The sequence below is a fragment of the Bradyrhizobium sp. ISRA436 genome (assembly GCF_029910015.1).
In the GTDB taxonomy this organism is placed as follows: domain Bacteria; phylum Pseudomonadota; class Alphaproteobacteria; order Rhizobiales; family Xanthobacteraceae; genus Bradyrhizobium.
The window spans coordinates 853,650-900,000 of record NZ_CP094519.1 but is presented as its reverse complement, the minus strand read 5'-3'; the positions used below and the strand labels follow the sequence as shown (position 1 = coordinate 900,000).

Sequence of the window (46,351 nt, the reverse complement as noted above, 5' to 3'; positions counted from 1 at the left end):
CGAAGGGTCGCCCCTTAGCATCCCATTGTCACCGCCATTGTAGCACGTGTGTAGCCCAGCCCGTAAGGGCCATGAGGACTTGACGTCATCCCCACCTTCCTCGCGGCTTATCACCGGCAGTCTCCTTAGAGTGCTCAACTAAATGGTAGCAACTAAGGACGGGGGTTGCGCTCGTTGCGGGACTTAACCCAACATCTCACGACACGAGCTGACGACAGCCATGCAGCACCTGTCTCCGGTCCAGCCGAACTGAAGAACTCCGTCTCTGGAGTCCGCGACCGGGATGTCAAGGGCTGGTAAGGTTCTGCGCGTTGCGTCGAATTAAACCACATGCTCCACCGCTTGTGCGGGCCCCCGTCAATTCCTTTGAGTTTTAATCTTGCGACCGTACTCCCCAGGCGGAATGCTTAAAGCGTTAGCTGCGCCACTAGTGAGTAAACCCACTAACGGCTGGCATTCATCGTTTACGGCGTGGACTACCAGGGTATCTAATCCTGTTTGCTCCCCACGCTTTCGTGCCTCAGCGTCAGTATCGGGCCAGTGAGCCGCCTTCGCCACTGGTGTTCTTGCGAATATCTACGAATTTCACCTCTACACTCGCAGTTCCACTCACCTCTCCCGAACTCAAGATCTTCAGTATCAAAGGCAGTTCTGGAGTTGAGCTCCAGGATTTCACCCCTGACTTAAAGACCCGCCTACGCACCCTTTACGCCCAGTGATTCCGAGCAACGCTAGCCCCCTTCGTATTACCGCGGCTGCTGGCACGAAGTTAGCCGGGGCTTATTCTTGCGGTACCGTCATTATCTTCCCGCACAAAAGAGCTTTACAACCCTAGGGCCTTCATCACTCACGCGGCATGGCTGGATCAGGCTTGCGCCCATTGTCCAATATTCCCCACTGCTGCCTCCCGTAGGAGTTTGGGCCGTGTCTCAGTCCCAATGTGGCTGATCATCCTCTCAGACCAGCTACTGATCGTCGCCTTGGTGAGCCATTACCTCACCAACTAGCTAATCAGACGCGGGCCGATCTTTCGGCGATAAATCTTTCCCCGTAAGGGCTTATCCGGTATTAGCTGAAGTTTCCCTCAGTTGTTCCGAACCAAAAGGTACGTTCCCACGCGTTACTCACCCGTCTGCCGCTGACGTATTGCTACGCCCGCTCGACTTGCATGTGTTAAGCCTGCCGCCAGCGTTCGCTCTGAGCCAGGATCAAACTCTCAAGTTGGACTTGAAACCTTGAACCGGCTGATCACAACGTTTGACGAGGTCCCACCATTCTTCGCCGGCCGAAACCGGCAAGCTGCCCACGATTCACATCGCTGGCAGCGATGGTGTAACCTTTAAAACGTGTACCGCCGAAGTCTTTCGTCCACTCTCAGAAGATGAAAGCCGAAGCTTTCAGGCATTCCGAGAGACGCAAGGACTCCGCCGTCCACGTTTCTCTTTCTTCATCTTCACTTGTCAAACAGCCCGGGATCTAGAGACCCCACACCCTATAGGGTGGTTCCGCCCTCAGCAACCGACGGTGAACCCCAGCCGACCTATACTAGGCCGACCGTTGCGTCACTCATCGAAGTGAGGAGCATCAAGGGCGCGAATGCTTGCCTTGGCCCCGAGGGCCAATGCAGCGCCGCGCTCAGTGGGTGCCTTATAGGCCGGCCCCTTCCGGCTTGTCAACGCCCATTGTCAGAAAATCGTCGCACGACGACGAACTTTTTTCAGGTGCGGAAAAGTCCCTGATTTTTGGGGACCTTACGCCGCACTTGAGCCACAATCCTGCGACGTTCTGACTATGGTTATGCACTGAACCGCGCGAAACCAGTGGGGGCTCGAGCGGTTTTTTCCGGGGGAGCTGGCGATTTCTCCATGAACCCGTCGCCTCTCCTCTTCACGGTCGAGCAACTTCGAGAGATCTGCACACCATTGACGTTCGAGATCACGGCTAGCTAAGGCCATCATCTCCAGGACTTCGATGCGTGGAGCTCGCCACGCTGCCGCAATCGCTCTCTAAAGGGCAAAGACGGAAGACGAGCGCGAGCCGGGGTCTATCGAATGTTGGTGGAATTTGGGGGGACACTGGGTTGAGCCAACGGGCGTCACGCGGCAGCGGCTATGGGCGCGAGACCGGGATGATCGATCTCGGCCACGAACCGCCGCTTTCCGTCGACGGTACCGAGGCTGCGGTGATCGATCGCCGCCGTGTTTCCGTTCAATGGTTCAGCGGCACGATTCTGACTGGACTATGTGGCGCGGCCCTCATCGGCGGCGCCGTTTTTGCGTCGCTCGACGGCGAGATGACATTCGCCAAGGTGCCCGAGCGCGTCGAAAGCGCGCTGCGCGGCGCTCTCGGCGCCAATGATCGCGTGGTCAGCTTGCACAAGGGCGATCGCTTGCCGCCACCGAGCGATTCATCCGCCTCCCGCATCTTGATGCGTGTCTCGACCGTGACCCGCGTCGGCAATCGCGACGTGATGCGGGTGCGGCCCTTTATCCGCATTTCCGGCAATCTCGCGATGACCACGAGCGATCTGTCGGCGAAGGTCCCGCCGTTCAACGCGCAGCGCCTTCTGGCCGACGTCGGCACCGACACGCCGGCCACGGCCGAGGACCCCAACAATCCCGAAGCGGTCGAGCCCGACGCCGAGGTCTCTTTCATCACCAAGGATCTGGGCAGCGTGCTGCCGAAGGCGAAGCTCGCCGCCGTCGTCCCGCTCGACGATGTTCTGATGCGGGTGCGCGACGCCGCCAACTGGCACGGCTCCGGCAGATCGGTGCGTTACACGCTTGCCAATGCCGCGGCCGATGCGACCGGCGCCTCGGACATGAGAATGGCCTACGCCACCGAGGGCAACGTCTCCGATCCCTATGCGGGCTTCGAGACCCGTGTGGTGCCGGAAAACGTCACCCTGCTGCCGAAGACCAAGGAGCAGGCCACCGGCGGCAATCCGGTCGGCGAGCGGGTCCACGTCGTCAAGAAGGGCGACACCATCGTCTCGATCCTGCGCGATCAGGGCGCGACGCCCGAGGAAGCCAAGGCGATCGCCGCGAATCTCGGTCCGCGCGGCCGCGACGGTGGCCTGAAGGAAGGCCAGAAGGTGCGGATTCTGATGGCGCCGGCCGCCCCGGGACCGGGCGTGCGGCTGCAGCCCTGGCGCGTGATCGTCGCCAACGACTCGGTCATCGAAGCCGTGGCCGCGCTGTCCGACATGGGCAAATACGTCGCCGTCGACGTGCAGAGCATGAACACGGTCACCGACACCGCTGACAATTCCAGCGACGACGACGATGAGGATGATGGCAGCGGCGTGCGGCTCTATCAGAGCATTTACGAGACTGCGCTGCGCAACAAGGTGCCGCCGACGGTCATCGAGGACATGGTCCGAATCTACTCCTACGACGTCGACTTCCAGCGCAAGGTGCAGCCCGGCGATTCCTTCGACGTGTTCTATGCCGGCGAGGACGAAGGCACGACGAGCACCGACAAGACCGAGGTGCTCTATGCCGCACTGACGGTGGGCGGCGAGACCAAGAAATATTACCGCTTCCAAAGTTCCGACGACGGACTGGTCGACTACTATGACGAGACCGGAAAGAGCGCGAAGAAGTTCCTAGTGCGCAAACCGGTCAACAACGCGATCATGCGCTCGGGCTTCGGCGCCCGGCGCCACCCGATCCTCGGCTATGTGAAGATGCACACCGGCGTCGACTGGGCAACCGCCTACGGTACGCCGATCTTCGCCTCCGGCAACGGCGTGGTCGAGAAGGCCGGGCTCGAGGGCGGCTACGGCAAGTATATCCGGATCAAGCACGCCAACGGCTACGAGACCGCCTACGGCCATTTGTCGGCCTTCGCCAAGGGCATGGAGGTCGGCAAGAAGGTGCGGCAGGGCCAGGTGATCGGCTTCGTCGGCTCGACCGGTCAATCGACCGGTCCCCACGTTCACTACGAAATCCTGGTCAACGGCCGCTTCGTCGATCCAATGCGCGTGAAACTGCCGCGCGGCCGTTCGCTGGAAGGCCCGATGCTGGCGGCCTTCGAAAAGGAGCGCGACCGGATCGACGCCCAGATGAACAGCCGCGGCAGCGCGCGCATCGTCTCCGACGCCACCGGCAGCGCCCCGATGGCGCGGTCCACCAGCAACCGCTGATCGTTCCCCCGGGGCCACACGGGCCGCCTGACCACGCCGCCGCGCTCCCTCTGGCGGCTGATTGCCGCGTCGAAACGCCCGCCGCCGGAGGCCCCTGGCGGCGGCGATTTCCGCCAAATTTCGTGGAACAAGACCGGAACCCGGACGGCGGTCGTCCAGTTAATTCGCAGGTGAAACCTCCAGTGGAGGGTGTCATGGAGAACTGGACGAACGCAAAGCTGTGTGACGTCGCGAACCTGATCCTCGGGGCGATTCTTTTCCTGTCGCCGTGGCTGTTCAAGTTCGACGGCGGAACGGTTTCCACCAACGCCCATATCGTCGGCATTGTCATGGTGATCCTTGCGATCGCCGCGCTTGCGGCATTTGCGGTCTGGGAGGAGTGGCTGAACCTCATCGTCGGGCTTTGGGCGCTGGTCTCGCCGTGGGTCCTTGGCTTCCAGGGAAGCACCACCCCGATGACCGTGCACGTGGTCATCGGCATCGCAGTCGCGATCCTTGCAGCGATCGAGCTCTGGGTAATGTCCCAGCATCCGCCCCGGCTCACGACGCACAGCTGAGGCATTGAACTCATGCATCCTTACCCGCCGGCCGGGTGGCCGGCGGGTAATGGCGTTTCTGTGCCCAATGAGGATTTGCAACCATGACCCGGCTCACCCGCGACGACGTGTTGAAGGCCGTCGGCTACGCCGACGATGTCACGATCGCCAAGATCATCGCCTCCGGCGCAACCGTCACCGAGCTCGCCGAAGCCAAGGCTTGGCTCGCCAATGACGAGCCGTTGATGAACGCCGGCAAGCCGCTCGCGACCGGGCGCGCTCGCGAGCTGGTCGATATCCTTTCCGAACTCGAGCCCAGCGAGGACGATGATCCCGCTTTGCCGAGCCCCCCGCAGGAATGACCGCCTACGGCGCGAGGCTTGCGCACACCAGGAACACGATTCCGATTGCAGTCAATCCGAAGGCGACTGCCGCGAGCGGCAGCAACATGTCGATCGTGGCATGGGTGCTGTTGAGCGTGCTTCCCCAGACCGCGAAATCGGCAGCGCGCCATTCGCGGAATGGGACCGTCTGCTGATGCGCTTCATGCGGACGACGATGTTTTCGCCAGATCAGCGATAGCAGCCACGGCAGCAGCACCGCGACAAACAGCAGCACACTGACCATCGCAAGCGAAAGCTCGATATCGTTCTTGCGATCGAACAGGAGCCACGCCGCGAGCGCAAACCATGCAACCAGGCCGGCGGCCAAGCCATAGACATACGGATGGAGCTCGTCATAGACGGGCCGGTTATGGGCGGTAAGTTCCCTGCTCATCAGATACACCTTTGAGAGGGATCGGCGGCGCGGTTTCGCGTAACGACGCGAGCACCCGGCCAATTCTGTTTTCGGGGGCAGCACAATGGGTGTTGCCGCGCCAGCCGATCGGACTGAATGGGAAACGGCCGCCGTCCGCCCGCGTTTCATTAAAAAACTTGGCGCCCCATGAGGAACCGCCGCGCGCGTGCGTAAGACTGCCCGACATCGGGAGATACACCGAAGAATCACCCGGCGTCGCTCGATGCAGCCTATCGCTAAAGCAAGATGAGTTTGGATCGAATCGGTTCGGCGACGGACGCGCTTTACCTCTCGCCGACGGGGAAAGGTCGATTTGCGCAGCAAATCGGGTGAGGAGCCGCGGCTCTAACGAGAGACCGTAACCCCTCACCCGGCGCTACGCGCCGACCTCTCCCAAGGGAGAGGTGAATCTCCGTTGCCGTTCCAGCTCAACCTAGTCTCATCACGCCTTAGACTGCATCGAGATTGGCGAGGTGATCAGTTCAGCTTGCGCTTCGGGACCGGCGCCTCGAACTGCACAATCTCGGCGGTGTTGGGCACCTGGCCGTTGAAGGTCAGCACGTTGCCTTTCTCCGAGATCACCACGCGATCGCCGTCCTTGACCTCGCCGGCGAGGATCATCTCGGCGAGCGGATCCTGCACGCTGCGCTGGATCACGCGCTTCAGCGGACGGGCGCCGTAGGCGGGATCCCAGCCCTTCTCGGCGAGCCAGTTCCGCGCCTTGGCGTCGAGCTCGAGCTCGATCTTGCGATCCTCGAGCAGCTTGGTGAGCCGCGCGAACTGGATCTCGACGATCCGGCCCATCTCGTTCCGCTGCAGGCGGTGGAACAGGATGATCTCGTCGATGCGGTTCAGGAACTCCGGCCTGAAATGCGCCCGCACGATGCCCATCACCTGGTCGCGGACCGCTGACGTGTCCTCACCCTCCGGCTGATTCACCAGCAATTCCGAACCGAGGTTCGAGGTCATGATGATCAGCGTGTTGCGGAAGTCGACGGTACGGCCCTGACCATCGGTCAGTCGGCCGTCATCGAGCACCTGCAACAGCACGTTGAAGACGTCGGGATGCGCCTTCTCGATCTCGTCGAACAGCACTACCTGGTAGGGCCTGCGCCGCACGGCTTCGGTCAGCGCTCCGCCCTCGTCGTAGCCGACATAGCCCGGAGGCGCGCCGATCAGCCGCGAGACCGAATGCTTCTCCATGAACTCGGACATATCGAGCCGGACCATCGCAGTCTCGTCGTTGAACAGGTCGGCGGCGAGCGCCTTGGTCAGTTCGGTCTTGCCGACGCCGGTGGGACCTAAGAACATGAACGAGCCGGTCGGCCGGTTCGGATCCTGCAGGCCCGCGCGTGCACGGCGCACGGCGGTTGCCACCGCATGCACGGCTTCGGCCTGGCCGACAACGCGCTTGGCAAGCGAGTCCTCCATTCTCAGGAGCTTGTCCTTTTCGCCCTCGAGCATCTTGTCGACCGGCACGCCGGTCCAGCGCGAGACGACCTGCGCGATGTGGTTGGCGGTGACCGCCTCCTCCATCATCCCGCTGTCGCTCTGCTTGCCGCCTTCCTTGGCCTCGATCTCGGCGAGCTTCTTCTCCAGCTCGGGGATCCGGCCATAGGCCAGTTCGCCCGCCTTCTGGAATTCGCCGCGGCGCTGCGCGTTGGCCAGCTCGACGCGGAGCGCATCGAGTTCACTCTTCAGCTTCTGCGCGTTGGAGAGCTTGTTCTTCTCCGCGCTCCAGCGCGCCGTCAGCGCCGCCGACCGCTCCTCGAGCTCGGCAAGCTCCTTCTCCAGCGTCTGCAGGCGGCTCTTGGAGCCGGCATCGCTCTCCTTCTTCAGCGCCTCCTGCTCGATCTTGAGCCGGATGATGTCGCGGTCGAGTGAGTCGAGCTCTTCCGGCTTGGAATCGACCTGCATCTTCAGCCGCGCCGCGGCCTCGTCCATCAGGTCGATGGCCTTGTCGGGCAGGAAGCGGTCGGTGATGTAGCGGTTCGACAGCGTGGCCGCCGCCACCAACGCGGAGTCGGCGATACGGACGCCGTGATGCTGCTCGTACTTGTCCTTCAAGCCGCGCAGGATCGAGATCGTGTCCTCGACCGTGGGCTCGCTGACATAGATCGGCTGGAACCGCCGCGCCAGCGCGGCGTCCTTCTCGACATGCTTCTGGTACTCGTCGAGCGTAGTCGCGCCGATGCAGTGCAGCTCGCCGCGGGCAAGCGCGGGCTTCAAGAGGTTGGACGCGTCCATCGCGCCGTCGGCCTTGCCGGCGCCGATCAGCGTGTGCATCTCGTCGATGAACAGGACGATGCCGCCCTCGGCGGACGAGACCTCCTGCAGCACGGCCTTTAGCCGCTCCTCGAACTCGCCGCGGTACTTCGCGCCAGCAATCAGCGCGCCCATGTCGAGCGACAGGAGCTTCTTGTCCTTCAGGCTCTCCGGCACGTCGCCATTGAGGATGCGCAGCGCCAGGCCCTCGACGATCGCGGTCTTGCCGACGCCGGGCTCACCGATCAGCACGGGATTGTTCTTGGTCCGCCGCGACAGCACCTGGATGGTGCGGCGGATCTCCTCGTCGCGGCCGATCACCGGATCGAGCTTGCCGTCGCGGGCAGCCTGGGTCAGGTCGCGGGCATATTTCTTCAGCGCGTCATAGGCGTTCTCGGCGGTCGCCGAATCAGCCGTGCGTCCCTTGCGCAGCGCATTGATGGCCGCGTTCAGGCTCTGCGGCGTGACGCCGCCCTTGCTCAGGATGGTCGCGACCTCGCTGTTCTTCTCGAGCGCGAGCCCGAGCAGCAGCCTCTCGACGGTCACGAAGCTGTCGCCGGCCTTGTCGGCGGCCTTCTTCGCCGCATCGAAGGCGCGCGCCAGCTCCGGAGACAGGTAGACCTGCCCGGCACCGCTTCCCGACACTTTCGGAAGCTTGTTCAGCGCCTCTTCGGTCGCTTTCAGGATCGCCCTGGAATTGCCGCCGGCGCGGTCGATCAGACCGCCGGCGAGCCCCTCGCTGTCATCCAGCAGCACTTTCAGCAAATGCAACGGCGAGAACTGCTGGTGGCCATCGCGCATTGCGAGCGACTGGGCAGACTGGATGAATCCGCGCGCGCGCTCGGTGTACTTCTCAATGTTCATTCGTTTTCCCTCGGCCTGCCGTCGTCACCCCTCAGGCATGACAACGGCATCTTCATTGGGTTTCCGCGGGCCGCATTGACGTTCCTCAATCGGCCTCTGGTCGTCGCCATCATTTCTTGGGCTTGCCGCAGATGTGGGCACTTGGTTCCAAAACGGAAGAGCCACAGCTCGCGATTTTTGCCCGGCGGTTACAATCGCGTGTCAGCGCCGCACGACGGCGACAAGGTAGCGGCAGGGCTGAGCACTCTCATTACGGAAGATGATGTCAGATGGCGGCCCGAGCTCGATACGGTCGCCCGCGGCAAGCTCGTGACGAGCCGCCCCCTCCATCAGGGTGAGGCGGCCGTCGATGACCCAGACCACCTGACGGATCAGGTGATAGGCGCTGGCGGGAAAGCCGACCTCCTGCCTGGCAGGAAGCTCGATCTCGACCAGTTCCAGCGGATTGGCAGGATGCAAGAACACCTGCCGCCGCAGATAGGCCGCCTTCGGATCGCGCCAGACGGGTTGATCCTTGGCGCGCTGCAGGCGGGAACCTTCTGACACCGCCGGCTCGAATAGCGCGGCCATGGTCAGACCATAGGCCGTCGCGATCCGCGACAGCGTCGCCGCCGTCGGGCTCGCCTCGGCCCGCTCGATCTTGCTGAGCATGGCCTTGGACACGCCGGCCCGGCCGGCCAGTTCCGCCAGCGACCAGCCACGGCCCTCCCGTTCGGCACGGACCCGCCTCCCGAGAGCCTCGTCAGCCTTGTCTTCTATAATTGACATGTTGTCTTATATAGTAAACGATCCGGTTGGTTCAAGAGGCCCGATTGAGGAACCTAAGATGACTATCCTCCCAGCTACCGAGCACGACATTCCCGCGATCACCGCGATCTACAACGAGGCGGTCGCCAACTCGAACGCGGTCTGGACGGAGAAGCAGGACACCGAGGCCGAACGGCTGGCGTGGATGAAGGCGAGACAAGCGCTCGGCTACCCGGTGCTGGTCGCCGCCGAGGGATCGACGGTCCTCGGCTACGGCACATTCGGCGACTTCCGGGCCTGGCCGGGCTACCGCTACAGCGTCGAGCATAGCGTCTATATCCATGCCGACCATCGCGGCCGTGGGCTCGGGCGCCTCATCGTCAACGAACTGGTGGCGGCCGCAACCGTGCTCGGCAAGCACGTCCTGATCGCCGGCATCGATGGCGGCAATCAGGCCTCGCTCCGGCTGCATGCTGCGATGGGCTTCGTCGAGGTGGCGCGCATGCCGGAGATCGGACGCAAGTTCGGCCGCTGGCTGGATCTCGTGTTCATGCAGCGGACCCTCGACACACCCGGAGCGCCGCGCGCCGACTAGCTGCCTTCCTGTTCCCGGAGGTTCTCCTCGCGCGTCAAACAAAGTAGAGGGGGCGGATGGACAACACACGCACCTCCTCCGCCAGGATCGCCGGCATCTACCGCTACCCCGTCAAAGGCCTCACGCCGGAGCCCCTGCCGCACGCGGAGCTAAAGGCCGGCCATACGCTGCGGTCCGACCGCCGCTATGCGATCGAGAACGGTCCGAGCGGCTTCGATCCGGCGGCGCCGAAGTGGCTCCCGAAACCGCATTTCCTGATGCTGCAGCGGGACGAGTGGCTGGCGCCGCTGCGTGCCCATTTCGACGACGACAGCCACGTGCTGACGCTGCGCCGGGACGGCGCGATGGTGGCCCAGGGCGACCTTGAGACCGCCGCAGGGCGCGCGGCGATCGAGCGCTATTTCGCCGGTCACCATGCGGGCGTGATCAAGGGACCGCCCAAGGTGCTGGCGAGCCCTGGCCACAGCTTCTCTGACGTCGCGCGCAAGGTGGTCTCGATCATCAATCTCGCGAGCCTGCGCGCCATCGAGAGCATGGTGCAGGCGGCAGTCCATCCCTTGCGCTTTCGCGCCAACCTCTATGTCGAGGGCTGGCCTGCCTGGCATGAGGCCAGCCTGCTCGACCAGACCATCGCGATCGGCAGCGCGCGGGCCAAGGTGGTGAAGCGCATCACCCGCTGCGCCGCGGTCAATGTCGATCCCGAGACCGGTGTGCGCGATCTCACGATCCCGCAGACTTTGATGCAGCGCTTCGGCCACAATGAGTGCGGCGTCTATGCCGAGATCATTGCCGACGGCAGCGTCGCGGTGAATGACACGATCGCCGCCGAGCGGTCGACGCTGGTGTAGGTACGTCTCGTAGTCGCGTAAACCATCACTTTAGCCCCGAGACGCTGACGGTGGGTTTCGGTTCGCTCTACCCACCCTGCTCCGGCTCGCAATGACGGCTCAATTCGTGGGCATCACGTAGGCATAGATCCGGCCGCGCGACACCGGCGCCTCGCGGACGCGGTTGCCGTTATTGCCCGAGATCATGATCGGATTGCCCTTGGCGTCGATGCCGGTGATGATGCCGACATGACCGCCGCCGCGGCGGCTCATCACCGCGATGGCGCCGACCTGCGGACCCGAAACGCGCTGGCCGTATTTGGCGAACGAACTTGCCATGTCGGAGCCGGTGCCACGATAGCCGGACTCCTTCAGCACCATGTTCATGAAGCGCGCGCACCACAGGCTCGCGCGGCCGGTCGGATTGCCGCCGAGATAACGGCGCGCCTCGGCGACGAGGCCCGACGAGCCAAAGCTGCTTGTCTCCGTCACGCCGCCCGTGTTCGGCACCACGCTGGCATTGGCGTCGGCGAGATCGTGCGCCCGCATCCGTGCGACGCCGCGCTCCCAGCGCGAGAGGCGCACTGCATGGCGATAGTGATGATTGGCGTAATGGCGCGCGTGATAGCCGGCATGGGCCGATTGCGCGTGACGTGAATGGTGGGTGCGGGCGGAAGCTGGAGCGGCGGACACGACGGCGACAGTGAGCGACCCCAGAGCCAGTGCGACAAGACGAAGCGACCGGCAATACGCAAGCAACTGAATCATACTTTCACGAGATCCTCTGTAACACCCCCAAATCCCCATCGTGTTCCCTGCGGAACACGGCGAGGGTTTTGAAAATCGAGATGTGGCGAGAGGAAGGCTTCTTGCGGCGCTGCAGAAACGATTTCTGGGTTATTCCGCGCAAATTCCGTGACGAAAAGAGAATCAGAGCTACCGCATTGCGGCCCCGGGAATTAATTGCAAATCTGGCGCCGGCCCACGAGAAGGAATTTCAAATGCCCCACGCCGTCACGAAAGATAATGTCCGCCTCCATTTCGAAGAGGCGGGCAGCGGGACGCCGATCATTTTCCTGCACGAGTTCGCCGCTGATCACACCAACTGGGAACCGCAGATGCGGTACTTCTCGCGCGGGCACCGCTGCATCGCCTATTCGGCGCGCGGCTACACGCCGTCGGACGTGCCGCCGAATGCCGACGTCTACACCTACAAGCATTTCTATACCGATGCGCTCGCGGTGCTCGACCATCTCGGGATCGCGAAAGCGCATTTCATCGGCCTTTCGATGGGCTCCTACTCGTCGCTGCAGATCGGCCTCAATGCGCCGGAGCGCGCAATCTCGATGACGCTGGCCGCCGTCGGCTCCGGCTCCAGCCTGGAAAATCTCGATGCCTTCCGCGCGCAGTGCCGCGCCAATGCCGAGCAGTATGAGTCGATCGGATCGGTCGAGGTCGCGAAGGTCACGCGCGAGGCGCCGAGCCGGATTCCGTTCCTGCTGAAGGACCCGCGCGGCCATGCCGATTTCTACGCCGCCCTCGCCCGTCATGACGCCAAGGGCTCGGCTAACACGATGCGCAGCTTTCAAGGCGGCCGGCCCTCGATCTACACCATGACAGAGGCGATCCGGCGTGTGCCGACGCCGGCGCTGATCCTGTGCGGCGACGAGGACGACAATTGCATCGAGCCCAGCATGTTCCTGAAGAAGCATCTGCCGGCGGCGGGCCTCGCCTTCTTTCCGAAGTCGGGCCACGTGCTCAACCTGGAGGAGCCCGCGCTGTTCAACGAGATGGTCGAACGCTTCATCGCGCTGGTCGAGGCCGGCCGCTGGCCGGTGCGCGATCCGCGCTCGCTGGTGGCGGCGCCGGTGTGAACCGTCACTTCCCCTTCTCGCCGCGGCTGAGCAGGAACACGCCCTGCTCACCGAACATGTTCCAGACCCACCAGGGCAGATTGAGCGGCACCGGGCGGCCGTAGAGATCGAGCGCGACCGCGCGCTCCATCTTGCCGTTGATCTCGTCGCAGAGCTGGACGAAGTCCTTGATGGTGCAGAAATGGATGTTGGCGGTGTCGTACCAGGTCGCTGGCAGGTTCTCGGTGCGCGGCATGTGACCGCCGATCAGGAGCTGCAACCGCATCTTCCAAAATCCGAAATTCGGGAACGAGACGATGGCGCGATGGCCGATGCGCAGCAGATTCTCCAGCACCACCTTCGGCTGCCGCGTCGCCTGCAGGGTCTGCGACAGGATCACGTAGTCGAAGGCGTCGTCGGGATAGTTGACGAGGTCGGTGTCGGCATCGCCCTGCACCACGGCGAGCCCCTTGGCCACGCAGCGGTTGACCCCCTCGCGCGACAGCTCGATGCCGCGCCCGTCGATGCCGCGGCTCTCCAGCAGCTCCAAGAGGTCACCGTCGCCACAGCCGACGTCGAGCACGCGGGTGCCGGGCTGAACCATGTCGGCGACCAGGAGATGGTCAGCGCGGTAGCTTCCGGTTCGCTCGGGCGCGACGCCGGGCAGCGGCAGGGTTTGCTGGATGCTCATGACTTGTCGTCGCCATTTCCAAGCCCGCGCGCCTTGCCTGCGGCCTGCAGGAAGGCGCGGGAGATATCCAGGAATTCGGGCACGTCGAGCAGGAACGCGTCGTGGCCCTTGTCGGTCTCGATCTCGGCGAACGACACCCGCGCGCTCGAGGCATTCAGCGCGTGCACCAGCGCGCGTGACTCCGAGGTCGGGAACAGCCAGTCGCTGGTGAACGAGATCACGCAGAAGCGCGTCTTGATGCCGGTGAACGCCTTCGCCAGCACGCCGTTGTGATCGGCGGCAATGTCGAAATAGTCCATCGCGCGCGTCAAATAGAGATAGCTGTTGGCGTCGAAGCGCTCGACGAATGACGAGCCTTGGTAGCGCAGATAGCTCTCGACCTGGAAATCCGCATCGAACGAGAAGGTCGGCAGGTCGCGGTCCTGCATCCGCCGCCCGAATTTGCGATGCAGCGCGGCGTCCGAGAGATAGGTGATGTGCGCGGCCATCCGCGCCACCGCGAGCCCGCGATGAGGATGCGTTTCCTCGTCGACATAGCGGCCGCCACGCCAGTCCGGATCGGCCATCACGGCCTGCCGTCCGAGCTCGTGGAAGGCGATGTTCTGCGCGGAGTGGCGTGTCGCGCAGGCGATCGCGAGCGTCGAGAACACGCGCTCGGGATAAGCCGCGACCCATTGCACCGCCTGCATGCCGCCCATCGAGCCGCCGACCACGCAGAACAGCGTCGTGATGCCGAGACGATCGATCAGCATCGCCTGGGCGCGCACCATGTCGGGAATGGTGATGATCGGGAAATCCAGCCCCCATACCTTGCCGGTGACAGGGTTGAACGAGGCAGGGCCGGTCGAGCCCATGCAGCCGCCGATCACGTTGGAGCAGATGATGAAATATTTGCGCGGGTCGAGCGGCTTGCCGGCGCCGACCATGGTCTCCCACCAGCCGGGCTTGCCGGTGACGGGATGGATGTTGTTGACGTGCTGATCGCCGGTCAGCGCGTGACAGACCAGGATCGCGTTGGAGCGGTCGGCATTGAGCTCGCCATAGGTCTGGTAGGCGATCTGGAATGGTGCGAGATCGACGCCGCAATCGAGCCTCAGCGGCTGGTCCATGCCGAACTTCACCACCAACGACGAGGGATGATCGGCCTCATGGGCGCGATCATCCCTATTGATCGAAGGGCTCGGTATCGGACGCACGTTGCTCATCTAGGCGACCCCGCCTCCGCGCGGGAGGCCTCGAACGAGAATCAGGCCATAAAAAACCCGGCCTGAACAAAGGTTCGGCCGGGAGCTGATCTGTCCCCGGCCTGTTTAGCGAGTTGTTTAACGTGGCTGCAAGCCGGCCGGCTCAAATGACCACGGAAGTGCAGGGAAACTAGTCCTCGGCCCCCGTGTCGTCAAGGTTCGCCTCGCCCTCACCCCATGGTTAACCCGATCGCGCAAGGCACGCCTGCGACGTTTCTCTTTGCTTTCGGCGGCCGTCTTTCCTAATCAGGGACACAGTCATCGGGCCGCCCGGATCACAAGGTTTTCAGATGTCCAACCCTCCCCCGTCGCCGCCTTCACTGCAGGAGTTGCGTAAGGAGATCGACGCAATCGACGAGCAGGTCCATCGCCTGCTGATGGCGCGCGGCGACATCATCGACCGCCTGATCCAGGTCAAGAAGACCCAGGAGGTCGGCTCGGCATTCCGCCCCGCACGCGAGGCCAGCATGATGCGCGAGCTGGTGAAGCGTCATCGCGGCATCCTGCCGCTCGACACCATCGAGAGCATCTGGCGCGTCATCATCTCGACGTTCACCTATGTGCAGGCGCCGTTCTCGGTGCATGCCGACGTCTCCGTCGGCGAGTCCGCGATGCGGGATTCGGCGCGATTCCATTTCGGCTTCATGGTGCCCTATGTGGCGCATTTCAGCGCGCAGGCCGCGGTCGATGCGGTGGCATCGTCCAAGGGCGACCTCGCGCTGGTCTCGGCGATCGCAAGCCGCACGCCGTGGTGGAACGCGCTCGAAGCCAGTGGCGCGCCAAAGATCATCGCGCGGCTGCCTTTCCTCGAGCGCGCCGACCACCCCGCCGCGCTGCCGGTGTTCGTGGTCTCGCGGGTCGCCGACGATGCCATGGTGACGGAGGTCCAGGTGTGGAGCGTGCGCGTTTCCGGCTGGAACGCCGACGTCGCGCGCGCGCTGGCGCCGCTCGCCGAGATCGTCGCGGTGCCCGACACCGCCTTCGACGGCGCCGCGCTGCTGGTGTCGGTCGCGGGTACCGGCTTCGAGGCGATCAAGCTCGCCCTGATTGAGGCCGGCGCCTCGGTCCGCTCGTCGGCTCTCGTCGGCAACCACGCAACGCGCTATACGGTGCCTCCTGGCGGGTCGGCCAGAAGCTAAGCCGCCCGCCTCGGTTCTTGTTTTGACGCGTTTTCTTACGCGAACCGGTATCCACTTCGCTGGAAAGCGCTCTGTCCGGAGTTGATGATGTCCCGCCCCGTGCCGAACCCCGGCATCCTCGATATTGCGCCCTACACGCCGGGCAAGAGCCCGGTGCCGGAACCGGGGCGCAAGGTGTTCAAGCTGTCCGCCAACGAGACGCCGTTCGGCCCGTCGCCGAAAGCGATCGCGGCCTACAAGCACGCGGCCGACCATCTCGAGGACTATCCGGAGGGCTCTTCGCGCGTGCTGCGCGAAGCGATCGGCCGCACCTACGGTCTCGATCCCGACCGCATCATCTGCGGCGCCGGATCCGATGAGATCCTCAATCTGCTCGCGCACACCTATCTCGCACAGGGCGACGAAGCGATCTCGACCACCCACGGCTTCCTGGTCTACCCGATCGCGACCGTGGCGAACGGCGCGAAGAACGTGATCGCCGCCGAAAGCAATTTCACCGCCGACGTCGACGCCATCCTGAAGGTTGTGACGCCGCGCACCAAGCTGGTGTGGCTCGCCAACCCGAACAACCCGACCGGCACCTATCTGCCGTTCGACGAGGTCAAGCGCCTGCGCGCCGCCCTGCCGTCGCAGGTGCTGCTAGTACTCGACGCCGCCTATGCCGACTACGTCTCGCGCAACGATTACGAGTTCGGCATCGAGCTCGGCGCCACCACCGACAACACGGTGGTCACCCACACCTTCTCGAAGATCCACGGGCTTGCCGCGTTGCGCGTGGGCTGGATGTTCGGGCCGGCGCACATCGTCGATGCCTGCAACCGCATCCGCGGTCCGTTCAACGTCTCGACGCCGGCGATGCTGGCGGCCGCGGCGGCGATCGAGGACTCCGCGCATGTGCAGATGTCGAAGACGCACACCGAACAGTGGCGCAACTGGCTGACCGAGGAGATCGGCAAGCTCGGGCTGAAGGTGACGCCGAGCGTCGCGAACTTCGTGCTGATCCATTTCCCCACCGACAAGGGCAGGACCGCGGCGGACGCCGACGCCTATCTCACACGGCGCGGCCTCGTGCTGCGCGCGCTCAACAATTACAAGCTGCCGCACGCGCTGCGCATGACCATCGGCACCGAGGAAGCCAACCGCCTCGTGGTCGAGGGCCTGCGCGACTTCATGGCCGGAAGGTGAACATCGTGACCACAGCCCCGCTCTTCAAACGCCTCGCGCTGATCGGCTTCGGCCTGATCGGCGGCTCGATTGCGCGCGCTGCCCGCGCGCAAGGCCTGGTCGGCGAGATCGTCACCACCGCACGCTCGGAGAAGACACGCGCGCGCGTCGCCGAGCTCGGCATTGTCGATCAGGTCGTCGCGACCAATGCGGAAGCCGCGAAGGATGCCGATCTCGTCATCCTCTGCATTCCTGTCGGCGCCTGCGGTCCGGTCGCAGCCGAGATCGCGGCGCACCTGAAGCCCGGCGCCATCATCTCCGACGTCGGCTCGGTGAAGGGGGCAGTCGTGAAGGACATGGCGCCGCATCTGCCTGACGCCGTGCACTTCGTGCCGGCACATCCCGTCGCCGGCACCGAGCATTCCGGCCCGGATTCCGGCTTCGCCGAGCTCTTCATCAACCGCTGGTGCATCCTGACGCCGCCTGACGGCACCGATCCCGCCGCGACCGACCGGCTGCGCGCCTTCTGGGCCGCGCTCGGCGCCAAGGTCGAGATCATGACGCCGGATCATCATGATCTCGTGCTCGCGATCACCAGCCATTTGCCGCATCTGATCGCCTACACCATCGTCGGCACCGCTGACGAGCTGGCACAGGTGACGGAATCCGAAGTGATCAAGTTCTCGGCCGGCGGCTTCCGCGACTTCACCCGCATCGCGGCGTCCGACCCGACGATGTGGCGCGACGTGTTCCTCTCCAACAAGGAGGCCGTGCTGGAGATGCTCGGCACCTTCAACGAGGACCTGTCGAAGCTCACGCGCGCAATCCGCCGCGGCGACGGCGATGCGCTGTTCGACCATTTCACCCGTACCCGCGCAATCCGCCGCGGCATCGTCGAGATCGGCCAGGATTCCGCCGCCGCCGACTTCGGCCGGCCGCATGCGAATTTGGACAAGGCGGATTGACGCGATCCTTGTAGCCCGTCCGTCATTGCGAGGAGCGAAGCGACGAAGCAATCCATCTCTCGGCTCGTGGCGCCATGGATTGCTTCGCGGAGCCTGTCATCGGCGCGCGTTTGCGCGACCCGTTGGCTCGCAATGACGCGGTAGGATCGCGACCCCACTGTCAAAAAACGTCGCGGATACACATCCGCATTCTCGCGACACGATCTGTCCGAGTCTTGCATTTCGTTTCGCCGCTCTGATCGCAGAGGGCGCAGGGAAAGCCGGGTGCCGATCGCACCCATGGGTCCCGTGCAGTGAAAAAAGCACGGGAGGCAGGACCACAGGTGAAACCGGAGCAATCCCGGCCTTCCCTGCGCGATGGCTTTACGGCTTATACGTGCTCGCCCCGGCGAGACTGGGCTTTGTTGTCACCGTCTTCGCAAAGATGCGTTCCGCATCTTGCGAGGAGACACCTGCCACTAGGGCGTCAGGCCTGCACGACTTCACCGTCCGCCATCTGCCACGCTCGTCAGCCGTGACAGCGGCGTCCACCGCATCTCGACCCAACACTCGTGACGATCGCGAAGCGCCCCCTCAGGCGGGTGAGACGGGCTATTCATACACCGAGTTGGCATTTCCGGAAAACAGAAATATTTCTCACCCAAGGGCTTGACGGGTTTTACTGAGTTGCCCGTCGTGTTGAATTGTCGCACCCGCTTGCCGTCAGATCGTTCTCACCTTCGACGACTTTGCGGTTCTTCGACGTTTCACCGTGGCGTGCTTGGCCCGTGCAGCGGGCCGGTTGCGCATCTTCACGTCCAGTGCCGCTTGTTGCGTTTTGGCGCCATGGTTGTGAGCGGCATATTCCTTGCCGTCGATCGGAGCCGTGTGCGCCGGGTCCCGATCGAGATAGGGGCGCCCGACGCCAAACTCCCTTCCGTGCGCGTCGATCCATTTCCAGAGTTTTTCCGACGACCTCCATCGCTCGTCGCGTGTCGCACCGTCGACGCTGACAATGTCAGCCGCAAGCCCATGGCCGTAGCCGCCACGGAAGCTGCCGCCGTGATACGACCGGTCGCTGGCCGCCTTGAGGCCGCTTGCAATCGACTGCCGGTAGTCGTCGCGGAAGGCGCTGGTGATGCCGGGCGACAAGCCGGCCTGTTCCGCCGCGAGAAGCGCATGAAAGAGCTTCAGCTTGAAGGTCCGATCCATGCCTCCGACGACGTAATCCATCATGGGCATGGCGGCTCTCTCGGCCGCCTTCGCGTCCTTCCAGGCGAAATCCTCATCGACAAGCCTGGTGAACGTTCTGGTGAGCGTCACCATTTTCTTCTTTTTCCTGACTGTCACCGTCCGTTGTTCCGGCACCTTGATGGTGTCTTCCTTGGGCGTCCTTTGATAGAGCGCCCACAAATAGCGGTCGATGCAGACGTTCACGTCCCAGCACTCGTCGAGAATTTCGATGGAGCCCACCGTCTCCTTGGCCTCGCGAGACTCCGGGCCCGACGTGTTCGCCGTCGGCGCCTGAACCGGTTCAGTTTCCGGCGACACCGTCGGATCGGTCGATCTGGCCTCCACGGCGGCTTCCGGCTCGTGAGAGGTCGGCGCCGGGTCGACGGCCGCCACCGCTTCCGATCCGCCGGTGGTCACCACATTGGCGACATCGCCTGCGGCGGTCGACCTGGCAGTTGCCGGTGATATGGCAGGCACGGCATCGGCGACGGCAGGAGGTGCGCAGTAATCGTCAGCTGACGCGCTGATATTCTCGATTCCAGCCGAACCGAACGCCGCAGACCAGGCGACAATGCAACCGGGCAGAACGACTGTCCGGCACAACGCTGCCGCCCCGATTCGCCGTGCGTTCATCATCCCAGCCTCCAAAGGCTCCTCGGAGCCAGCACAGCCAAGCATGTGACGAGGCGGATTGTCGGGTCAGGGAATAGTCGCGCAATGGCGAAAGAGGGTTAACGATCCATATTTCCGGAGGATGTTGCCCGAATGCAACTCGCCTCCACTGACACTCGCCGCTGCGACGCGCACCTGCTGCCGTGATGGTGCCGCCGCAACGTCTCCGCAGCGTTGCGGGCTGACTCACGTGCGGTCCACTTCGCTCGAAAACGCGTCAGAACGGGTAGTAGCGGAGCTGGATCATGACGATGTGGTCGTCCGTCCTCGGCGCACCGCCGACACCAGGAAACGCGGCTGACGCTCCGGTTTCGCGAACGGCCTCAGCAATATGATCAATACTCATCGCTCAGAACAGCGGCGGAATCTGGCCGACCTTCAGCGGGCCCAGGAACACCGCGCCATCGGCGAAGCGGAGCGGGAAGCTGCGGGCCTTCTTGCCCTCGAGCATGGCCTCGGTGCCGAGCGAATTGATGCCTGCTGAAATGCCGGCATTGGCGTTCTGCTTGATCACCTTGCCGAGGCCGGGAATGGCGCGATCGAGCGCGCCGAACAGATTGCTGAGGTCCTGACTCTTCACACCAGGCGCGACGCGATCGAGCGTTGACTGCGGGACGCCGTCCTCCAGCATCTTGTCGATGCCGAGCGCGGGGATGACGCGCTCGAGGCCGGCGACGGTCATCTGCAGCTCGCCCTCGATGCGCCCCTGCGCGTTGAGACGCAAGGTGCCTGCGGCGACCGAGAGAACGTCGCCCTGCTCGATCCGCGACTGCATGATCTCCACGCTGCCGCCGGCCGCCTGGAGCTCGCGGAAACGGTCGGGCCACGGCTTGGGCGAAAGGTCCTTCAGCCCGTTCAGCCGCGCATGGATATCGGCGTTGAACGGCTGGGTGAGCAAGGGATGGATGTCCTGCAGGGTGCCGTTCGAGATCTGCAACACGGTTTCGATCGCCGGGCTGTCCGGCGTCGGCCCGTCGACCTGCCGGCCGTGGAGCTCGACATGACCCAAGCGCGCCAGCGGCACCGCCGTCGCGCCGCCAATGCGATCGAGGGCGAGATCGTCGAACACCAGCGAGGCGCGCTGCGGCACCGCCGGCAGCCCGACCACACTGCTGCGCCCCTTGCTCCAGTCGATCGATAGCGACGGCGACGCACCGTGCTCGCCGAGCGTCGCCGGCCCCTTGAATTCCGCGATCACGAGCCTGGGATCGTAGATCTGCGCGACGACCAGGATCTCGGCGAGCCGCGCGACAAACGACGTTTGCGGCGAGGCGGTCTGCGAGACCAGCATCACACTCGGATCCGCACAACGGATTTCCAGCCGGAACGGGTAACCGGCCACCGACCGCTTGCCGCAGTCATAGACCCGGCCGGCCCTCGCCTCCTGCGCGCGCCAGGCATCGGCCTGCACCCCCACTTGAGAGGCGGCATAGAACCAGAATCCGCTCCAGGCCACCGCGGCGACGAGGACCAGGACGGGCGCGATGTAAAGGCCAAAACGCGAGCGCCGGCGCGGCACGGAGGTCTTGTCGGACATATCGGGTCCTTTGGCGGGCGAATTTGTCAAAATCTAAGCAACAGCAAGCCGCGGAAACATCGCGGAATTTGCTTCGCCTCGGTGATTCGTTCTGCTAGCCCATCAACGCCATGGCAGCAAATAATCCCTCATCATCGGACCCGGATGACGCCGACCTCTGGGTGTTCGGCTACGGCTCGCTGATGTGGAAGCCGGGCTTTGCCTTCATCGAGCAGGTGCCGGCCCGGCTGATCGGCGAGCACCGCGCGCTCTGCGTCTATTCCTTCGACCACCGCGGAACGCCGGAAAAGCCCGGCCTGGTGCTGGGCCTCGACCGTGGCGGCGCCTGCCGCGGCATCGCATTCCGCGTCGCCGGCCACTTGCGCCACGACACCATCGGCTATCTGCGCGCGCGCGAGCAGACCACCAATGTCTACCGCGAGGTGATGCGCTCGGTGTGGCTCGAGAACGAGGCGCGGCAGCGAGTGAGCGCGCTCGCCTATGTGGTCGATCGCGGCCATGTGCAATATGCAGGACGGCTGTCGCTACCCGAGCAATTGCGCCTCGTGCAGCAGGGCCACGGCCGCTCCGGCAACAATCGCGACTACGTGCTCTCGACGGTCGCCTCGATCGAGAAGCAGGGCTTTCGCGACGCACAGCTGCACCAACTCGCCGTAATGCTGCACGACGCTCATCCGGCTCATCACCCCTTCTGGACACCAGAGAGGCGTAGGGCGGGTTCGTAACCCTCATGGTGAGGAGCGCGGAACGCGCGTCTCTGGACGATGCTTTGCATCGCCAGGCGAACCACGAGGCCCCATCTGTGGCCTACATCCTTCGAGACGCCCGCTTCGCGGTCTCCTCAGGAATTGAGGAGATACAACATTTATGACGCAGCAAGTTAGCGTAAGCGTAACCCCACCATCTTCCCCGCGCGGATATAGGTGGGTTTCGCTTCGCTCTACCCACCCTACAAACCTACCCACCTACAAACTGGCCGTGACGCCCATATCGGCGCGACGCGCGTATTATTCCAGCGATTGCTCCGGGGACACGACGCGCCTGCTCGCAGCAACGAAATCGCGGCGGAGGTGTGGCGGCGCCCGGTAACATTTGGCTTTTGCGTCGCGGCGCGGACGGATAGAAGCTGGGCTGCAACGACGCCGATCGCGAATGCAATGAATCTCTCTACCCCCTTTATCCGCCGTCCGGTGGCCACCACGCTGCTGTCGCTGGGACTCGTGGTGGCGGGCGTCATTGCATTCTTCAAGCTGCCGGTCTCGCCGCTGCCCGATGTCGATATTCCAACCATCATGGTGCAGGCGACCCTGCCCGGCGCCAGCCCCGCGGACGTGGCCGCCACGGTGGCAAGCCCGCTCGAGCGCCATCTCGGCCAGATCGCCAGCGTCACCGAAATGACCTCGGCGAGCTCGCTCGGGTCCGCCCGCATCACGCTGCAGTTCGACATCGACCGCGACATCAACGGCGCCGCGCGCGACGTGCAGGCCGCCATCAACGCCGCACGCGCCGACCTGCCGACCAACCTGCGCACCAATCCCACCTATCGCAAATTCAACCCGGCCTCGGCGCCGATCCTGATCTACACCGTGACGTCGGATACGCTGACGCCGGCCGAGCTCTATGACGCCGCCTCGACCGTGCTTGCCCAGAAACTGTCGCAGGTCGAGGGTGTCGGCGAAGTCTCGGTCGGCGGCGGATCGCTGCCTGCCGTGCGCGTCGAGCTGGTCCCGTCGGCGCTCTACAAATACGGCATCGGGCTGGAGGACGTTCGCGCCGCGCTCTCCAGCGCCAATGCGCACAGCCCGAAGGGCGGCATCGATGTCGGCGAGCGGCGCTACCAGATCTACGCCAACGACCAGTCCAGGAAGGCCGACGACTACAAGCCGCTGGTCGTCGCCTACCGCAACGGCGCCGCGGTGCGCCTGACCGATGTCGGCGACGTCATCGATTCCGTGGAGAATGTCCGCACGCTCGGCCTCTCCAACGGCAAACCGGCGATCGTGATGATCGTGTACCGGCAGCCCGGCGCCAACATCATCAAGATGGTCGATCACGTGAAGAGCCTGATGCCCCAGCTCAAGGCCTCGGTCTCGCCCGCCATCGACATCACGCTCGCGGTCGACCGCTCGAAGACGATCCGGGCCTCGCTGCGCGACGTCGAGATCACGCTCCTGATCGCTGTCGCCCTGGTGATCCTGGTCGTGTTCGCGTTCCTGCGCAACGCGCGCGCGACGCTGGTGCCTGTGGTCGCGGTGTCGGTGTCGCTGATCGCGACCTTTGCCGTGATGTATCTGCTCGGATACTCGCTCGACATCTTCTCGCTGATGGCGCTGACGGTGGCGACCGGCTTCGTCGTGGACGACGCCATCGTCGTGCTGGAGAACATCACCCGCCACATGGATGCCGGGATGTCGCGGCTGGAGGCGACGCTGCTCGGCACCCGCGAGGTCGGCTTCACCGTTCTGTCGATGAGCGTGTCGCTGATCGCGGTGTTCGTCCCGATCCTGCTGATGGGCGGCCTGGTGGGCCGCCTGTTCCGCGAATTCGCCATGACGATCACGATCGCGATTGTGATCTCGCTCGTGATCTCGCTGACCACCACGCCGATGATGTGCGCCGTGCTGCTGCGCGCCGAGCATGGCCGGCGGCACGGGCGGCTCTACCGGATCTGCGAGCGCGTCTTCGAGCTGACGTTGAGCGGCTACCGCTGGACGCTGGCCATCGCATTGCGCCATCCGGTGCTGGTGATGCTGATCCTGGGCACGACCCTCTACCTGAACTTCCATCTCTACGGCGTCGTGCCGAAGGGTTTCGTCCCGCAACAGGATACCGGACTGCTGATCGGCTCGATCCGGGCCGACCAGAGTACCTCGTTTCAGCTGATGCGGCAGAAGCTCACGCAGTTCATCGACATCGTCAAACACGATCCGGCGGTCAACACCGCCGTCGGCTTCACCGGCGGCGGTGCGGGCCCGGGCGGCGGAACCAACACCGGAACGGTGTTCGCGTCGCTGAAGCCGATGAGCGAACGCAAAATGCGCGCCGATCAGGTGATCGAGCGGCTGCGCAACCGGCTGTCGGAGGTGGCGGGCGCCACGCTGTTCCTGCAATCGATCGGCGACCTCGGCGCCGGCGGGCGGTCCGGCAATGCGGCGTATCAATACACGCTGCAGGGCTCGACATTCGAGGAGCTGAACGAATGGACGCCCAAGCTCGTCGCAGCGCTGCAAAAGCAGCCGACGCTCGCCGACGTCAACAGCGACCAGCAGAACAAGGCCCTGCAATCCAACCTGATCATCGATCGCGATGCCGCCGCCCGCCTCGGGATCACGGTCAGCCAGCTCGACAACACGCTCTACGATGCCTTCGGGCAACGCCAGGTCTCGACGATCTTCGTCGCGCGCAACCAGTATCACGTGATCATGGAGGTCGCGCCCGCCTATTCGCAGAACCCGGAGACCTTGAAGCAGGTCTATGTCAGCACCTCGGGCGGATCGGCGACCGGGACACAGACCACCAACGCGGTGGCCGGAACGGTGGCCTCGTCCGCGCAGAAGAGCTCGATCAGTTCGGTGGCGGCCAACGCGGTGCGCAACCTCGCGACCAACTCGATCGGCGCCACCGGCAAGGGCACATCGTCGACCGGGACGGCGGTCAGCACCAACCAGGAGACGATGATCCCACTGGCCAGCGTTGCGCGGTTCGAGCCGGGCGAGACGCCGCTGGTCGTCAACCATCAGGATCTCCTGGTCGCCAGCACCATCTCCTTCAACCTGCCGCCGGGCGTCTCGCTGAGCACGGCGACTACGACGATCGAGACGACCATGAAGCAGATCGGCATGCCGGCGGGCATTCATGGCGCCTTCGCCGGCGCCGCCAAGATCTTCCAGCAGTCGATGGCGAACGAGATCTATCTCATCCTCGCGGCGCTGGCGACGATCTACATCTCGCTCGGCATGCTCTATGAGAGCTACGTTCATCCGCTCACCATCCTCTCCACCCTGCCCTCGGCCGGCGTCGGCGCGGTGGCGGCACTGATGCTGTCGCATACCGAGTTCGACATCATCGCCATGATCGGGGTGATCCTCCTGATCGGCATCGTGAAGAAGAATGCGATCATGATGATCGATTTCGCGCTCGACGCCGAGCGCCAGCGCGGGCTGTCGTCGCGCGACGCGATCTACGAAGCCTGCCTGATGCGGTTCCGGCCGATCATGATGACGACGCTCGCCGCCCTATTCGGCGCGGTTCCGCTGATGATCGGGCTGGGTGAAGGCAGCGAGCTGCGCCAGCCGCTCGGCATCGCGATCTTCGGCGGGCTGATCCTGAGCCAGATCCTGACGCTCTATACGACCCCGGTCGTCTATCTCTATCTCGACCGCGCCAGGCATTGGACCATGAGGCGAAGGGCGGCGCGCCGGGCGCATTCCAGCCTGGCCGATCGTTGACAGATCCGATCCGATATTGCCACCCTGCCGTCGACGGCCAGCGCAAGGAACAAGGCAAGGAACAAATCTGTGGCTCTCGCGCCTGAACTCGCAGTGTCGCGCTGGTTCAACACCGGCGAGCCCCTGACGCTGGCCGCGCTGCGCGGCCGCCCGGTTCTGCTGCATGCGTTCCAGATGCTGTGTCCCGGATGCGTCGCACATGGAACACCGCAGACGCAACGCGCCTTCGAGCTGTTCAAGCATTCGGACCTGCAGGTCATCGGCCTGCACACCGTGTTCGAGCACCACGCCGCCATGACGCCGGTGTCGCTGGAAGCCTTCATCCACGAATACCGGCTGACCTTCCCGATCGGCGTCGACGAGGCCGGGGACGGCACGGCGATCCCGGTCACCATGCAGCGCTACGGCATGCAGGGAACACCGACCAGCATCCTGATCGGACGCGACGGCAGCGTGGTGCATCACGGCTTCGGGCAGCAAAGCGACATGGCGCTCGGCGCCATCATCGCGGCGGAGCTTGCCGCCGCGCACTGACGCTGCGCCCACGAGCCGGCTGCAACCCCTTCACGCGACTGCGTTATGACGGCGCAGCGCAAGGCGTGATATCGTTCCTCCAAACAACATTGCCTCGACGCGTGGGAGGATATCGTGAAGAGCTATCAGCTTTACATCAACGGCCAGTATGTCGACCCAGCCAACGGCGAGTGGTTCGAGACGATCGATCCCTATCGCGGCCAGGCGTGGGCGAAGATCCCGCGCGGCTCGGCCGCCGATGCCGACAAGGCGGTGAAGGCCGCCAATGAGGCGATGTGGCGCGGGCCCTGGTCGAAGATGACGGCGTCGGCGCGCGGCAAGGTGATGCGCAAGCTCGGCGACCTCGTCGCCGCGAACGCAGAGCGCCTCGCCGAGATCGAGGTCCGCGACAACGGCAAGCTGATGGCGGAGATGCTTGGCCAGCTCCGCTACCATCCGGAGTGGTGGTGGTATTACGGCGGACTGGTCGACAAGCTCGAGGGCGGCCTGGTGCCGATCGACAAGCCGGAGACCTTCGCCTACACGACGCATGAGCCGGTCGGCGTCGTCGCGGCGCTCACCGCCTGGAATTCGCCGCTATTATTCGTCGCCTGGAAATGCGCCGCGGCGCTCGCCGCCGGGTGCGCCGTCATCGTCAAGCCGTCGGAGTTCACCTCGGCCAGCACGCTGGAATTCGCCGCGCTGACCAAGGAGGCCGGAATTCCCGACGGCATCTTCAACGTGGTGACCGGCTTCGGGCCCGAGATCGGCACCGAGCTGATTTCGCATCCGGGCGTCGCCAAGATCACCTTCACCGGATCGGATACCACCGGCGCCAAGGTCTACGCGACCGCGGCAAGGAGCCTGAAGCGCGTCTCGCTCGAGCTCGGCGGCAAGTCGCCCAACATCGTGTTCGAGGATGCCGACCTGACCGCCGCCGCGGCCGGCGCCATCTCCGGCATCTTCGCCGCGACCGGCCAGACCTGCATCGCCGGATCGCGCCTCCTGGTGCAGAGCTCGATCAAGGAGAAATTCGTCGCGCGGGTGCTGGAGCTCGCAAAGTCCGCCAAGATCGGCGATCCGATGCTGGCGGACACCAATGTCGGCCCGATCACGACGCCGGCGCAATACAAGAAGGTACTCGACTATATCGACATCGCGAAAGCGGAAGGCGCGCGCTGCCTGCTCGGCGGCAAGCCGGCGTCCGGCGCGGGCATCCAGGGCGGCCAGTTCGTCGAGCCGACGATCTTCACCGATGTCGACAACACGATGCGGATCGCACGCGAGGAGGTGTTCGGGCCGGTGCTGTCGATCATCTCTTTCGACACCGAGGAGGACGCCATCCGCATCGCCAACGACACGATCTACGGCCTTGCCGCCGGCATCTGGACCCGCGATCTCGCGCGCGCCATCCGCGTGCCGAAGCAGCTGCGCGCCGGCACCGTGTGGGTCAACACCTACCGCGCCATCAGCTACATGATGCCGTTCGGCGGCATGAAGCATTCCGGCGTGGGCCGCGAGAGCGGCATCGACGCGGTGCGCGAATATCAGGAAACCAAGAGCGTCTGGATCTCGACCGCGCGGGACGTTCCGGCCAACCCGTTCGTCATGCGCTGACCGCACACGAAGCGGTCAGAACCCCGCGCAACGATGCTGCGGCTCCCCCCCGCTTGCGGGGGAGGGCGGGGTGGGGATATCGCCACGAGTCCGACCCTTCGAGTGGAGAGAGCCCAACCGGATCGCATCATTCGATGCGATCCGACCTAAGAGCGAGCTTCGCTCGTCTCGACCCCGCAAGCGGGAGAGGTGCACCCAGTCGGCGGTCACGCTGACTTAACCAAAAGCCATCCCCGCTTTAACCCTTTGCCGGGCTCGGCACCCCGCCGAACAATTGCGCCTGCTCGGCGCGGGCGGAGTCGACGATGCGGCTGGTGGCGGTTTCGATCTGGTCGCGCAGACGGGTCATGAACTCGTCGCGCGGCAAGCCCGGCGGCAGGGGATCGAGGAATTCGACCACCAGCGTGCCCGGATAGCGCATGAAGGTGCGGCGCGGCCAGAACAGTCCCGAATTCAGCGCGATCGGCAGGCACGGCACGCCGCTCTCGACATAGATCTGGGCGACGCCGGCCTTGTAATGCGGCGGCGCGCCGGGCGCGGTGCGCGTGCCTTCCGGAAAGATCACGAGCTGGCGGCCGAGCTTCACCTCGGCAGCCGCGCGCTTCAGCGTCTTGAGCAGCGAGCGCGGCCCGCCGCCGCGCTCGACCGAGATCATGCCCACTTTCTTCAAATACCAGCCGAACACCGGGATCATCATCAGCTCGCGCTTGAGGATGAACAGCGGATGCTCGAAGAAGCGCACCAGCGCAAACGTCTCCCAGAACGACTGGTGCTTCGAGGCGATCAGCAGCGGGCCTTGCGGAATCTTCTCGACGCCGCGGAATTCGACCCTGATGTTGCAGATCACACGCATCAGGAACAGGCTGGTGTTGGCCCACGCCGCCTGCAGCGCCATCAGCGCCGAGCGCGGCAGCAGCAGCGCCGGGATCGCGATGATGCAGAGCGCCACCAGCACCAAATAGAACAGCACGTTGAAAACCAGCGAGCGCAGGAAGATCGACGTCATCTCTAAAACTACCCTCGTACAATCACACCGTCATTCCGGGATGGTGCATCAGCACCAGATCCGGAATCTCGAGATTCCCCGATGCGCAATTGCGCATCTGAGGCTCGATGCTTCGCATCGCCCCGGAATGACGATGGCTGACATCAATTCACCTGCGCGGTGGTGGGGCGGCGGGGCGCGGCGACCGGCTCGCCGAGATCCGAGGTCAGGTCGAGGCCGATGTCGGCCAGCCGCACCCGCAGCTCCGCAGCGACGTATTTGGCGTATTCCGATAGCAAGAGACGGAACGTCGCGCCACTGGTCCACCAGGGTTCGTCGCGCCATTTGTCGCCGACCACGGCGAACGGGATCAGCGTGACATCAGGCATCGCATGCGACAATTCCACGATGGCGCGCGGCATGTGGTAGTTGGAGGTCACCACGATCAGCGACTTGAAGCCGCGCTCGCGCACCCAGCGGCGTGTCTCCGCCGCATTGCTGCGGGTGTTCACCGCGGAGCGGTCGAGATCGACACAGCAGTTCATCAGCCCCTGGCTGTCCGGCACCAAGCGCGAGATGTCGCTCGCGGCATTGGTCGGATGCACGCCCGAGATCAACAGCCGCTTGCCGTAGCCCGCGGCCAGCAGCTCCATCGCGTCCGACACCCGCGACGAGCCGCCGGTCAGCACCACGATGCCGTCGGCGTCGTGCGGCGGATCGGTCTCGACGCCGCGCAGTTGCGAGAGAAAGCCGACGAAGCCCAGGGCTGCGGCGACGAACGCCAGCGCCAGCGACGCGACGACGGCCGCGCGCAGCCGGCCCCGCGGGCGCACGGCACGGCTATCGAGCGACGTATCGTCGGTCTGCGAACTCATGTGATGCGATTTTCCTTCCCCAAGGGATTTTAGAGCATGATCCGGAAAAGTGGAAACCGGTTTCCCGCGACAAAAGCGAAGCAGGTGCGCAGGAGATCACACGCGATGAGCGCGGGGAGATCACGAAGCCGGCATCATGATCGTGATCGCGCAACCGTCAGTCGATATCGTCGAGGGTTGCAAACAGTGTGCGTCGTGACGCCCACGCGGTGATCGCCGCGATCAGCACCGCCTGCGCCGCCAGCGCCAAATAGCCGGACGGACGCAGGGAAAAGGTGCCGAGCAGGGCCGCGAACTGGTCGCCGACCGGCGTGCCGGAGAACCAACTGGCGATCGATTCGGAGAACCCGAACGCCAGCATCGCCGCGCCGCCGCCGATCAGCCCGCCTTCGAGACCGAGCCGGAGAAAATGCCGCAGGAAGCGGTTGGCGATGTAGCTGTCGCCGGCGCCGACGAAATGCAGCACCTCGACGATCGGGCGGTTGGCGGCCATCGCACCGCGGGTGGCGAACGACACCGAGATGATGGTGGCGATGATCACGAGAATGAGGATGCCGACGCCGGCAAACACCGTGGCGCCGGTCATCGAGCGCATGCGCTCGATCCAGGCGCGGTGATCGTCGACGGTGGCGGTCGGTGCGGCCTGCGTCACCCGCGTGCGCAGCGCGGCGAGATCGAGCGTCGAGCCCGGCTGCACCCGCGCCACGATGACGCGCGGCACCGGCAATTCGTCGATCGAGAGCCCGCTGCCGAGCCATGGCTCGAGCAGCTTGGCCGATTCCTCCTTGGTGAACGGGCGGACGTCGAGAATGCCCGGTTGCGCCCGCATCGCGTCTGCCGTCGCCTGCGCATCGCGGTCGAGGTCGCGGCCGGTCGCGGGCCGCACCTGTATGGTGATCTCGCTTGCGACCTCCGACTGCCATTCGGCCGCCGATGCGCTGACCAGGAGCACGGCGCCGGTCGTGATCGAGGCGAGGAAGGTCATGATTGCGACCACCGCGACCAGCGCGCGGCCGGCAATCGAGGCGCGCGGCACGATCGGCGACATGTTGCGCGCCATCGCCGGGACCTGCGGGCGCTCGCGCCCGAGATCCACCAGCGACACCTGCTCCTCGTTCCTATTCATAGACGTGCAACCGTCCCTGATGCAGCACCAGCCGCCGTGCCTCGTACTGATCCATCAGCGTGATGTCGTGGGTCGCGATGATGACGGCGGTGCCGGACTTGTTGAGTTCGATGAACAGCCGCAACAGGCGGCGTCCGAGCGTCGGGTCGACGCTGCCGGTCGGCTCGTCCGCCAGCAGCAGTTGCGGCCGCGAAATCACCGCTCGCGCGATCGCGGCGCGCTGCTTCTCGCCGCCCGACAGGATCGGCGGCAGCGCATCCATGCGCTCGCCGAGGCCGACCCATTTCAAGAGGTCGATCACCTCGCGCCGGTAGCTCGATTCCTCCCGCCCCATCACGCGGAACGGCAGTGCCACGTTCTCGTAGGTCGTCATGTGGTCGAGTAGGCGGAAGTCCTGCAGCACGATGCCGATGCGCTTGCGCAGATCTGCGACCTGGTCCTTGCTGAGCAGGGAAACGTCGTGGCCGAACAGGTTGACCAGCCCGCGCGTCGGCCGCAGCGACAGGAACAGCAGCCGCAGCAGCGAGGTCTTGCCCGCGCCCGACGGTCCGGTGAGGAACTGGAACGAGTGCGCCGGGATCACGAAGGAGAGGTCGCGCAAGATCTCCGGGCCGAGCCCGTAGCGCAAACCGACATGTTCGAACCGAACCAAGCGCTAGCTCCGTTCGAGATGGGCGACAGCCCAAAACCCTGCACAACAGGCTCGCCGGCCGGCGAACCGGCGGCGAACCGCCCAGCAGCCTTGTGCGTCGGTTATGGTTTCCGATTCGTTAACGGTCGCTGGGTAGCATCCGGGCAGAGACACGGTGGAGATTCGGCTCCATGCACATCGTTTGCCCGCATTGTACAACATCTTACGCCATCAAGCTGGCCACCCTCGGCGAGTCCGGACGCACCGTCCGCTGTTCCCGCTGCAAGGAGGTCTGGCTGGCGCGGCCGGAAGATGCGATCGGGGCTGCGGTTCCGACCATGGCGGCAGCGCCCCCCTATGCCGACTCAGCCGCCGCCGAATGGGAGGCGATGGCCCAGGAGGAGGACGCGGAACAGACTCCCGTGGTCGACAGCCCCTCGATTTCGGCCGACTGGCCCGCTGAGGGCGAAAATGCCGAACCGGACTGGCCCGCAGTGGCCAAGGAAGATGCCGAGGCGCATACCGACGCCGATGGCGCCGACGGAACCAAACGCCGCTTCCACCTGCCAAACCTGTTCCGTCCGGGCCAGTTCCGTCTGCCCTCGCTGCCCCGGATTCCCTTCGTGCCCGTGGTCGGTGCCCTGCCGGCCACCTGTGCGGCGATGGCCGCGCTGCTCGTCGCGCTGCTGGTGTGGCGCAACGACGTGGTGCGCCTGCTGCCGCAGACGGCGCTGTTCTACAAGATGGTCGGGCTCGAGGTGAATTTGCGCGGCCTCGCGTTCAGGGACATCAAGGTCACCAACGAGACCGTCGACGGCAAGCCGGTGCTGGTGATCGAGGGCATGATCGTCGGGCAGACCCGCAAGCCGGTCGAGTTGCCGCGGCTGCGCTTCTCGGTCCGCGACGCAAAGGGCAGCGAGATCTACGCCTGGAACGCGGTGCTGGAACAGTCGGTGCTGAAACCCGGCGAACGCGCCTTCTTCAAGTCGCGCCTCGCCTCGCCGCCGTCCGAAGGCCGCAATATCGACGTACGTTTCTTCAACAAGCGGGATCTGGTCGGCGGCCGCGCCTGAGGCCATCGCAGATCGCTCCGCCAACCGATTGATCGTCATGACTCGTGTTCTGATTGCCGACGATGAAGACTCCATGCGCTCGCTGGTGGCGCGCGCGATCGCCATGGACGGCCACGAGACCGTCACCGCGCAGGATGGCGCCGAGGCGCTCGATATCCTGACCCGCGACCAGGGCGCGTTCGACCTGCTGCTCACCGACATCCAGATGCCGGTGATGGACGGCATCGCGCTGGCGCTCACCACGGCGCGCGACTTTCCCGATCTGAAGATCCTGCTGATGACCGGCTTTGCCCACCAGCGCGAGCGCGCCTCCGGCCTCAACGCGATCGTGCATGACGTGGTGACGAAGCCGTTCTCGGTCGCCGATATCCGCACCGCGGTGGCGGACGCGCTGGCGGCGCGGAAGGCCTGCTAGAGCGTGCATGCCTCATTCTTCGCTAAGATAGGTTCGCGGCGATCCGTCACCAACCGGACGAAATTATCTCACCGGCGACGTGGCCGGGTTGAACCTGGTTCCAGTTCAACCCGAGAGGCAGCGCTCGCTTGGCAGCGCGTCGGCATGCGGCGAGCGACGTGGGCATAGCGCCCCGCTGTCGTCTCCGGAACTGAGTGGCATCTCGATGTGTTAATCGACCATGGAGGAGACGATAGTGCGAGCAACGGGACGCTGAGCCCACGAGCAGCCACCGCACCAGATATAAGTGGAGCCCGCGAGATGGACACGAGCAATTCCAGCGACGTCATCACGACGTCACGTGCGAACGGCCCTTCCACCGGGAACTACGGCTATAGCGTACGCGAAGCAGTCGCGGTGTTTTCAGCTCCCGAGGCGCTGGAGCGCGCAGTCGACGAACTGGAAATCTCAGGCTTTGACCGCGCCACGCTTTCCGTCTTGGCGTCCGGAGGGACGATCAAGGCCAGAGTGGGTCATCTCTATCGCAATATCGCCGAGGTCGCAGACAATCGCTATGTCCCGCAGCGCGCCGTCGTGGAAACCGACTCTCGGGTCGAGGGCGCGGCGGCCGCGATCGGCATTCCATGCTACATCGGCAGTGTTGCGGGTGCAGGCGTCTCCGCTGTCGGCTTTGGCGCGGCAACGGCGGTCACGATTGCGGGCGGAATTGTGGGCGGCGTCGTAGGCGCTGGATTGGGCGCTCTTCTCGCCGGCACCATGATCCGACGGCATGCCCACGAAGTCTCGGAGCAGCTTGCGGAGGGAGGCTTGATCCTTTGGGTCAGTCTGCGCGACGACGATGCGGAGCGCCGGGCGTTGCGCATACTCGACAACGCGAGCGGTCGAGATGTGCACGTCCATGAGTTTGAGCGCGAATGGACGCTCAAGGATCGGCCATTGTCCGAAGTGCAGTTCGATCCGCTTCTGTGGTGGCCCGGGGACACATCAAGATACCCATGACCTGTTGCGGCCGGACGATCCGGTCGTCTCCGCGTGGCTGCAGCAAAGCAAGATGTCTTCGAACGGCGGCCGGATCGCGCGCTTGATGTCGAGCGCTTCGCCAGGATCATGTCCAAGCCCACGCAGGGCGGCCGAGCAGCTTGCGACAATGCCCGGCTGCGGAGCGGCCTGGGGACATGTTGAGCCATTACGGTCTGCAGCAGTCGAGTAAACGTCCGTCTGCCGCTTCGCGACTATACTGGTCGCCCTCGCACACATTCCTCGTCATGCCTCGCGAAGGCGGGGCATCCAGTACGCGGCCTCTCGATTCAATCTCTCGCGTCTCTGGAATACTGGGTCGCCCGGTCAAGCCGGGCGATGACGGCAGAGCGTGTGGCTCCCCTCAATAATCCTTCAACAGCCGCTCGATGTAATCGAGCTCGTCCTGCGGCCGTGACGGATCGGCGAGGCGACGGCGCAGTTCCTCGAGGATCCGGCGCACGCGCTGCACGTCGATCTCGCCCGGAATCTTCACCGTGTAATCGTCGCCAAATTCGCGGCCGTGCAGCGGCCGGCCCAGCGGGTCGGTCTGGTTGCCGCCGCTTTGCTGGCGGCCGGCGCGGTTGCCGGGGCCGTTGCCTTGCTGGTCGCCATCGCCCTGCTGCATGGCCTCGGCAAGGCTCTGGGCGCCCTTGCGCAGCGCGTCCAGCGCGCGTCCCTGCGAATCCACCGCGCCGTCGGCATTGCCCTCGCCGAGCCGCCCGGTGGCATCGCCCATCGCGGAATCGGCCTGATCGAGCCCGTCGCCGTCATCGGCCTGGTCGCCGCTTTGCTCGCCCTGTTGTCCCTGTTGTCCCTGCTGCGCCTGATCGCCGCGCTGGCCCTTCTGGCCGCGCTGATCCGGTCCCATGCCGCGCTTGGCGAGCTCCTCCTGCAGCTTCTTCAACCGGTCGCGCAGCGCCTGCTGATCCTGCTGCAGATCGGACATCGACTGGTCGCCCTGCTTGCCGCGCATGCGGTCACGCCGGGAATCCTGGCCCTGCTTGAAGGTCCGGTCGCGCAACTGCTGCTGCTTGCGGATCATGTCGCCGAGCTCGTTGAGCGACTGCTCCATGTCGTTGTCGCCCTGCCCCGGCTGCGCCATTTGCAGGTTTTCCAGCATCTGCTGCATCTGATCGAGGAGCTGCTTCGCAGCCTCCTTGTCGCCGGAGCGCGACAGCCGCTCCATGCGGTCCAGCATGTTCTTCAGATCCTGCTGGCTCAGCATCTTCGTGTTGGGATCGAGCGGCCGTGCCAGGGCTTGCGGATTATTGCGGTATTGCTCGGCGAGCTCGCGCAGGAAATTGTCCAGCGCGGCACGCAGATTGTCGGTGAGCTTCTTGATCTCTTCGTCGCTCGCGCCGCGCTCCAGCGCCTGCTTGAGGGCGTCCTGGGCCGCACGCAGCGCCTTGTCGACGTCGGAAATGTTGCCGTCCTCGATGGTGACGGCCAGCGCCCACATGCTGGCGACGACCTCGCGCAGCTGGTCGTCGGTGCGCGCCGCCTCGAGTTGCCGGCTCACATTGTAGAGGCCGAGATAGTAGCCGGCCTCCGGCGTGAACATCTCGGGCGCGATCATCAGCGCGTCGAGCGCGGCGAACACCTGCCCATTCTGGTTGGCGTCCAGCGCCAGGATCCGGCGCTGCTCGATCAGTGCGCGCGCGAGCGGCTTGGTGAACACGCGCTCGGGCAGGCGCATGTTGAACGGCTCGCTCTTGCCTTCGTTGCCGGCCTCATCCTTCGCCGTCAATGTCAGCGTCACCTCGGCGCCGGCGTAGGGATCCTCACTGAGATCCTTCACGGTCTGGCCGACGCCGTTGCGGGTCCGCGCGTTCGGCAGCACCAGCGGGAATTGCGGCGGCTCGAACAACGGTCGCGGCGCCGCAGCCTTATCGCCGTCGCGGCTCGGGTCTTTCGGCGCCTCGCTCGGACGCGCCGTGAATTGCGCATGGGCTTCGCTGACGCCGTAATCGTCCTCGAGCCTGTAGGACATCTGCAGCGCGCCATGCGCCTGCCGTTCCGGATCCTTGGCGAGCGCGATGCTCGGCGGACGGTCGGGGATCGCGGTGAACTTCCACTGCGGCTGCCCGGCCGGCGCCCGGACATGAGCGGTGCCGTCGCCGGCGATCTTGAAATGGCGCTCGCTGGTGCCCTTGGGCGCCTCCTCGGCGGCCGCGACCTCGGTCACGCCGCCGCCCGCCACGACGTCAATGGCGCCGCCGCTGGAGCGCACCAGGAGCGTGCTGCCGACCGGCACCGCCAGCGGGCCATTGTCGGCCGCTGCGGCGTCCTTGTTGGCGTTCGACAGGATGATCGGCGGCTTGCCGGTGTAGTTCGGCGGCGTCACCCAGGCGTCGACGCGGATGTTGGCCGGCGTCATGATGCCGTTCCAGTCGAAGGCCGAGGCGACGCGCAGACCGCGCTCGTCGCCGGCTGCGATATAGGTCGCGACCATCATCACGATGACGAGCGCGCGCAGCGCCCAGGGATCGTGGAGCGCGACGCGCGGCTGCGGCAGGCCGGCGCGGATGCGCCTGATCGAGGCCAGCGTGCGCTCGCGCTGCGCCTGCCACAGCGCCAGCGTGAACGGATCCTGCATCGTGAGCGTGTCGGACAGCGTGGTCGCCGGGCGATGGCGGATGCCGGCGCCGCGGTCGAGCCGGCTCAAGCCCTCGTCACGGGTCGGCCAGCGGAAGCGCACCAGCGGCACCAGCGCCGCCAGCGCGGCGAGCCCGAACAGGGCGGTGCCGGCGACCCGTGCGGCAAACGGCAGCACCAGCCACACCCCGGCCCATGATGCGACCAGGAACAGACCGGCGACCGTGAGGAACCGCGCCAGATGTGGCCAGGCCCGTTCCCACGCGATCGCAAATTTTGCCCGTTGCAGAGCCTGCGTCAGTTTCAGCCGCGCGATCGCTTCGCTGTCGCGCTCGGCGCGTAACGTATTCTCTGACGGGTCGAGGTTGGCGCCGCTCAATCAAATCTCCGGGTTACCGGGCAGATGAGCCTAGCACAGCGGCGCCATTGAGGCATCCGCTTCGGGGCGTAACCCACACCGGGAAATACGCATGACACGAAGGCGTGACTGCGGCGTCTCCACCCCGTAACGTCCCGGCCGAACCATCGCATCAACGTGAGGAACATCATGGACCAGAAAACGCACGACAAGGGGCTCGAGATCCGCAAGGCGGTGCTCGGCGAGGCCTATGTCAACAACGCGCTGAAGAATTCAGACAGCTTCAACAAGCCGTTCCAGGAACTGGTCACGGAATATTGTTGGGGCGCGGTGTGGGGCCGCGAGGAACTGCCGCGCAAGACGCGCAGCATGCTGAACCTCGCCATGATCTCGATCCTCAACCGGCCGCACGAATTGAAGGCCCACATCAAGGGCGCGCTGACCAATGGCGTGTCCCGCGACGAGATCCGCGAGATCTTCATGCAGGTGTCGATCTATGCCGGCATTCCCGCCGGCGTCGACAGCTTCCGCATTGCGCGCGAAGTGTTCGCCGAGCTCGACAAGGCCTAAGGAAGGCGCTGCTCCCTCATTGTCGTCAGGGCAAGCAAAGGGGCGCGCGAACGCGCGCCCGATGACGGGCCCTGCGCCAGCCGGGACCATAACCGCAGCAGGTTGTCGCTACGGGCTGTGGCCCCGGCTGAACAAGACAATTCGGTCCTGGGTTATGGGTTCCTGCTTTCGCAGGAGCGACATCGAGTCCGGGCAGGCTGCTTCGCGTAACAACATAGAGGAAACGACCTATGGATATCGGATTCATCGGCCTCGGGAAGATGGGCTTCCCGATGGCGCGCCGGCTGATCGAGGCCGGTCACAAGCTGACCGTGTTCGACACCCGCAAGGACGCCGTCGACCAGCTCGTCGCACTCGGCGCTGCGGCCGGATCGTCGCCGAAGGACATCGCCGACCGTGTCGAGACCGTGATGGCGAGCCTGCCGTCGCTGCAGGCTTCGCTCGACGTCGCCACCGGCCCGGGTGGCGTGATCGAGGGCGCGCGCGTCAAGCGCTTCATCGATCTCTCGACCGTCGGCTCGCAGATGGCGGTCCGGATCCACGATCTGCTGGCGAAGCAAAACATCGTGCAGATCGACAGCCCGGTCTCCGGCGGCGTCGCCGGCGCCGAGAAGGGGACGCTCGCGGTGATGGTGTCAGGCCCGAAGGCCGATTTCGAACTGGTCAAGCCGGCGCTCGACATCATCGGCAAGGTGTTCTTCATCGGCACCAAGCCGGGCTCCGGCCAGACCATGAAGCTCGCCAACAACTTCCTGTCGGCGACCGCGATGGTCGCGACCTCTGAAGCGGTGGTGATGGGCGTGAAGTCGGGGCTCGATCCGGCCGTGATGATCGACGTCATCAATGCGGGCTCGGGGCTCAACACCGCGAGCCGCGACAAGTTTCCGCGCTCGGTGCTGCCGCGCAGCTTCGACTTCGGCTTCGCCACCGGACTGATGGTGAAGGACGTGCGGCTCGCGGTCGAGGAGATGAGATCGCTCGGCCTGTCGATGGAGGTTGCCGAAGCGGTCGGCCGGCTCTGGGAGGTCATCATCCGTGAGGAGGGGCCGGCGTCGGATTTCACCGCCGCGATCAAGCCGATCGAGAAGGCCGCAGGCGTGATCGTCGGCGGTGGAAAGGGCGGCGCGCACGCGGCGAAGTAAAACGCGTAGCCCGGATGGAGCGTAGCGCAATCCGGGTTCGCGCAACTCGATAACTCGATAGACCGCCCCGGATTTTGCTTCACTCCATCCGGGCTACGGCCTCACAGCCACGGCGCCGGCTTGTCCATCGCAATCAGCGCGTCGACGTCGATGCGCGGGCGGACCACGGCATACTGGTCATCCTTGACCAGCACTTCCGGCACCAGCGCCCGTGTGTTGTAGGTGCCCGACTGCACCGCGCCATAGGCGCCGGCGGTCATGATCGCCAGGAGATCACCGGCCTTCGGCCGCGGCAGCGTGCGATCCAGCGCAAGGTAATCGCCGGTCTCGCAGACCGGGCCGACCACATCGGCGACGATGGTCGGCGCGCCGTTCGCCGGCTCGCGCACCGGGAGGATGTCGTGATGCGCCTCGTACAGCGTCGGACGGATCAGATCGTTCATCGCGGCATCGATGATGACGAAGTTCTTCGCCTCGCCCTGCTTCACATAGATCACGCGGGCAACGAGGATGCCGGCATTGCCGACGATCATGCGGCCAGGCTCGAACATCAGCGTGCAGCCGAGATTGTGCGTCACGCGCTTGACCATCGCGGCATAGGCGTCGGGCGCCGGCGGCGCGGCGCGATCCATATAATAGGGAATGCCGAGGCCGCCGCCGAAATCGATATGCGAGATGGTGTGGCCGTCGGCGCGCAGCGTCTGCACGAATTCGGCGAGCAGCCTGAAGGCGGTCTCGAGCGGCCCGAGATCGGTGATCTGGCTGCCGATATGCACGTCGGTGCCGGTCACCTTGATGGCGGGCAGCTTCGCCGCGCGGGCATAGACCTCGCGCGCCCGGGCAATCGGAATGCCGAACTTGTTCTCCGACTTGCCGGTCGAGATCTTCGCATGCGTGCCGGCGTCGACGTCGGGATTGACCCGCACCGAGATGCGCGCGGTCCTGCCCATCTCGACCGCGAGCCGCGACAGGAGCTCGAGCTCCGGCTCGGACTCGATGTTGATGCAGAGAATGTCGGCGGCGAGCGCGGCGCGCAGCTCGGCCTCGGTCTTGCCGACGCCGGAGAACAGGATCTTGGAGGCCGGGAAGCCCGCCGCGAGCGCCCGCTTCAGCTCGCCGCCCGACACCACGTCGGCGCCGGCGCCGAGCTTCGCCAGCGTGCGCAGCACCGACTGGTTGGAGTTCGCCTTCATCGCGTAGCAGACGAGGCTCTTCTCGCCGGCGAAGGCTTCGGTGAAGACGCGGTAGTGCCGCTCCAGCGTCGCCGTCGAATAGCAGTAGAACGGCGTGCCGATGGCTTCCGCGAGCTCAATGAGATTGACCGCCTCGGCGTGCAGCACACCGTTGCGATAGTCGAAATGGTTCATGGGATTTTTCAAATCATGATGCGCGCATCATGATTTTCATCTTTCAGTTTGAGCCTTGATCTTGTTCGGAAAACCGGTTCCCACTTTTCCGGATCATACTCTAATTACCGAGCAGCGGATCGAGGATAAAGGACTTCTTGCTGCCTTTCGGCGCGCTCGGCCCGGCATCCGCCCCGTAAGTCGGGTTGAACACGCTGGGCTGGCTGGCGCGCTCGGTCTCGGTATCGCCGTTCACCTGCGCGGTCGGAGCGGCGTTCGACGCCGTCGGCGGCAAATCGAGCGGTCCCTTGCGGCCGCAGCCGCCGAGCGCGAGCGCGGCTGCGCTCAGCACAATGATGGCCCATCCCGACGGAGTCAGGCTTGTCTTGCTGGTCACGACGAAAATCCCCAATTCGGGCTGCACCATACAAACATTGCCACGCTCTGGCGAGACCCGGGCGGCCTCGAAATGACAGCGAAATTTCCCGTTCAGCCCAATTTTCGCTCTTTTTCCAGCCGCTTGGCCCAGGCCCTGGCCTGCGCGAGCACATTCTTCGGCGCCGTGCCGCCGAACGAGGTCCGGCTCTTCACGGACGACTCGACCGACAGCACCTTCAGCGCATCCGCGGTGATCCTGGGCTCGACCTCCTGCATCGCCGCAAGCGGTAGCTCATGCAGCGCCACGCCCTGTTCCGAGGCGAGTGCGACAATGCGCCCGGTGACGTGGTGGGCGTCGCGGAACGGCATTTTCAGGGTGCGCACCAGCCAGTCGGCGAGATCGGTCGCGGTGGCGTAGCCCTCGCCGGCGGCGGCCTTCATGCGCGCCTCGTCGGGCACCAGGTCCTCGACCATGCCGGTCATGGCGCGGATCGCGAGCGACAGCGCCGCGAATGCCTCCATCGCGCCCTGCTTGTCCTCCTGCATGTCCTTTTGATAGGCGAGTGGCAGGCCCTTCATCACAATCAGGAGCGCGGTCAGCGCACCGATCACGCGGCCGGTCTTGGCGCGCACCAGCTCGGCCGCGTCCGGGTTGCGCTTCTGCGGCATGATGGAGGAGCCGGTGGTGAACTTGTCGCTCAGTCTGACCAGGCCGACCAGCGGCGAGGTCCAGATCACGATCTCCTCGGCAAAACGTGACATGTGCACGGCGCAGATCGCTGCCGCCGACAGCGTCTCCAGCACGAAGTCGCGGTCGGACACCGCGTCGAGCGAATTGGCCATGGGCCGGTCGAAGCCGAGCGCCTTCGCGGTGGCGGCGCGGTCGATCGGAAACGAGGTGCCGGCGAGCGCGGCAGCACCCAGCGGCGATTCGTTCAACCGCTTGCGCGCATCGGCAAAGCGGCCGCGGTCGCGGCCGGCCATCTCGACATAGGCGAGCAGATGGTGGCCGAAGGTCACCGGCTGTGCGGTCTGCAGATGGGTGAAGCCGGGCATGACCGTTCCGGCATGCTCCTCTGCGCGGGCCACCAGCGCCTTCTGGAACGCAGCCAGCGCCGCATCTGTTTCGTCGATCGTGTCGCGCACATAGAGACGGAAATCGGTCGCGACCTGATCGTTGCGCGAGCGCGCGGTGTGCAGCCGGCCCGCGGCCGGGCCGATCAGCTCGGACAGCCGCGACTCGACATTCATATGGATGTCCTCGAGCGCGCGCTTGAAGTCGAAATCGCCCTTGCCGATCTCTGACAAAATCGTGTCTAGACCTTTGCGGATATTTTTCGCATCAGCAGCCGTGATGATGCCTTGCGCGGCCAGCATGGCGGCGTGGGCCTTGGACGCGGCGATGTCCTGGGCATAAAGGTGACGGTCGACGTCGATGGAGACGTTGATTTCCTCCATAATCGCGTCGGGACGTTCAGAGAACCGGCCGCCCCACATCTTGTTGCTCATGACTTCTCGCTCACGACTTTGTATTTGAGGCCTCGCCGTTTCGTGCCGGAGCGGCGAAACAGCGTGGCGGTTCCGATCGTAATTCCCGGCACTGCATAGCCATAACTGCCCCAGGATGACAAACGATATGCCCGAGACGACCCCACCCAAGCCCGCCGCCACGCGTCGGATTCCGCACGTGTTGGGCGCGGTGCTGATTGGAGCCGTGATCGGCTATGTCGCGGTCTCGAACCTCAAGCGCCCCACTGGCGACGTGGCCTGCAACGGGGCGGTGGATCTCGCGAAGAAGATCGCCCCGTTGGCCCATGGCGAGGTCGCTGCACTGACCATGGCGACCACTCCGCTCCGCCTGCCCGACCTCGCCTTCGAGGACGCCAACGGCCAGCCGAAGAAGCTCTCGGACTGGCGCGGCAAGACGGTGCTGGTGAACCTGTGGGCGACCTGGTGCGTGCCCTGCCGCAAGGAGATGCCGGCGCTGGACAGCCTGCAGGCCAAGCTCGCCGGCAAGGACTTCGAGGTGGTCGCGATCAACATCGACACCCGCGACCCCGACAAGCCGAAAAACTTCCTGAAAGACGCCAATTTGACCCATCTCAGCTATTTCAGCGACCAGAAAGCCAAGGTTTTTCAGGATCTTAAGAACATAGGCAAGGCGTTGGGCATGCCGACCTCCGTGCTGGTCGACGCCAAGGGCTGCGAAATTGCCAATATCGCCGGGCCCGCCGAATGGGCCAGCGACGACGCCATCAAGCTGCTCAAGGCCGCGGTGCAGCCGGCCCCGGCGGGATTCTAGATCTCAGGCCGTGACGTTGAGGTTGCCGCCGACGCCGGCCGCCAGATTGGCGGTCGAGGGCGCGCCGAGCAAGGTCTGATACCAATGGCCCTAAGGATTGACTGTTGCCCAAGTGCGGCTTGTGATTGAGGCGATGCGACCTGGATCATTTGCGAAGAAGTTCCAGGCTTCGCAGGTCTTGGCGACGATATCGTCGTAGTCGTCGAAGACGGTGATGGCGAGCTTGTTGGCGCGCAGGTACTGCCAGACGTTTTCAATCGGATTGAGCTCGGGCGCATAAGGCGGCAGCTGTAACAGAGTGATATTTTCCGGAGCTCGGACGGTGCCGGCACTGTGATAGCCGGCGCCGTCGAAGACGAGAACGGCATGTGCGTCGGGTGCAACTTTGCGGCTGATTGCCTCCAAATGCAGTGACGTCGCCTCTGCATTTGCCGTCGGCATGACAAGACCCGCGGCGACGCCCCGTTGAGGACAGGCGGCACCGAAGAGATAAGCCCAATCGTAACGTCGATCGCGCGGCGCGCGAGGCCGTGAGCCACGCTTGGCCCACACGCGTGTCAGCGTGCCCTGCTGGCCGATCCGCGCCTCGTCCTGGAACCAGATTTCGATCGGCTTGCCTTGGGCGTGAGCGGGGAGCGTTGTCGTGAGGGTCGTAGCAAAGTTTTTTTGAACGCTTCCTGAGCCGCTTCATCGGCTTGCGGATGGCGCGGCCGCACCGAGAGCCGGCGGTACCCGAGCTTGGCCAGAACCTTGCCGACCGAACGTTCGTGCAGTTTGACGCCAAACCGCCGCTCAAGCTCGTCGCGCAAATCCACCCGCCGCCAACGTACGACCCCATGCTGCTCAGGATCGGGACCGGCCTCGACCAACGCGGCCAATTCGGCCTGCTGCTCTGTCGTCAGCCGCGACCGCGGTCCCGTCGGTTTGCGCGACCGCAGTCCCGCCAAGCCTTCGGCGTTATAACGATGCACCCAGTCCCGCAGGGTCTGACGATCCATCCCGCAACTTTCGGCTGCCTTCTTGCGGTCCGCGCCCTCCAGCACAAGCGCAAGCGCCAATATCCGCCGCGCTACCGTACTATTCTTCTCTCTGCGCGCCGCCTTCCGAAGCTCGCCCGCGGTCAAATCAAGCCGCGTAATCGCTACCGCTGCCCCCATCGATATTGCTCCTGTCTACGCAGCAACATCGATTCAGAAACTCACTGATTTGGAAATCCCAAATGTGAGTCAAATCCGGGGGCCGTTGGTATGAACCGCGAATTTTTCCGCATCGAGGTTCTGCTTGGTCAGCCGGGTCGCGATCTGGCCCTGCAGGTTGCCCTGCTGCATCGACAGGATGCTGGTGACCATGCTCGTCGTGTCCATACGCGGTATTCCCAAGTCCGGCTTGCAAGTCCGGCATGGCGTAGCGAAGCGAAGTTAACGGCGGGTAATGGCGCGCCGCGTCAGGCTGACGCGGTGTCGGGATGAGGACTGATCGCAGGGTTACCGCGTCGGGACCGGTTTGTCGCCGCGGTAGTCGTAGAAGCCGCGCTGGGTTTTGCGCCCGAGCCAGCCGGCTTCGACATACTTCACCAGCAGCGGACACGGCCGGTACTTGGAGTCGGCCAACCCCTCATGCAGCACCTGCATGATCGACAGGCAGGTGTCGAGGCCGATGAAGTCGGCCAGCTCGAGCGGCCCCATCGGATGATGCGCGCCGAGCTTCATCGCGGCATCGATCGCCTCGACGTTCCCGACGCCCTCATAAAGCGTGTAGATCGCCTCGTTGATCATCGGCAGCAGGATGCGATTGACGATGAAGGCAGGGAAGTCCTCCGACACCGCAACCTGCTTGCCGAGCTTGGCAACGAAGGCCTTGGCGGTGTCGAACGTCACGTCGTCGGTCGCGATGCCGCGGATCAGCTCGACGAGCTCCATCACCGGCACCGGATTCATGAAGTGAATGCCGATGAAGCGTTCGGGACGATCGGTCGACGCCGCGAGCCGCGTGATCGAGATCGATGACGAGTTGGAGGCGATGATCGCCTCGGGCTTCAGCACCGCGCAGATCTCGTGGAAGATCTTGCGCTTGGTTTCTTCCTTCTCGACCGCGGTCTCGATCACGAGATCGCAGTCCGCCAGCGCATCGAGCGTCTCGGCGGGAGTGATGCGGTCGAGCGCCTGCTTGCGCTCGGCGTCGCTGATGGTCTTCTTGGCGACCTGACGGGTCAGATGGCCGTTGATGGTCGCGAGCCCCGACTTCAGCCGCTCGGCGGACACGTCATTGAGCACCACGTCGAAGCCGGCCAGCGCGGCCACATGCGCAATGCCGTTGCCCATCTGGCCCGCACCGATCACGCCGACTTTCTTGATTGCCACCGTCATCTTGTCATCCACCGGAACGGCGCGCACATCGCGCCTGCCCAATCCCAACGATACCCGAAGCGAAGCCTTCCGGGTGCCCTATTCGCCGGAAAACTGCCCCCTCTGAGCTCATGATGCAGCAAGGATGCGCATCATGCCCCCATCTCTTTGCTTGAGCACGACCTTTTCGGGAAACCGGTTCCCGCTTTCTCAAGGCCATGCCCCGAAAATAATAACACCGGCCGGAGCTTACCCATCCGGCCGGTGCCTTGTCGCTTACTTTCCGAGCTTGCCGAGCGCTTCGGTCAGCTCCGGAACCGCCTGGTAGAGGTCGGCGACCAGGCCGTAGTCGGCGACCTGGAAGATCGGCGCGTCCTCATCCTTGTTGATGGCGACGATCACCTTGGAGTCCTTCATGCCGGCCAGATGCTGGATCGCGCCGGAGATGCCGATCGCGACATAAAGTTCCGGAGCCACCACCTTGCCGGTCTGGCCGACCTGCCAGTCGTTCGGCGCATAGCCGGCATCGACCGCGGCGCGCGAGGCGCCGACGCCGGCGCCGAGCTTGTCGGCGAGCGGCTCGATGTATTTGGCGAAGTTCTCGCGGCTCTGCATCGCGCGGCCGCCGGAGACGATGATCTTCGCCGAGGTCAGCTCCGGACGGTCGCTCTTGGCGACCTCCTCGCCGATGAACGAGGAGAGAGCCGGATCGGCTGCCACCGCGGCGTTCTCGATCGCCGCGCCGCCGCCTTCGCCGGTCGCGGCAAAGGTCGAGGTGCGGACCGTGATGACCTTCTTGGCGTCCTTCGACTTCACGGTCTGGATCGCGTTGCCGGCATAGATCGGACGCTCGAAGGTGTCGGGCGCGACCACCTTGATGATTTCCGAGACCTGCATCACGTCGAGCAGCGCTGCGACGCGCGGCATTACGTTCTTGAAGCGCGAGGTCGCGGGCGCGACGATCGCATCATAGCTGCCGGCGAGCGAGACGATCAGCGCAGCCAGCGGCTCGGCGAGGTCGTGCTCATAGGCGGCACCTTCGGCAACCAGCACCTTCTTGACGCCATTGAGCTTGGCGGCGGCTTCCGCGGCCGCCTTGGTACCCTGGCCGCCGGCGATGAGGACGTCCACGTCGCCGCCGAGCTGGCTTGCCGCAGTCAGCGCCTTGTTGGTGGAGTCCTTCAGGGTCTCGTGGTCGTGTTCAGCAATCAACAGCGTCGTCATCAGAGAACCCCGGCTTCGGTCTTGAGCTTGTTAACGAGTTCGGCGACGTCCTTGACCTTGACGCCCGCCTTGCGGCCTGCCGGTTCCGCGGTCTTGAGCACTTCCAGACGGGGCGTGAGATCGACGCCGTAA

40 protein-coding genes, 1 rRNA gene and 1 riboswitch (2 of these 42 only partly in view) are annotated in these 46,351 nt (G+C 64.7%); of the genes, 19 read left to right on the top strand and 22 right to left on the bottom strand.

All coding sequences use genetic code 11. The annotated features are described in order from the left end of the window. Positions 1-1,224, bottom strand: a 16S ribosomal RNA gene (locus MTX23_RS04210) (it extends 265 nt beyond the left edge of the window). 856 nt (positions 1,225-2,080) lie between these two features. On the opposite strand from MTX23_RS04210, the gene MTX23_RS04205 reads away from it, so the two are divergent. From MTX23_RS04205 to MTX23_RS04195, 3 genes are all read left to right on the top strand, one after another. Further along, positions 2,081-4,147, top strand: a complete 2,067-nt coding sequence (locus MTX23_RS04205; RefSeq protein ID WP_280975379.1) for a M23 family metallopeptidase — start codon at positions 2,081-2,083, stop codon at positions 4,145-4,147. Positions 4,148-4,341: 194 nt separating this feature from the next. Beyond that, a complete protein-coding gene (locus MTX23_RS04200; RefSeq protein WP_280975378.1) occupies positions 4,342-4,704 on the top strand; it encodes an SPW repeat protein in 363 nt (120 codons plus the stop codon). 83 nt (positions 4,705-4,787) lie between these two features. Beyond that, positions 4,788-5,045: a hypothetical protein gene (locus MTX23_RS04195; protein ID WP_280975377.1), complete on the top strand. Its 258-nt coding sequence runs from the start codon at positions 4,788-4,790 to the stop codon at positions 5,043-5,045. A gap of 4 nt (positions 5,046-5,049) precedes the next feature. Here the strand turns inward: MTX23_RS04195 and MTX23_RS04190 are convergent, their stop codons facing one another. The 3 genes from MTX23_RS04190 to MTX23_RS04180 form a co-directional block, all read right to left on the bottom strand. Then, on the bottom strand, positions 5,050-5,460 hold the full coding sequence (locus MTX23_RS04190) for a hypothetical protein (RefSeq protein WP_280975376.1): 411 nt from the start codon (positions 5,458-5,460) through the stop codon (positions 5,050-5,052). A 498-nt stretch (positions 5,461-5,958) separates the two neighbouring features. Beyond that, positions 5,959-8,610 carry an ATP-dependent chaperone ClpB gene (gene clpB, locus MTX23_RS04185; RefSeq protein WP_280975375.1) on the bottom strand — a complete coding sequence of 884 codons (2,652 nt, stop codon included), beginning with the start codon at positions 8,608-8,610 and terminating at the stop codon, positions 5,959-5,961. A gap of 201 nt (positions 8,611-8,811) precedes the next feature. After that, complete coding sequence (locus tag MTX23_RS04180) at positions 8,812-9,378, bottom strand: helix-turn-helix transcriptional regulator (protein ID WP_280975374.1); 567 nt, start codon at positions 9,376-9,378, stop codon at positions 8,812-8,814. A 58-nt stretch (positions 9,379-9,436) separates the two neighbouring features. Here MTX23_RS04180 and MTX23_RS04175 point away from each other — a divergent pair, with 58 nt between their 5' ends. Together MTX23_RS04175 and MTX23_RS04170 are read left to right on the top strand one after the other, a co-directional pair. Then, positions 9,437-9,952 (top strand): GNAT family N-acetyltransferase, encoded by a 516-nt coding sequence (locus tag MTX23_RS04175; protein WP_280975373.1) that lies wholly within the window; start codon positions 9,437-9,439, stop codon positions 9,950-9,952. A 56-nt stretch (positions 9,953-10,008) separates the two neighbouring features. After that, the gene (locus MTX23_RS04170; protein ID WP_280975372.1) at positions 10,009-10,800 is read left to right on the top strand and encodes an MOSC domain-containing protein; all 792 of its coding nucleotides are present in this window, start codon (positions 10,009-10,011) and stop codon (positions 10,798-10,800) included. A gap of 99 nt (positions 10,801-10,899) precedes the next feature. On the opposite strand, the gene MTX23_RS04165 is transcribed toward MTX23_RS04170, so the two are convergent. Next, on the bottom strand, positions 10,900-11,547 hold the full coding sequence (locus MTX23_RS04165; protein WP_280975371.1) for a TIGR02594 family protein: 648 nt from the start codon (positions 11,545-11,547) through the stop codon (positions 10,900-10,902). A 233-nt stretch (positions 11,548-11,780) separates the two neighbouring features. Here MTX23_RS04165 and MTX23_RS04160 point away from each other — a divergent pair, with 233 nt between their 5' ends. Next, a complete protein-coding gene (locus tag MTX23_RS04160; RefSeq protein WP_280975370.1) occupies positions 11,781-12,653 on the top strand; it encodes an alpha/beta hydrolase in 873 nt (290 codons plus the stop codon). Between the two features lie 4 nt (positions 12,654-12,657). On the opposite strand, the gene metW is transcribed toward MTX23_RS04160, so the two are convergent. Then, positions 12,658-13,323: a methionine biosynthesis protein MetW gene (gene metW / locus MTX23_RS04155; RefSeq protein ID WP_280975369.1), complete on the bottom strand. Its 666-nt coding sequence runs from the start codon at positions 13,321-13,323 to the stop codon at positions 12,658-12,660. Further along, positions 13,320-14,528 carry a homoserine O-acetyltransferase gene (locus tag MTX23_RS04150; protein ID WP_280975368.1) on the bottom strand — a complete coding sequence of 403 codons (1,209 nt, stop codon included), beginning with the start codon at positions 14,526-14,528 and terminating at the stop codon, positions 13,320-13,322. The genes metW and MTX23_RS04150 overlap by 4 nt, the downstream gene beginning before the upstream one ends. 84 nt (positions 14,529-14,612) lie before the next feature. Further along, positions 14,613-14,692: riboswitch (SAM riboswitch) on the bottom strand. A 165-nt stretch (positions 14,693-14,857) separates the two neighbouring features. Here MTX23_RS04150 and MTX23_RS04145 point away from each other — a divergent pair. The 3 genes from MTX23_RS04145 (at position 14,858) to MTX23_RS04135 (ending at position 17,835) form a co-directional block, all read left to right on the top strand. Then, a complete protein-coding gene (locus MTX23_RS04145; RefSeq protein WP_280975367.1) occupies positions 14,858-15,706 on the top strand; it encodes a chorismate mutase in 849 nt (282 codons plus the stop codon). A gap of 87 nt (positions 15,707-15,793) precedes the next feature. Further along, positions 15,794-16,891 carry a histidinol-phosphate transaminase gene (hisC, locus tag MTX23_RS04140; protein WP_280975366.1) on the top strand — a complete coding sequence of 366 codons (1,098 nt, stop codon included), beginning with the start codon at positions 15,794-15,796 and terminating at the stop codon, positions 16,889-16,891. Between the two features lie 5 nt (positions 16,892-16,896). Next, on the top strand, positions 16,897-17,835 hold the full coding sequence (locus tag MTX23_RS04135) for a prephenate/arogenate dehydrogenase family protein (RefSeq protein WP_280975365.1): 939 nt from the start codon (positions 16,897-16,899) through the stop codon (positions 17,833-17,835). Positions 17,836-18,537: 702 nt separating this feature from the next. Here the strand turns inward: MTX23_RS04135 and MTX23_RS04130 are convergent. Next, positions 18,538-19,683, bottom strand: a complete 1,146-nt coding sequence (locus MTX23_RS04130) for a peptidase M15 (protein ID WP_280975364.1) — start codon at positions 19,681-19,683, stop codon at positions 18,538-18,540. Between the two features lie 385 nt (positions 19,684-20,068). After that, positions 20,069-21,256, bottom strand: coding sequence for a DUF2125 domain-containing protein (locus MTX23_RS04125; protein ID WP_280975363.1), 1,188 nt, complete (start codon positions 21,254-21,256; stop codon positions 20,069-20,071). Positions 21,257-21,366: 110 nt separating this feature from the next. Between MTX23_RS04125 and MTX23_RS04120 the strand changes: the two genes are divergently transcribed. From MTX23_RS04120 to MTX23_RS04105, 4 genes are all read left to right on the top strand, one after another. Continuing rightward, positions 21,367-21,981 (top strand): gamma-glutamylcyclotransferase, encoded by a 615-nt coding sequence (locus MTX23_RS04120; RefSeq protein WP_280975362.1) that lies wholly within the window; start codon positions 21,367-21,369, stop codon positions 21,979-21,981. 432 nt (positions 21,982-22,413) lie between these two features. Further along, the gene (locus MTX23_RS04115) at positions 22,414-25,704 is read left to right on the top strand and encodes an efflux RND transporter permease subunit (protein WP_280975361.1); all 3,291 of its coding nucleotides are present in this window, start codon (positions 22,414-22,416) and stop codon (positions 25,702-25,704) included. A 69-nt stretch (positions 25,705-25,773) separates the two neighbouring features. Further along, on the top strand, positions 25,774-26,238 hold the full coding sequence (locus MTX23_RS04110) for a TlpA disulfide reductase family protein (RefSeq protein ID WP_280975360.1): 465 nt from the start codon (positions 25,774-25,776) through the stop codon (positions 26,236-26,238). A 114-nt stretch (positions 26,239-26,352) separates the two neighbouring features. Then, entirely contained in the window at positions 26,353-27,834 is a 1,482-nt protein-coding gene (locus MTX23_RS04105) for an aldehyde dehydrogenase (protein WP_280975359.1), read from the top strand. Positions 27,835-28,072: 238 nt separating this feature from the next. On the opposite strand, the gene MTX23_RS04100 is transcribed toward MTX23_RS04105, so the two are convergent. The 4 genes from MTX23_RS04100 to ftsE all read right to left on the bottom strand — a co-directional run bounded on the left by MTX23_RS04100 (position 28,073) and on the right by ftsE (position 31,472). After that, entirely contained in the window at positions 28,073-28,840 is a 768-nt protein-coding gene (locus MTX23_RS04100) for a lysophospholipid acyltransferase family protein (RefSeq protein WP_280975358.1), read from the bottom strand. A gap of 143 nt (positions 28,841-28,983) precedes the next feature. Beyond that, on the bottom strand, positions 28,984-29,694 hold the full coding sequence (locus MTX23_RS04095; protein WP_280975357.1) for a YdcF family protein: 711 nt from the start codon (positions 29,692-29,694) through the stop codon (positions 28,984-28,986). 157 nt (positions 29,695-29,851) lie between these two features. Further along, positions 29,852-30,820, bottom strand: a complete 969-nt coding sequence (locus tag MTX23_RS04090) for an ABC transporter permease (protein WP_280975356.1) — start codon at positions 30,818-30,820, stop codon at positions 29,852-29,854. Next, positions 30,813-31,472 (bottom strand): cell division ATP-binding protein FtsE, encoded by a 660-nt coding sequence (gene ftsE / locus MTX23_RS04085; RefSeq protein WP_280975355.1) that lies wholly within the window; start codon positions 31,470-31,472, stop codon positions 30,813-30,815. Before ftsE ends, MTX23_RS04090 begins: the two co-directional genes overlap by 8 nt. 170 nt (positions 31,473-31,642) lie before the next feature. Between ftsE and MTX23_RS04080 the strand changes: the two genes are divergently transcribed. From MTX23_RS04080 to MTX23_RS04070, 3 genes are all read left to right on the top strand, one after another. Further along, positions 31,643-32,524, top strand: a complete 882-nt coding sequence (locus MTX23_RS04080) for an MJ0042-type zinc finger domain-containing protein (RefSeq protein WP_280975354.1) — start codon at positions 31,643-31,645, stop codon at positions 32,522-32,524. Between the two features lie 37 nt (positions 32,525-32,561). Further along, positions 32,562-32,939: a response regulator gene (locus tag MTX23_RS04075; RefSeq protein ID WP_280975353.1), complete on the top strand. Its 378-nt coding sequence runs from the start codon at positions 32,562-32,564 to the stop codon at positions 32,937-32,939. A 300-nt stretch (positions 32,940-33,239) separates the two neighbouring features. Further along, positions 33,240-33,938, top strand: coding sequence for a hypothetical protein (locus MTX23_RS04070; protein ID WP_280975352.1), 699 nt, complete (start codon positions 33,240-33,242; stop codon positions 33,936-33,938). A 382-nt stretch (positions 33,939-34,320) separates the two neighbouring features. On the opposite strand, the gene MTX23_RS04065 is transcribed toward MTX23_RS04070, so the two are convergent. Further along, on the bottom strand, positions 34,321-36,933 hold the full coding sequence (locus tag MTX23_RS04065) for a TIGR02302 family protein (protein ID WP_280975351.1): 2,613 nt from the start codon (positions 36,931-36,933) through the stop codon (positions 34,321-34,323). 168 nt (positions 36,934-37,101) lie between these two features. Here MTX23_RS04065 and MTX23_RS04060 point away from each other — a divergent pair, with 168 nt between their 5' ends. After that, positions 37,102-37,482, top strand: a complete 381-nt coding sequence (locus MTX23_RS04060; protein WP_050629459.1) for a carboxymuconolactone decarboxylase family protein — start codon at positions 37,102-37,104, stop codon at positions 37,480-37,482. A gap of 230 nt (positions 37,483-37,712) precedes the next feature. Then, entirely contained in the window at positions 37,713-38,624 is a 912-nt protein-coding gene (locus tag MTX23_RS04055) for an NAD(P)-dependent oxidoreductase (protein ID WP_280975350.1), read from the top strand. Between the two features lie 101 nt (positions 38,625-38,725). On the opposite strand, the gene lysA is transcribed toward MTX23_RS04055, so the two are convergent. From lysA to argH, 3 genes are all read right to left on the bottom strand, one after another. Then, complete coding sequence (gene lysA / locus MTX23_RS04050; protein WP_280975349.1) at positions 38,726-39,991, bottom strand: diaminopimelate decarboxylase; 1,266 nt, start codon at positions 39,989-39,991, stop codon at positions 38,726-38,728. Between the two features lie 100 nt (positions 39,992-40,091). Continuing rightward, positions 40,092-40,397 (bottom strand): lipoprotein, encoded by a 306-nt coding sequence (locus MTX23_RS04045; protein WP_280975348.1) that lies wholly within the window; start codon positions 40,395-40,397, stop codon positions 40,092-40,094. 62 nt (positions 40,398-40,459) lie between these two features. Further along, positions 40,460-41,857 carry an argininosuccinate lyase gene (argH, locus tag MTX23_RS04040; protein WP_280975347.1) on the bottom strand — a complete coding sequence of 466 codons (1,398 nt, stop codon included), beginning with the start codon at positions 41,855-41,857 and terminating at the stop codon, positions 40,460-40,462. Positions 41,858-41,972: 115 nt separating this feature from the next. Here argH and MTX23_RS04035 point away from each other — a divergent pair, with 115 nt between their 5' ends. Next, positions 41,973-42,650 carry a TlpA disulfide reductase family protein gene (locus MTX23_RS04035; protein ID WP_280975346.1) on the top strand — a complete coding sequence of 226 codons (678 nt, stop codon included), beginning with the start codon at positions 41,973-41,975 and terminating at the stop codon, positions 42,648-42,650. Positions 42,651-42,740: 90 nt separating this feature from the next. On the opposite strand, the gene MTX23_RS04030 is transcribed toward MTX23_RS04035, so the two are convergent. The 5 genes from MTX23_RS04030 to MTX23_RS04010 form a co-directional block, all read right to left on the bottom strand. Continuing rightward, positions 42,741-43,807, bottom strand: a protein-coding gene (locus MTX23_RS04030; RefSeq protein WP_280971795.1) for an IS630 family transposase whose coding sequence is annotated in 2 segments (ribosomal slippage) — positions 42,741-43,321 and positions 43,321-43,807 — 1,068 coding nt in all. Because the reading frame shifts where the segments join, the coding sequence is not laid out codon by codon here. 69 nt (positions 43,808-43,876) lie between these two features. Beyond that, complete coding sequence (locus MTX23_RS04025; protein ID WP_280975345.1) at positions 43,877-44,014, bottom strand: hypothetical protein; 138 nt, start codon at positions 44,012-44,014, stop codon at positions 43,877-43,879. 120 nt (positions 44,015-44,134) lie between these two features. Continuing rightward, positions 44,135-45,016 carry a 3-hydroxybutyryl-CoA dehydrogenase gene (locus MTX23_RS04020; RefSeq protein ID WP_280975344.1) on the bottom strand — a complete coding sequence of 294 codons (882 nt, stop codon included), beginning with the start codon at positions 45,014-45,016 and terminating at the stop codon, positions 44,135-44,137. A 255-nt stretch (positions 45,017-45,271) separates the two neighbouring features. Next, complete coding sequence (locus MTX23_RS04015; protein ID WP_280975343.1) at positions 45,272-46,219, bottom strand: FAD-binding protein; 948 nt, start codon at positions 46,217-46,219, stop codon at positions 45,272-45,274. Further along, positions 46,219-46,351, bottom strand: the 3' portion of a protein-coding gene (locus MTX23_RS04010; protein ID WP_280975342.1) for an electron transfer flavoprotein subunit beta/FixA family protein. 617 nt of this gene lie beyond the right edge of the window; the window shows 133 of its 750 coding nt (coding positions 618-750); its start codon lies beyond the right edge, outside the window; it ends in the stop codon at positions 46,219-46,221. The genes MTX23_RS04015 and MTX23_RS04010 overlap by 1 nt, the downstream gene beginning before the upstream one ends.

Coding starts and splice junctions, on each gene's coding strand:
- MTX23_RS04070 (WP_280975352.1), top strand. CDS start 33,240: ATGGACACGAGCAATTCCAGCGACGTCATCACGACGTCACGTGCGAAC.
- MTX23_RS04145 (WP_280975367.1), top strand. CDS start 14,858: ATGTCCAACCCTCCCCCGTCGCCGCCTTCACTGCAGGAGTTGCGTAAG.
- MTX23_RS04180 (WP_280975374.1), bottom strand. CDS start 9,378: ATGTCAATTATAGAAGACAAGGCTGACGAGGCTCTCGGGAGGCGGGTC.
- MTX23_RS04200 (WP_280975378.1), top strand. CDS start 4,342: ATGGAGAACTGGACGAACGCAAAGCTGTGTGACGTCGCGAACCTGATC.
- MTX23_RS04115 (WP_280975361.1), top strand. CDS start 22,414: ATGAATCTCTCTACCCCCTTTATCCGCCGTCCGGTGGCCACCACGCTG.
- MTX23_RS04195 (WP_280975377.1), top strand. CDS start 4,788: ATGACCCGGCTCACCCGCGACGACGTGTTGAAGGCCGTCGGCTACGCC.
- MTX23_RS04130 (WP_280975364.1), bottom strand. CDS start 19,683: ATGATGAACGCACGGCGAATCGGGGCGGCAGCGTTGTGCCGGACAGTC.
- MTX23_RS04175 (WP_280975373.1), top strand. CDS start 9,437: ATGACTATCCTCCCAGCTACCGAGCACGACATTCCCGCGATCACCGCG.
- MTX23_RS04020 (WP_280975344.1), bottom strand. CDS start 45,016: ATGACGGTGGCAATCAAGAAAGTCGGCGTGATCGGTGCGGGCCAGATG.
- lysA (WP_280975349.1), bottom strand. CDS start 39,991: ATGAACCATTTCGACTATCGCAACGGTGTGCTGCACGCCGAGGCGGTC.
- MTX23_RS04100 (WP_280975358.1), bottom strand. CDS start 28,840: ATGACGTCGATCTTCCTGCGCTCGCTGGTTTTCAACGTGCTGTTCTAT.
- clpB (WP_280975375.1), bottom strand. CDS start 8,610: ATGAACATTGAGAAGTACACCGAGCGCGCGCGCGGATTCATCCAGTCT.
- MTX23_RS04080 (WP_280975354.1), top strand. CDS start 31,643: ATGCACATCGTTTGCCCGCATTGTACAACATCTTACGCCATCAAGCTG.
- MTX23_RS04150 (WP_280975368.1), bottom strand. CDS start 14,528: ATGAGCAACGTGCGTCCGATACCGAGCCCTTCGATCAATAGGGATGAT.
- MTX23_RS04120 (WP_280975362.1), top strand. CDS start 21,367: ATGGCAGCAAATAATCCCTCATCATCGGACCCGGATGACGCCGACCTC.
- MTX23_RS04055 (WP_280975350.1), top strand. CDS start 37,713: ATGGATATCGGATTCATCGGCCTCGGGAAGATGGGCTTCCCGATGGCG.
- MTX23_RS04015 (WP_280975343.1), bottom strand. CDS start 46,219: ATGACGACGCTGTTGATTGCTGAACACGACCACGAGACCCTGAAGGAC.
- MTX23_RS04025 (WP_280975345.1), bottom strand. CDS start 44,014: ATGGACACGACGAGCATGGTCACCAGCATCCTGTCGATGCAGCAGGGC.
- MTX23_RS04165 (WP_280975371.1), bottom strand. CDS start 11,547: ATGATTCAGTTGCTTGCGTATTGCCGGTCGCTTCGTCTTGTCGCACTG.
- hisC (WP_280975366.1), top strand. CDS start 15,794: ATGTCCCGCCCCGTGCCGAACCCCGGCATCCTCGATATTGCGCCCTAC.
- MTX23_RS04125 (WP_280975363.1), bottom strand. CDS start 21,256: ATGTCCGACAAGACCTCCGTGCCGCGCCGGCGCTCGCGTTTTGGCCTT.
- MTX23_RS04075 (WP_280975353.1), top strand. CDS start 32,562: ATGACTCGTGTTCTGATTGCCGACGATGAAGACTCCATGCGCTCGCTG.
- MTX23_RS04160 (WP_280975370.1), top strand. CDS start 11,781: ATGCCCCACGCCGTCACGAAAGATAATGTCCGCCTCCATTTCGAAGAG.
- MTX23_RS04045 (WP_280975348.1), bottom strand. CDS start 40,397: ATGGTGCAGCCCGAATTGGGGATTTTCGTCGTGACCAGCAAGACAAGC.
- argH (WP_280975347.1), bottom strand. CDS start 41,857: ATGAGCAACAAGATGTGGGGCGGCCGGTTCTCTGAACGTCCCGACGCG.
- MTX23_RS04060 (WP_050629459.1), top strand. CDS start 37,102: ATGGACCAGAAAACGCACGACAAGGGGCTCGAGATCCGCAAGGCGGTG.
- MTX23_RS04090 (WP_280975356.1), bottom strand. CDS start 30,820: ATGAATAGGAACGAGGAGCAGGTGTCGCTGGTGGATCTCGGGCGCGAG.
- MTX23_RS04170 (WP_280975372.1), top strand. CDS start 10,009: ATGGACAACACACGCACCTCCTCCGCCAGGATCGCCGGCATCTACCGC.
- metW (WP_280975369.1), bottom strand. CDS start 13,323: ATGAGCATCCAGCAAACCCTGCCGCTGCCCGGCGTCGCGCCCGAGCGA.
- MTX23_RS04035 (WP_280975346.1), top strand. CDS start 41,973: ATGACAAACGATATGCCCGAGACGACCCCACCCAAGCCCGCCGCCACG.
- MTX23_RS04095 (WP_280975357.1), bottom strand. CDS start 29,694: ATGAGTTCGCAGACCGACGATACGTCGCTCGATAGCCGTGCCGTGCGC.
- MTX23_RS04190 (WP_280975376.1), bottom strand. CDS start 5,460: ATGAGCAGGGAACTTACCGCCCATAACCGGCCCGTCTATGACGAGCTC.